Consider the following 47,052-nt stretch of genomic DNA (forward strand, 5'->3'; position numbering starts at 1 on the left):
TTTTTCTTTCCCATCCATGTTTCTAGTTATCCTATATTCTTTCCTATTGTAAATACCATAATTCCCCTGCTTTTTCATTAAGTTTTCCCTTTATATGCACCATATGTTCACTTGTTTTTCCATTAGTTTCGTTTCTGTTTACAATAAAACAATAGGGCAGGGAAAAGAATAAACAATTCCCCTCCTCACCCTTTTCATAATTAATAGATATTTACCCCAACATATATTCTTCTTAGATTGTGTATAAATACTATAATTTGATATCTCTTCTTTTTTCTATAATCGTTACTTCTTCCTTTGGAACCCACTTTTCGTAATAATATTTATCTATCATTTTAAAATCATATTTTTTTGCTAAACTATTATTTCCAGTCCCTAGAGAGACTTTTCCATTCCGTTCACGAGGACTTATGTCAAATTGATGCCCCTTATATTCTGCTATTGGTTCTATTGTGTAATAATCTGTTAACTCTTCTAATTTAATTCTCTTTTTATATGCACCAGTTCCGTGCTTATCGATAAAACCATCTCTGACTTTCGATAAATCTCTCGTACCTATATAAAGATTTCCATCCATAGCTCTAGTTAATATATATTCTGTCCCGTTATAAATTCCGTAGTGTCCCTTTTTTATCATTATTATCAGCACTCCTTCTTTCCTTATATTTTTTATTCCTTAATATACTCCGTCAACTTAAAACCCAGTTAGAAACTAATGCTATTTTAATGGTTGAAAACGGCCTAACTCATAAATAGCCAATAACCTTTCTTTACCATTTTCAATTATATATAATTCTGCACCATCTTCTGGAATATATCTACCTTCATATTTCCACTCCGGAATAACTTCTCCGTTTCTTGAGCCTGTAAACCCATTAAGAGTACAAGGAGGTCCATCATCATTATTCCCTCCTAATCTCTTTCCGGTTGGAATTTTAAGTTGATCTTCATTTATGTTTATAGAATTAAATTTGATTTTCCCGTATGTAGTCCCACCTTCTGGAAATGGTCTCCACCCATCTGGGAAAGAATAATCTAATCGGAAGGATTCCACTACATCATCATAGCTTTTGATATGATCGACATCATCAGCCTTTGCAAGATAACCTCCTAACTCATAATAATCTCCATTTAAATATTTCTCTATGTCATGAGCAGGTATTGTTTTTTGCAATATTGTATCTGGAGTAGGCCTTGGAACCGATTCTCTTATTTCTTTCATAATGACGAGTTCTGTCTCGGTTAGTTCGTCAATTGGTTTTAATTTTACTTGTTGAAATTTTTCTATGTTCCAATCGTACTTTTGTAATATTTCACTTATTTGATTTTTAAAGGCCTTTGGCGAAACGGAAGGGTCTAGAACTTTAGTTACTCCGCCTATCTCCTCTCCTTTACTCAACGCATTCTTAACCTTTCCTTCAAAGAAATGTGTATTCTCCGCAGGTATACGGACGTTTCCAACCCCATCCATCGCTACCATATTTCGAGTCGGTATAATGTTCTTCACGTTCGTCCATGTAGTATCTGCAGCTCTCCCAAGCTCTATTGCATCTCTCGCTAATTTATCTTTGGCTAGCTTGGTCGTATCTTTTATCACTGCTTCCGCATTTCGCAAGCGAACACTCGATTGTTTACTAGCTTCAATCACCATGTTCCCAGCACGATTCAATTCTCGCTTAACACTTGTTTTTATTCCCGCTTTCAAACCAAATTGTCCCATATTCGCTGCTTGATTGGCAACTCGTACGCCACTACTGAATTTCTTGATTCCAGCTACACCAGGGATGATATCCAGAGGCGCTAATGCCCCGCGGAACCAGCGTTCGCCAGTATCTAGTTCTCTACCAGAACTCCAATCTTCCCCCGAGATTGCAGAGCCTAATTCTAAGCCACCATATACTCCTCCAAGTATCAAACCAGCTGGCGGACAAACTACTGCAACTCCGACAATGACAACCAGCGCAGCGATATTCACCCAGAATTCTTTGTTATGCTGTTGGTCTTTAATCGATTCGTATTCAAATGCATTCATATTTACAGCTGCCATTTGATATTCTTCGAAAGAAAATTCCTGTTCGGGATTTTGCGCCTTCCAGGTGTCATATTCAATCTTCAATTGGTCCCCATAAAAAGTATCCCCGCTGAACAAGTCTTCTAGGCTCACTTCGGTTTTAGGGACTTCCCGTTTTTCCTGCACACCTGGTCCATAGTAAATATATTGTTCCTCGGTCACCCCAATTCGATTTTTAGTTGTATAGCTGGAGATTGTCGCATTTCGCATTGCTTCTACAAATGCATCGATATCTTCATAGAATGGCTGATCAATCGTGCGGTCTACGATATCACCAACTTTACCTGTAAAGTTGTGCATTACTTTAAAATCATCAAAGAATTCCTGGTACTTACTTTCCCGGTCGATATGGGAAAAGGAAATAACGCCATCACTATCATATTTGCCGATATCGGATGCTGCGTCTTCCAGGTTCGCGGTAACATCTTTGAGGTTATCAATCATTCCTTTTCCCCAGCGACCTAACCCTACTAGATCGCCTATTCCTGATTTCATCTTCTCCCAGTCCGCTGCAATGTATTTTACATCCATAGTCAAACCTCCAATTTCGCAATGATCTGTTCTGCGACTGCTTGGTCTGTTTCTATCATTGTGTTTAGAATATCAATTACTAGCGTTGATGCCCGGACATAGTTATCATATAAATCCATTAACTTTTCATTTGCTTCTGCATAAACTTCTATTGCTTCTTTTGCCTTTCCAGCTTCATAGTAGTTCAGCTTTCCTAACTTGTTAATGTTGGGTGTTACATTGCTCTCCAGTTCCGTTATAATATCCTGTAACTGATTGAAAATGGTGGTCATCTCATCTGGGTTAAGGGTTATGTTCGCCCCTGTACCCCCTACTGCTATATTGGACATTTATTGTGCCTCCTTGTAAGGAAATTCCATTTCATCAAAGAGTACTTTTAAAAACCAGTATTGACTTGCATGATAATATTTTCTTTGAACAGCATCTACCATAATTAACTTTTCATTCTTCGTAAAAATTAGCCACTGCTGATAATAGGCCGGGTTCGTAATTTCCTGACGCGCTTCACTCAAATGAAACATTTCAAGATTGGTGAGCATATTACCTAGTTCTAATTGTTCCGTTTCATGTCTTTCTTGATGCGACAATTCCTCTTTTAGAAAGCTTTTTTCTTTTTCCTGAGGTTCTCTCGAGATAATCGGAAACTTTTCTCCCAGCATTTTTAAAACAATTGCTTTGGAAACGACAAATAGTTTATATAAAGATTGCTCTTCTATTTCGATCATTAAAATTAATTCATCATCATTATGCTCACTGAATGCAAACATCAAATTATTGATTCGAACGTACTTTTTACTCTGATGGTAATATTCCATTGCTTGAATAATCATTGCTCCAGCCTTTGTTATTTTCCCATCTGCTGTTAGGATTTCTTTTTCTATTAACCGTTTATGTGCTTCGTCAAATACTTCTTGCCCTCTTAATTGGTAAATCTGTTTTTCAGGAAGACCGAAAAGTACATTTCCTCCGAATGCTGCCGCTAATAAATAAAGTTCCGGTACACTAAATGCATCTGTTGCGTGATATGTCGTCATAGGTTTCTCACTTCTTTCACAGAGCTGTCCTTGCTAAAATCATCTACATAACGATCCAGATTATTTAAGGCCTTTTTTTGTAGCGCTACTGCTGACTTTAAATCGTTATGATACTGATAAATAATATCAAGGTAGCTAATAAAACTATCCCGCGACTTTCCACTCCACTTTGCAGATTGAACAAAAGATAGCAGCTGCTCACATTGCTGATAAGATGCATTAATGGATTTCTCCACTGCTTGTGCTGCTACTTTCGCTTCATTCAGTTTGCGACCATCAATTCTAACATCACCCATTTCTCATCCGCTCCAATCTCTCTTTCATTTCTTTTTCCCTCTCGGCTCTTTCCGCCTCTGCTTCTTTGATTGCCAGGTTTTTGTAATATTCATACCGCTGATAGGCTTGTGTAGCTGCATTCGCGAGTTCACTTCTTTTATTCTTTTCGTAATCAAAATACCTGTTTAATTCTCGATTTAATTCCTCGCGTTTTACCTCAAAATCATTGGAAGGTATTTTGGAATTAGATAGAAAAGGGACCGTATGAACATAACTTGAATATGCTCCCTCCGCTTCTCTAACCTTTTTGTCATGTTCTGCTTTTGCATCCTGCAATTTTTGATAGAGCTTATGATAGTCATCTCTTTTCTTCTCTGCGTCCGTTCTGAACCAACCAAACATATGAATCACTCCTTTATATTAAAAAGGTGCTGCAATTTTTATTTTTTCTGCCTTACCATGTTGAATATAATAAGCTTCATATGGAAGCAAGCCTTTCTCTCGATATGGTCGATTAACAACTTCCAAAATATTTTGATCCGATACTCTTCCAATAACGACACCGTTTTTCTGCTTCTTAACCATTTGCGTAATATCATCATACAATCGATCAATGGAACTGTGGACAGCTCCAATGATAAAGTGAATACCCATTCGTGATCCGTTTTCGATAAGTTTTGCAAAAGTAGTTTGAGCGGTTAACGACAAGGTCTCAATGACATATGATACGTCGGTTACTAACACGATCATAGGTCGAATCTCTTTGGTAAATTTACTTATCGTTGCTTGCCCATGAGCGGTATTCTGTACCTCTCGAATTGCATCTTGTCTTGCCTCAAATAGGTTTTGAACCCGCTCTACAAATTCCTCCAAAGCAGTTGCACCGTCTGCATAAATATCTACATACTCTTTATATTTACCAAATGTTACAGAAGCGTTATCTACCAACCCTACATCCATTCGTTCATTCATTGAAATACTAGTAATTAATGTCAAGAATGTTTGCTCTACAGGATCGAGTAAATCACCTAAAATTAATGTATTTTGATCCCTTGTTACATCTAGATCAACAGGTTCCACTACTTCAAAGTCTACCGCAAACGGGATTCCTCCCTCAGTAATGATAGCTTTCGTCTTTTGATCCTTAATGAATTCTGTATATAGTAGTTTTTCAGGAACCATTGGTATTTCCTCAGGCCGCTCTCCTGCCCAATACGCGTCCATTTCTTTCGCAATCTCTTGAATCGAATCAATGATCTCCAGTGCTCCTTCACCTTTCGTCGGTAACATTGTCTGAAACAATGCTGGTTCCTCCAGTTTAACGAGACCACGACCAGATATTTCTTCTAATTCAATATCTGTTCTTCCCACAATGGACCGCACTTCTGTTGATTCAATTAAGTAGAGTGCAATTTGTGTTTTTATGTTGGAGAGCAATGGCATCCGCATTGCACCTTGTCTTCCAGCGCTAATTGCCAAGTGTAAACCAATACTTGAGCCTTCACGTGCGATTTGTGTCATTAATTTCTCAAATTCCTCTGAGAAATCTGTATCGCGAACAGAATCAAAGTTATCTATCACGATGCATATGTTAGGAACCATCTCGCCACTAGCCTTCTCATACATCTCAATATTGGCTACACCATATTTACTAAGCTTCTGTTTGCGTTCTTTTATTTTATTTGATAATAAACGAATCAGTTTACCTACCTTTTCTACTTCATCTACTAAGATAGTATCCGCAACATGTGGAATGTTCTTCAATGGCAATAGACCATTTGTTCCAAAATCGAGTAAGTATACATGTAAATGTTCTGGATTGTGCTGACGAACTAAGTCCATTACGACCGTTTGTAAAAAAGTTGACTTTCCATATCCAGGGCTTGAGAAAACAGCGATATGTCCATCTTTCGATAAATCAAGTGTTAACGGTGTTTGTGCCTGTAATTCAGGTTGATCTAATAGACCAATTGTCGCTCTTAATGGCTTCTTCGGCTCGTGCCATGCTTCCTTAAACGATACTGGATGCAGGTCCTGAGCAAAAATCCGTTCTGGAAGGGGTGGCAGCCATGGACGCGCTAACGGCTCAATCTGCTGTTTTTCCGTATAGTCGGCAATATAATCAATTACTGCATCGAGTTCTGTCGGTGTTTTTTCAACTACTTCTTTATGTTCTAATCCACTTAAATCCTCTGTCAAAATATCATATTGTCCAAGATCATTAATGGCGTAAATGGTAGTATCCACATATTCCTGATCCTCTTTGTCAGGTACATAGTCCGCTCCACTCCATGCACTTTGAAATAACTCATAGATCTCGTTATTCCCTACTTGTAAATAAGCACGACCCGCTAACGTAATTTCTGCAGCGTCTGGTGTTTTTAGTATCTCATTGGAATCACCAGCATTTTGTACTTTAAGTGCAAGCTTGAATTTCGAATTCGACCAGATTTGATCGTCGACAACACCACTCGGCTTTTGTGTTGCTAGGATAAGATGTATCCCTAATGAGCGGCCGATTCTCGCTGTTGAGACAAGCTCTTTCATAAAATCTGGTTGTTCCGATTTCAATTCCGCGAATTCGTCTGAGATCAGGAATAGATGTGGCATGGCTTCCTTTGCCTTCCCTTGCTTATAAAGTTTTTGATATTGGTTAATATGATTGACATTATGTTCACCGAAAAGTCGCTGCCTTTTCTGTAATTCTGCTTTTATCGATGCAAGTGCACGCATCGATTGTGCCCTGTCCAAGTTCGTAATTGTTCCAAGTAAATGTGGCATGTTTTTGAATAAATTTGCCATCCCGCCACCCTTATAGTCAATAAGTAAGAATGCCACTTCGTATGGGTGAAAGTTAACTGCAAGAGATAAAATATAAGATTGAATAATTTCAGATTTACCTGAACCAGTCGTACCAGCAACTAAGCCATGGGGACCATGTGCCTTCTCATGTAAATTTAGCTGTACAATATCCTCCTTGCCCCGAAGACCGAGTGGAACTGCCAGGCTCTTGTATGTTTCATTTACATTCCAGCGTTCAGAAATTGCCAATTCTTCAACCTTTTCCACTCCATACATTTCAAGAAATGTAACACTTTCTGGTATTGAGTTCTTTAAATTTTGCAGATGGTTAATTGGTGCTAGTGCTCGAGAGATTACTTCTTTATTAAAACCTTCAGGAAAATGGTCTGGTGTAAATTCCTTATTTACAAGTTCTCCTTCTTCCAAAATGATTTTACCGTCATTCGAATCCCGAATATCAATTACCGTTTTTACATGCTCTGGTAATGCATGCATGACATCCTGAACAAATATTAGCGATACACCCATTTCACTTGGATCCTCATTAAAGAATTCCATAATCGTATGATCCAAAATTAATTTCTCATCTGTAATAAACACGATGTAATGCGGTGAAAAATAGGTTTTCTCATGTTTATTCGTGTTTTCATCCAGCACTTGCTTTCGTTCTTTCAATAGCTGATAAAGTGAATGAAGGACCTGATCCCGGGACCGCTCATGGTAAACAAAGCCACGAACATTTACATCCCGTACACTTGCGTGTGGCAGCCAGCGCATCCATTGCCATTCCTCTTTTTCTTCCTCTGGGAAAACCGTAATGAATTGTACATCATGATAGCTATGAAACAAGGAAAGTTGCATAATCAATAATTGCAATTGCTCTAATACGAGCTTTCTTTGACCGATATAGCCAACAGGTCCCTTCATTAAGGAAGTAACTACAGGCACCTCTTCAATCTCTTTATATTGTGAAAGTAATAACCTTGCAGCATCTACAAGCTCATCCTTTTCCTGTGTAAATTCCTCTTCATTAAATTCAATATCGAAGCTGGATTTAACCTTACCAAGACCAGTGCGAAAACTTAAGAAATCATGATGATACATCGTCTTTTCAAAAATGCGTGCTTTCACACCTACAGCCATATCTCTGATTTCTTCTACACCCGGATAATGAAACATCAATGCATGTCGCTGTTCTTCACTTGTAAGAAATAATTCCTTTGTCTTACGTTGTAAATAAGCCTTATAGCTCTCTTTTCTATCCTTCATATTTTCTTTATACTGTTTTACACTTTTCATATAGGAGGTGATGGAAAAAATAATCGTTACAACCGTCATTGAAAGCATTACCATTATGTATATGCCTCTTGGTTGAACGAGCGAAATAAGAACGAGCGCTGCAATCATAACTAGTGGCGGCACAATCGTTCGAGCCAATTGTTCGCTTGGTTTAGATGGTTTTTGAGATGGTTTTGCTATCGTACGTTTATCAATCGGTTCCCGATAAATGATTCTTGGAGAACGATGATAGTCCGGGTACTCCCCATCGTAAAGATTTTTCATTTCCACTAGCTCCACCAATTTGGTACGGAATTGCTTAGCAGTAATTACTTGAATCGTTAGATCATTAACAATGATGATCATACCACCCACAAATAATTGATCACCAGGCGCTAACGTTATGCTGCCTTTCTCGAGTGAAAAATTATGGTAAACATTTCCCTGTTGAATTTCTAAATGAAAGGCTAGACTCGGGTCTTCTCTAATTAAAACAAAATCCGCCATCAATTGGTCTGTATGGATATCATCATATTCATTTGCACTAAAGGTTACAGCTGTTTTGCCAGCAATATCATACAAATACGTTTCTTCTGCATTGATTAAATAAAAATCCATCGTTTGACCCGAAACCTCGATGCTTAATTGATCTTGAATTTGCTTCCCGTCTACATCACAATGGATTCCATCCCATTCCACTGTGTAGGAACGATCAATAGAAGAAAACGTAATCGAAGCTGACCATTCGTTGCTTATCGTTACTTGCTTTTGTATATTTTTGAATAAATGGCATTTATGCAGTTCATTATTATAGGCTATCATGAGTATTTTCATTGCCATCTTTTGCTTCCTCTCTAATCCAGTCTATCAAGGTTGACTTTAGCTCTCACTATTATTTGCATCTTGGTTCCCATTCGTTTCTTCTTGTTCCTTTGTGTTTTCTTCTTCCATTTTCGCATCCTCTAGTTGACCATCTTCATCAGGATCCAAGTTATAGTCTTCGATGTATTTGTTTAGCTGATCTCCAAGTTTATTTACTAAATCATCTCGTTCCGTACCAGACAATTCAGGATTGTTCTTCGCTTGTTCTATTTGCTTAATAAGACCATACATAATCAGTTGAGGATCATCGATGTATTTTGCCTTTTCTAAGGACTCTTCAAATTGCCCGCGCCCATTGTAAATCCAATAAAGCAAATAGTTCTGATCACTTTTCAAGCTGACATTTTTTAGTATGGATTCTTTTTCTCCTTCAGAAAGGTTCTCAACATTGATATATGAATTAGCTAATATGTATTTTGTTTGGTTCGGAAAATTCTCTGGGTTTTCCTTTTCTAATGTTGCTATCACGCCTCCATAATCTGTAGCAAGAAACTCACCATGAGATTCCAGCAATTTATTCTGAAAAGGACTATTAATAAAACCATAATATATGAGGGGGATAATTAATAAAATCGATACGATGATCATGATGATGGAAAGTCGTTTGAACAGACTAAAACGCTTGGTAGGTACTACCTCCATTGTTTTTTCTGTCTTCTTTTGTTCCTTTTTATAACTTTCATTCAGAAATGCTTTTAACGGAGCAAGTTCTCTTATTTCATTTACCTGACGCTCAAACTCCATCTCTTTTGCATTCTGCAATGACCCGTTATAAAGATCATCAAAAGTATATTTTTTAGAGAAGAGTGCAATAATAAAGCATTTAAATTGCTTCAAGAACGCAGATTCATCCATTTCATAAGGTGGGACCAAGTCACGAATTCCTCTATAAATTACCACAGGCATTAAATTATCATCGAATACGAGGTTATCCGGATGAAGGAAGAAATTTATTCGGCTGGCCAAATATCTGTCTAATTTGGTCATATTGCATAAAATCCGCAATTTTTCATTTCTGTTCAGTTCTTGAATCTGCTTCCACCGCTTTTTATCTGGATCCAAATAGAATGAAAAGAGGAATGAATCCTCTTCATCATCGATTGTAATTGGTGCAAATTGGTCAGAAGGGTCTTTTAGAAGATCCATCTGACGAATATCCTTCACGCTTGTATGCGATTTTGGCATTTTTAAATTCCAATTGTTTTTCTCTATCACAAACTGAAGTGATACGTTTTCAAACTGTATCGTTTTTTCCTTCATGGCCATTGACTCCTTCGCAAAAATACAGCTTAATATTTCCTTATAGTACGTGTTCAAATAGGAGGATAAAAAGGACCGAGCAGTTCGAGGCGGCGTAGCTCCCCGCAACGGGCTTCCACAGGACGTGGGCCGTTTTAATAGAAGTTCCTTGACTGTTTTAGCGTGAGTAGCGGAAAAGCAAGCCAACTAGAAACACCGATGTGTCATTTTTACCGGACTTTTTGAACATCCTCTTATAGAACCACTAATATATCCCCATCTGTTACTGGATAATCAATTAAACTATCATCATCTGTGATGAGCAGATCCTTCGTAATTACTTTTATGGAACAGCGTGCACTAGCATCATACTCGATATTTAACGTATCCATTACATTCTGAAGTAATTGTTTAACAGTGACTTGAATTGGAATTCGCAGATCATACATTTGCCCGTCATCTACTCGTTTTCTAAAATCCATCGTCACATTAATATGTGTCACTTGAGCCATTCTCTAATCTCCTAGTCCAGCATTTTCTGCATCATCATATAAATACCAGCACATAATACAATTGCAATTCCAATTAAAGTAATCAAAAACGCATTACTTAACCTCGAACTTTTTTCTTCTTGATCTTGAGTGTTTTGCGCTGCTGTAATGGTATATTCATTGGTAAATAGTGATTGCTTTATATTTGATAGTGTTACATTTGTATTTGCTGCTTCCATCGTAAAAAGCGATTGGTGTACATTTTCAAGTGCTTCCTCTTGTTCCATTTCTTTCTCTTCAATCCTCATATCCGTTTCTTCTGCAAATAAAGCAGGAAAGACTTTATCCAACTCTGTTTCCATTTGTTGTTTTCGTCCATCCTTGTCCTGTGTTATCCGATCAACTTTCATCCTTAATTCCCCATTACCTGAGGATTCCTTTTCTGCTGATGCTTGGTAGGGAACAAGAATCAGCAGAATAATAGATAATAAAAACAGTACCTTAACCGGCCTCAACTTCACTTTCATCATCTATATCTCCTTCATTTGACTTATTCAGAACAAGTAAATTAGCAAGAACTCCTACAATAATAATTCCTATTATCATAAGATATGATGATAGATAGTTTGCAGTATTTTGAGCGACACCAAATAATAATCTTTCAACATATTGCAGTGGAGATAGCGTTTTTAAAATATCTGTTCCTTCTATACCAAAGCCTAGAGCATTGGTGGAGAATAGATACAGACTAAGTATAATAAGCAGTAAAAACATTCCAGTCATTTTTAGCTGCCTCAATAAGTAAGTAGCTATAAGCAGCATACCTGTTATTAATAAAATCATTAGGCTTGTAAAAAGAATCATATTGATATTGCTGTTTGGCAAGAAATAGTTGGAAACAACGCCAATTACAATTCCCTCCATAACACCTATTCCAGCTGTTATTAAGGTAATTGGTGCATTTTGTCCCATTAATGTCGTGTCATCCGAAAATTGGTCCTTATCAACCTTTTTCTGATTAATCGTTGAGATCACATATGCAGTAAATAGAACAACAATAAAACCGATTAAAACTAGAAAATATGGCGTAAAGTTATTGTTAGAAGTAATCGTTCCCCCATTGCTAACCTGTACAGGATTAGATAGAAAGTCATAGAAGTTTTCATTTTGTCTTTCTCCTACCCTACTATTCGCAAGCACACCAGCAAAATTATCTGCAAACGCTTGATCCTCTATCACTTTATCGGTCATGTTTATCGATAATGTCTCTGCATCGCTTACAAGATTGACACCACTATCTTGAATTTCAGTTGCCTGTTCATCAATATTTTCAAACGTTTGATAAACCGTCTCGGCAGTATTTAAATTACCTTGGGCTTGATCAGCAAGCGATTGACTTGCTGTAAAAATAGTCTGGAATTCTTCGCCCAACGTCAACATTGCTGTATTTTCTCCATCATCATTTGCCTGGATTTCAGTGTGTTTTTCAATCAGAGATAGGCTGTTATCTCGCCAGTCAGCAACATTTTCTAACATTTCGCCAAGATTTTCGTTTAGCACCAATGCTTGATTAGAAGTTGCAACAATTTTTTCCGCCAGCGCTGTAGTACTTTGCTCCGCTTGTTCCACCTGTTCATGGAACATACTTATCTGCAATTGTAAATTTTCTAATGGTTGACGAATTTCCTTTGTTACCCCATCTGTTACTTGTGCAACGACATAATCTTTCAATAACTCCGCAATATCTTTCTCATTAAATAAATAGTAGAGTGAGGTATCCTCTTCCGTTGCCCACTCTTTCAACGCTTTTCCATTCAAATTATGACGTAATTCTGGATTATCCATATCTAAACCAAAGTAACTCTCATATAAGGAAAATAACTTCTGATATGGGCTTACAGTATTTGATACAGTATGAATCAAAAGTTGTGTTGTATTGTCCATTTTTGTAACTGGAGACATGACCACATGTTGAATCGTATTATTAATTACACTTACTTTCTCTATTGGAGCCTCTTCGTCATCATCTGGTTGATTCGTATCATTTTCTGAATCTGGAGGTGTTACAGCATCATCCGACCCTTCCTCAGGTGAATTATTAGAATCCGTTTCATTTGGATCTTCTGCTGGGATTTCTTCTGGAAGTGATGCAGGATTATCTGTTTGATCCACATCTTCTTCTGTTGCAGGGATATCTTCTGGATCATTAACTAACTCAGATGGAGCCAATGTACCAGAATCTTCGGCTTCTCCCGTTTTTTGGTCAATATTACCTTCTATGATACTTACGCTAGCAATTAGTGGTGATTGCGCAACCAATAAAGATGCATGATCAGGATTATCAACATCCGTAATATCTTCTTGATGTAATTTCCAACTCAAGGAAACAGGCTCATAAATATCAATCACACTGTTTTGATTTAATAATTGAAGTGTTACGTTAAGTGTAAATTCTCCTTCTTTATTGGCAGGAAGCTTTAATACACCATTCCCACTACTGTGATATACAGCGGTGTAGTCAGCTTCTCCAACACCTGGAAGAACTATGGACAAGTTTTTTACTGTATACCCCGCTGGAATATTTAATTCAAACGTTTGGCCTGACTTCTTATTTTCTGGCAATATCACCGTGTCACGGATTGTGACACCGTTCGTATTCAGATGTGCTTTAAAAGCTTTTATTTCCCTAGATAATATTTCCTCACCATTTCCAAGTGGGGCAACATACTCAATTTCTCTATTATATTTATTCGTTACTGCAATAACATTTTTTATTTCCGTTAATGTTTGTTCTGATAAACCATCCCCGCCAAAATCCTCTTCGTTTAAAGAAGGCAGACGTGAAATTTGCTCATTAATATAATTTCTGGCATTCTTATCCGGGTTTTCAAACAATGTATTAATATTTAATTGTTCATCTTCAACAAATGCGCTACTCATTACGTCAGATAATTTAGCGCTCACTTCTTCATGAAGCTTCTCCGGATTTAGCCTACTATTCAATTTCCCTTGTGTCTCTTCAACTTGTTTTAATGCATTTTGTAAATGAACTTGGATCTTCGCTGAATTATCGACGATATTCCCAGAGCTAGGGCCTGTTGATTGAGTGGAAATGAGTGTATTGATCGACTGCTCGCCCTTTTGACTGAACTGATGATTAATCAAAGCATTTGCTGCTTGAAGCTGCTGTAGCTGTACTTCCACATTACCGTCATTTAATCCACTATCAAACAAATTTAAAGAATCATAAAACCCTAGCAATGATGCACTGTTACTAGCTTTTAATTGTGATGCATCATACAAACTAGTCAGATACCCTTCACCTAGTTCAGCATCCTCAACCAATTGTTGTTCAAATGTTGCCATTATCTCTTCATATGTACTAAAGCTGTCAATTGACAATTGGGTATCATCTTTAATTGCACCAAATTGACTTGTATAATAATCTAAGGGACTGTAGACATTATTGTTATACGTAGTTGTATAGAGGGATTGCTGATCTATTATTCTTCCAATGTTATCTTGTGCATTTTGCAAATTTCCTATGATACTTGCAAAATATACATCTATAATTCGACGGTTGAAATCATTAAGTATATTGCTAGCTGTTTTTTCTGCTTCTGCTCGAACTCTTTCATTATCAGATGCGTTTATTTTATAATTAAGTACAACCTGTTCTGGATTTTCCAATTCGATTGACAGTGCCTTTGTAGAAAAATCATTCGGAATGACTATCATCATATCGTACGTATTACTATCCAGCCCACTCTCGGCAACACCGCGACTGACAACATACCATTCGTGATTATTATTTTTATCTACGCTTCTTACAAATGTGTCACCAAATGCCAGCTTTTCTCCATTAAATTCGGCACCTTGGTCCTCGTTTACTAATGCAATAGCCATATGTTGCGTTTCATTCTTCAGCTTGTTCTTCGCAATTGATTCAACCTCTTGATTAAATGCAAGATAAGTTAAACCAGATGCTAATAAAATAATCAGTATTAAGAACAATAGCCAACGCTTATCAATATATTTCATTTAAAATACTCAACTCCTGAACTCCGTTTGTTCTATCCATTTTAGAAAACTTAGGTTTAACCAAGCCTTTCGGTGACTGCCTTATTTTATACTTTCTTATCTACCAAAAAAGGAAGTAACTCCCCAAATCTTGTATAATGGCAGTTGATCAAAACGACCAAAAAGATAGAAGGAGCACTCCCTATGACCATTTTACGGCAACAAAGCTTAATTGGGGCATCCAAGAATAAGTAAAAAGCTGTTTAAGGAAATTTTTTTAAAGAGCAATTATGAAATTGATTCATCTGCTAAAATATGTAATTATTAATAGAATCATTTGGATAAATGTATATATGCCAGAAGCCATCTTAAACAAATGGAGTGATTTCATGATTTTTTAAATTAATAATCCATCCTAAATTCATTGAAACAACATTTGAGCCACACAACTATAGTCGTGCAGCTCATGGTTGTAGTAGCATAAAGTAAATTAACCTAAATTAATTTACGACATAAGTAAATTATCTAAAACCAAAGTTTTGTGATAAAGCTTCATCTTGTTGAGCAACCGCTTCAGCAGTTTTCGTTAACTGCATCTCAATTTCTTGCATTAATTGAGAAAAATCTTTTACTTTCGGCTCAAGTTCACGGAATTGGTCATCAAAGCGATCAAACGCTCGACCTTCCCATTCTCCTCTAAGTTCTTTCTGTAAATTAGACAAGTCTCTTAAAATTTGATCAATTTGCTGCGAACTTTGACCATATCTTTTTGCTTTTGCTTGCAACTGCTCCGGTGACATACGAATTTGCCCTGCCATTTTCTCATCTCCCTAATAATATAGTCGCACGTGAAGGTACAAAGTTAGTAACATAGCTACCCCTTCCTAGGTAAATCCTATAAAAACAAACTTTTAAAGTCAACCATGTTTATTGGATTTTTCTAAAAACGATTATAAAGACCTAATGTTTATTTGAGTGAAGTTTGAAAACCAGTACATTTATTCCACAAAAAAATAGGGCCTATATCCCTATTGTGTTTCAATGCTTATTTTTTTTAGTGCCTGGCACTCCCCGAGTTTTCCCGAATCATGACAATCCAATATGGTGCTTAATCTTCCAATATATCTTTTAAAAATCGCTCCCTATTGTTCAAGAAGTATTTTGTAATTTTGTAGTGGTCGGTCATCTCATAATCTATTTCCTCAATGTGATTATCATCAAAGCTTAAGATTGTCGCATCAGGATAGCCTAATAAAATCGGTGAATGGGTTGCAATAATAAATTGGCAATCACCATCGATTGTTAAATCGTGAATGATTCGTAAAAAAGCCAATTGGCGCTGCGGGGAAAGTGCTGCCTCTGGCTCATCTAATAAATAGATTGCATTCCCTTTAAACCGATTCAAAAACAGCGATAAGAAAGATTCACCATGGGATTGTTCATGTAACGAACGTCCGCCATAATATTTATATCCAGTCATATCTGTATTATCAATATGGGTTGCGAAGTGATAGAAGGATTCTGCACGGAGAAAGAATCCATCGGTAACCTTGGGCATCCAGGACAATGTAACATAATCCCCCAAAGCAGCATCAGCAGCATGAACAGCATAACTATTATTTCTGTTCCCACCGGCTGTATTGAATTCACACTTATCTGCGATTGCTTCAAGTAATGTTGATTTTCCTGAACCATTTTCACCTACAAAGAAGGTGACATTCTTTGTAAAATCAAGTTGACCGAAATTTTTAATTGATGGGATAGAGAATGGATATTTATTATAGGAAGGAATATTTTCATGCTGGAGAGTAATTCGTTTTAAGAACATGGCATACACCTACCCGTTGGCTATATTTTAATCAAAGCTATTATCTATTAAACTCAGATTCTATGTATGATTAGACCCGATTAATGGTTACACGCATTGCACCGTTTTCGTTCAAAATCTGGGTAACTGTAATAGAAAAATTGTTGTGCCACTTCCGATGCATCTATGAGAAACCATCCTCCATCTCGAAGCTCGCGTTCCAATCCTTTATATTTTGTTTCCTTTTTCACAATGTATTTACAATCTGTTTGATGCATTTTGATCGTCTTCGTTGGTTTATCTATGTTGATCCAAAACAAAAAAATCACACTCTTTTCAACTACCATTATATCCATTTTTAGGGTGCCTGTCACTCCCCGAGTTTTGTCGAATTCCACAAGAAAAATTAGGCTTGGAGGCACATTTCCTCCAAGCCCTATCGCTTAGTTCCCTTTTATGATAAAAATCTTTTCTTCACTTCTTTTCCGCCATACATATAAACTACCTTCCGATCCTCGACCACCGTTTCTATATGCACCGATCTCCCCCAAAGCTGATGAACATATGGGAGTACATTTTCCAAATAGCGAAGGTCAAGCTCTGTTCCTTCATACCCATGCATTAAATATAATTCTCCATTTCTAGCATAGTCCCCGTTATCCACGACAATATATGGGAATCCACCATTTACCCGCATTGAGACCAATTGATTACGTACCTGCTCATAATCCTTCTGTGTTATTCGATAGTCCCTGCCTTTTTTTTCAAATAAATATAAATCCTCGCGCTGCACTAATTCCTTCGTTAAATAGTTTCGAATAAAGGAAATATCCGATTCAATTTCACGCACCTCAAAAATTTTCTCTCTCCCTGTATTTGGCTTATAGCCTAGCCGCTTCATCTCTTCTGTGGGATTATTATACCTCTCCTCAATATCCTCAAAGATTTTAATGCCGAGATAGTACGGATTTATTGACGTTCTAGAAGGCTGAACAACTCCAGCATTTAGCTTAGAAAACTCGATTGTTTCATCCGTAGTTAGATCCATTTCCCTTAAGATTCGTTGATGCCAATAGGAAGCCCAGCCCTCATTCATAATTTTTGTTTCCAGCTGTGGCCAGAAGTAAAGCATCTCTTCTCGCATCATCGTTAAAATATCACGCTGCCAATCCTCTAATTCGCGACTATGTTGTTCAATAAACAGTAATAAATCCTTTTCCGGCCGCGGTGGAAATTTCTTATCCTTCTTAGCTGTTCGCTTTTTCCTTTCCACTGGCTTCTCACCGATATTCCATAAATCATCGTAAACCGTCTTGCGAGTCGTGATTTCCTCCTCTTCATCTTCTTCCACATTTTGTGGCAGCTTCGATTTTATAATGGATGGGTCGATATGCTCCTGTATCGAAAGAATTGCATCTAAGAATTTTTCTACTTCATCCTTGCCATACGTCATTTCATAATCCGCAATCCGTTCCGCTGTTGCGGTCATACTCTCTACCATATCGCGCCTCGTGTTGGAGAACCGAACATTATTTTTGAAAAAATCGCAATGCGCAAGTACATGAGCGATAATTAATTTGTTCTGGATTAACGTATTCGTATTCAGTAAAAATGCGTAACATGGATCAGAATTAATGACTAGCTCATATATTTGACTAAGTCCCAAATCATACTGTAGTTTCATTCGGTGAAATTGTTTACCAAAGCTCCAATGGGTAAACCGTGTCGGCATGCCGTATGCGCCAAAGGTGTAAATAATATCAGCCGGACAAATTTCATAACGCATTGGGTAAAAGTCTAGCCCAAATCCAGAGGCAATTTCCGTGATTTCTTCGATCGAACGACTTAGCTCCTTTGTTGTCGTCAACAATAATCCCTCCTATTGTCCTTTTTATAGTTTATGATAGAAGCTGGATTTCATGAACAAGGAAGTTCCAAGTATAATCAATTGTGGAATTTTGTTTTAGCCAATCCGTATGAATTCACCTGTAATAGGAGAGCTTATTACTATAATAAATAATATCCGCTATTAACAGTTATCTAGGGAGGAGTTCTCATGGACTATCACTTTTTATCCATTGAAGAATTTAATGCACTATTGAACCAATGGCAAGGACAAACAATTAAGATTATCAAGCACGAACTAGATGATCTTGATGAAACATTGATTGATTTAAATACAATCTCATATTCGACAAACCATAGAAGAATCGATGAGTATGAACCGCTTCATTCATTACGATTAAATGGTGGTGGAGCAATTGAAACGGAAACGGATAATTTCCAGTCACTTCCACAATCAATGTATGAAATACCACTTGAAGATTACGCACTGTATGAGTTTGATGGTACACAGTTCATCCTGAGCACAGCTAGAGGTGTGTATACAATAGAGTTAGTAAGTAAAGGTATGGAGTAGTGGACTTCCTGTGTGGTGCCCCAGATCTTGAGAGTAACGATTTTCTGCAAACATAATAGCAATCATATACTAAGGTAAAGTGGTATTAGAAGTCTCGCTCATGCCGGTGGAATTAAAATGAGAGAATCTCTATACCTTCCTATCCAATAAGAAGAAAAACCCCATAATTAGGGGTTTTAGCTGACGGTTTCCTCTTTAATGAAGAAGCTTTTCATTGCATGATATACATCACGCTTTTCCTTTAAAATATAGTGCCGGAATTTCGGATCATCGATTGTCTTATAGGCATTCATTAATGTTGAATAACGATTATATCCGTTGACCTCGCCATAGCCAAACATTGCGGACACATCCATAATTTGCTTGACTAATTCGATACATCTTGGGTTGTCGGAGGTAATATTCTCTCCGTCCGAGAAATGAAAAGGATAAATATTGTAGCGTGATGGATTATATTTTTCTTCAATAAGCTCCAATGCTTTACGATATGCTGAGGAACAAATCGTCCCCCCACTCTCCCCTTTGGAAAAGAAATCTTCTTCAGATACAACCTTTGCTTCCGTATGATGGGCAATAAAATCTATTTCTACCGTTTCATATTTGGAACGAAGAAATTTGGTCATCCAGAAAAAGAAGCTTCTTGCCATATATTTCTCAAACGTTCCCATCGATGCACTTGTATCCATCATTGCTAGCACAACTGCTTTTGATTCGGGTTTGACGACCTCATTCCAGGTTTTGAAACGAAGGTCATCATTATATATTGGTGTAATTCCAGGTTTTCCAGCTCGTGCATTTCTGCGGATTGCAGTTAAAATGGTCCGTTTCTTATCGATATTCCCCATTAATCCTTTATTTCGTACATCATTAAATTCAATTTTTTCTGTCGTAATTTCTGCTTGCTCTTTTTTCTGAAGATTTGGTAGCTCTAAGTCTTTGAAAAGCGCTTCCTCCACTTCAGCAATCGAAATCTCTGTTTCATAATAATCTGATCCTGCTTGATCACCTGCTTGGCGGCCCTTTCCTTGTGCACTATCGCCATCACCAGGTTCACGGGCAATGACATCCCCTACTTGGCTATCGCCATTTCCCTGACCAACCTGTTTTGATTTATCATAATTATAACGAATCTTATATTCATCTAAAGAACGAATTGGAATTTTGATTACATCACGACCGTTTGACATAATAATACTTTCCTCACTAATGAGATCTGGTAAATTATTGCGAATAGCATCCTGTACCTTCTCTGAGTGGCGTTGTTGATCTTGATAGCCTTTGCGATGGAGAGACCAGTTTTCCTGGGAGACGACAAAATTATGTTCTTGCTTATCCTGCACTTTTCCCTCTCCTTTTTTGAGTGAATTTTCAGTAATATTATTTTAAATAAAAAAATTATTTTTGTGATAATTTCTTTCTTTATCATATGCAACGCTATACAAGTTATTGCGAAATATCTCTAAATTAGTTAAAAAACAAGACTAACGATAGAATTAGCCTTGTTTTTTAGAGAACTTCCTCCTTTACCATTCACGTGACAAGCTTGCCGAAGTCCTTTTTGTTTTTTCTCGTCAATTATCGGTTTAACAAGCTACCGACATACCGGAGTAATTCATTTGCAGAAGTAGAATTATAGCCATACTCATCAATTAATCTCGCAATGACTTCGTTAACCTTCTTAAGCTGCGATTCATCCGGTGTTTGCGATGATGTTGTAATTTTTACAACATCCTTTAGATCTGCGAATAATTTCTTCTGAATCGCTTCTCTTAAGCGTTCATGAGAATTATAGTCAAATCGCTGTCCTTTTCGTGCAAATGCTGAAAGACGAATCAAGATTTCTTCACGGAATGCTTTCTTCGCATTTTCAGAAATACCAATTTGTTCCTCTATCGAACGCATTAGCTTCTCGTCTGGGTTCATTTCTTCCCCTGTAAGTGGATCGCGTAGCTTATTCTTATTGCAAAATGCTTCGACATTATCTAGGTAATTATCCATCAAGCTCTTCGCCGATTCTTCATATGAATAAACAAATGCTTTTTGAACTTCCTTCTTAGCAATCTCATCGTACTCTTTCCGAGCAACTGCAATATAATTAATATATTTATCCCGGTCTTCCTTCGATATCGACGGATGTTGTTCGAGTCCATCCTTTAAGGAACGTAACACATCAAGTGCATTGATGGATGGAACCTCTTTACGAATAATCGTCGATGAAATCCGATTGATAACATAACGCGGATCAATCCCGTCCATGCCCTCATCCGAATATTCCTTCTGCAATTCTTCCACATCAATTTTATTGAAGCCCTCGACATTTTCACCATCATATAACCGCATCTTCTTCACTAAATCAATACCCTGCTTCTTCGATTCCTTTAATCTAGTTAAAATAGAGAAAATCGCCGCAACTCTTAAGGCACGAGGTGCAATATGGACATGTGCCATATCACTGCCTTTAATCATTTTTCCATAGATTTTTTCTTCTTCGCTTACACGTAAATTATATGGGATCGGCATGACAATAATTCGAGAATGTAGTGCTTCATTCTTTTTATTTGCGATAAAGGAACGATATTCTGATTCATTGGTGTGTGCTACAATTAGCTCATCAGCACTTATTAGAGCAAATCTTCCAGCTTTAAAATTTCCTTCCTGGGTAAGTGATAACAGGTGCCATAGAAACTTTTCATCAGACTTCAAAATCTCCTGGAACTCCATCATTCCACGGTTTGCCTTATTTAATTCCCCATCAAATCGATATGCCCTTGGGTCTGATTCTGAACCAAATTCCGCAATCGTTGAAAAGTCGATGCTACCAGTTAAATCTGCAATATCTTGTGATTTCGGATCGGATGGACTAAAGGTTCCAATTCCTACACGTTTATCCTCTGAGAAGAAGATACGCTCAATTACAACATCTTCTATTCTCCCATTATATTCTTGGTCAAGCCTCATCGTATTTAATGGTGATAAATTCCCCTCAATCCGAATCCCATACTCCTCAAAAAATTCTCCACGTAAGTGCTGTGGTATCAAATGCAGTGGATCTTCATGCATTGGACAGCCTTTAATCGCATAGACCGCACCTGCATCTGTTCGTGAATATTCCTCTAAGCCACGCTTTAATAGACTGACAATCGTTGATTTCCCCCCACTAACCGGACCCATCAATAATAGGATTCGCTTGCGGACATCGAGTCGCTTAGCTGCGGGGTGAAGGTATTCCTCTACTAAACGTTCAATCGCTTCTTCTAGACCAAATATTTCATTGCCAAAGAATTCATAGGCTTTCCTTCCATCCCTTTTCTTTATACCAGCATCTTTTATCATATTGAAAACGCGTGAATGAGCAGTTTGTGCCACCTCTGGTTTATTTTTAATAATCTCTAAATAGTCCGCGAATGTGCCTTCCCATCGTAAGCGTCTTTCTTCTTCTCGATAGTTCTTTACTTTATTTAATATACTCATTTGAGCTCCCTCCATCTATGCAGCGATTTATATATCCTATGCAGGGACATCCCCTATCATGCTATAGAAGTTCTTAATCAATAAGTATCCCAGACAAAGTCGAACATAGTTTAAGCATTATTCCCCAGGAAATTTTATATCGAAGGTTAGATTATTTTGTCTTTTGCAATTTATATCAACGAAGGGTTTAAAAATTTCTAATCTGTTAAGCGTAAACCTGGTGTGACTTTTACAAATGCAACTGATATATTTATAGTAAAGACGAGGTGATTAAATGCAAAAAAATTATTATTCTATTATCGATATTGGTTCCAATACAATGCGACTCGTTGTATACGCACAGGATAAATCCGGTCGTTTACATGAAGTTGAAAACACAAAGGCTGTTGCGAGATTACGCAATTACCTCGAAGAAGACAATATACTGAATCAAAAGGGAATCACACGCATGGTTGACACATTGAAAAGCTTCAAAGATGTCGTCGATACATATGAGCTTAATGAGCTTGTTTGTGTAGCAACAGCAACGATTCGACAAGCGAAAAACAATCAGAAAATCAAAGAAATTGTAATGGAAGAAGTAGGATGGGAGATGCGAATTCTCTCGGAGGAGGAAGAGGCCTATTATGGTTATTTAGCCGTTGTCAATTCAACATCCATTACGGAAGGGATCACGATTGATATCGGTGGTGGTAGTACAGAGGTCACTTACTTTAAAGATCGGCTACTCGTCAACTCCCATAGTTTTCCTTTTGGTGCACTTACATTGAAGGACTTCTTAACCGGAAATAAGTCCATGGAGAAGAAACAAATTAAATTGCGTGCTTACTTACTTGAGCAATTTAACACATTGGATTGGTTAGTGGACAGGCAATTACCATTAATCGGAATCGGTGGAAGTGCCCGCAACCTTGCACAAATCCATCAATCACGAGAAAATTATCCACTTGCTGGACTGCATCAATACCAAATGAATGACAGTGATATTGCTGAAATCACATCGTACTTATCTTCTTTATGTGAGGAAGAACTTGGAAAGGTAGAGGGCTTATCCGACGACCGTGTTGATACGATTATTCCAGCAGCAAATGTATTTCTTTGTCTTTACCAAATGATTGATGCAACAACATTTGTACTTAGCAGGAAAGGCTTGCGTGATGGTGTATTTTACGAACAAATGACCAACCATCTGGAATCGCCTCTCTACCCAAATGTGCTCGAGGATAGTATTGAAGATTTAGTCCATGAATACAACTTAAATGAAACGCAAATCCACCACGTTCAATTTTTAACGAAGAAGCTACTTGAAGAGCTGCAGATTAATGGATTGGGCTCCTTAACTAGACATGATTGGGAATTACTTGATCGTGCCTGCTATGTATACAATTTAGGGCAGTACATCGATTCCGAATCAAGTGCACAACATACCTTCTATTTGCTTGCAAATCGGACAATCGACGGACTTATGCATATCGACCGCTTGAAATTAGCATTAATTGCATCCTTTAAGAACAAGACTGTATTTAATCAATTTATTGACCCTTTCCACAGCTGGTTCTTAAAAAAGGAAAGAAAAAAACTATATACATTAGGGTCACTGCTAAAATTCACCTATTCGCTTGATGCGACAAAACGGCAAGTTGTGCAGGACTTTGATTTTGAAATGATCAAGAGCGATACAATTAAGCTCACACTTTACTGCAACAATGACTTTAAGCCAGAAGAATACCAAGCAAATAAACAGAAGAACCATCTTGAAAAAGCACTGCAGAAAAATATTGAGTTAAAATTTGTACTGAACTAAAATGAAAATTTACTAAAACTTAACATTCAAACGACCTTATTTGACATTTTATTTAGTATAATTATATATTGAAGAAATATTATAATTGCATTTAAATGGAATTTTCACTAAATATTCGTTAAATAAATCGTGCCAATTCAGGTAGCACTTACTTTGGAAATGTTAGGTTTTAAGTCTCCTAACATTTTTACTTAGGTCTAACTGCCTACCAAGACAAGACAAAAGGGTGGTATGTATGGCAAACACAGACATTATGCTTAACTTAGATAATCCACAATATTATAATAATCGTGAGCTTAGCTGGCTGGCATTTAATAAGCGCGTTCTAGATGAAGCATTCGATCTTAAGAATCCCCTATTGGAACGTTTAAAATTTATTGCTATCTTCGCCTCGAACTTAGATGAATTCTTTATGGTTCGTGTTGCTGGGCTGAAGGACCAGGTTCAAGCAGATTTTAATAAACCGGAAAATAAGGCAGGACTAACTCCGAAGCAACAGTTAAATGCAATTGCGAAACAGAATCATATCCTTGTTGAAAAACAATATGAGGGATTTACCAAGCTACAGCATGCACTTGCAGATGAGGAGATTGCCATCCTTGAAATGGATGATTTAACAGATATGGAAAAGAATACCCTCGAAGATTACTTTGACGAGCAAATTTTCCCAATATTAACACCGATGGCAATAGATGCCTACCATCCATTTCCAATGCTGCTGAATAAATCAATTAACATGGCTGTTGTATTAGAAGACACATATGAAGTCGAATTTAAAACGAGAAAAAATGCGATTGTTCAAGTGCCAGCGCTATTGGATCGGTATATTCAAATTGGCGATTCCAACCGTTATATTTTATTGGAAGATATTATTTCCCATTTTCTTTATAAATTTTTCAAAGGCTATCGTGTGCATTCCGTTACCGAATTTCGAATTACACGAAATGCGGATATGACGATTCATGAGGAAGGTGCTCGTGACCTTCTTAAAGAAATTGAAAAGGAATTGCGGAAACGCAAATGGGGTGCAGCAGTACGTCTCGAGGTTCGTGGGAAAAAATACGATGCTACAATTGTTAACTTTTTACTAAATGTACTGGAAATTCATAAGGATGACCTGTACATTATTGACGGCCCATTGGATTTAACCTTCCTATTCCGATTTTACAAGGATGCACTTGTCGACCATGAGAATTTAATCTATCAAACATTGATTCCACAGCATCCACAGGATATTGATAGTAAGGAAAGTATCTTCGAAGCTGCGGAAAAAAGAGATGTTTTTCTACATCACCCATACGAATCGTTTGGACCAGTTGTTGATTTAATAACGGAAGCCGCAGTTGACCCCGAAGTAATGGCAATTAAGCAAACATTATATCGCGTGAGCGGACACTCCCCCATTATTAAGGGATTAAAGCAAGCGGCGGAAAATGGTAAGCAAGTTACAGTGCTAGTTGAGCTGAAGGCAAGATTTGATGAGGAACAAAATGTGCACTGGGCAAAGGAATTAGAAAAAGCAGGATGCCATGTTATCTATGGCATGAATTTCTTAAAAACACATAGTAAAATAACCCTAATTGTTAGAAAGAAAAAGGAAAAAATCGAGCGGTTTGTCCATTTAGGAACTGGTAATTATAATGATTCAACTGCTGATCTCTATACGGATATGGGAATTGTAACGACGAAGCGTAAATTCGGCATTGATGCAACGAACTTCTTCAATTATTTAAGTGGCTTCACAGAAAAGCCTGAATTCAATCATCTTTCCATGGCACCATTTGATATCCGAACCGATTTCATTCGTTATGTTAATGAAGAAATCAATTTCCATCAATTACGAGGAAATGGTCATATCATTGCTAAGATGAATTCCTTAACAGACAAGGAAATTATTAGGAAATTTTACGAAGCATCTCAGGCAGGTGTGAAGATTGATTTAATTGTACGCGGAATATGTTGCTTGAAGCCTGGAATAGAGGGCGTAAGTGAGAATATTCGTGTTCGCAGTATTGTTGGTCGTTTCCTTGAGCACAGCCGAATCTATTATTTCCACAGCAATGGGGATGAGCGGTTGTTCCTCTCTTCTGCAGATTTAATGACGAGAAACATGGCCAAGCGTGTGGAACTCATGTTCCCAATTTACGAAACATCAATTAAAAAACGGATCAGAGAAGTATTATCAATCATGCTTAACGACAATGTCAAGGCCCGTGAACAAGCAAGTGACGGAACCTATCATTATGTTGAAGCAAAACCAGGTGAAGCATTAATCGACAGCCAAATGACATTGTATGACATGGCATACAACGTATTAGAAGACGAAGAGTAAGGGGTGCCTGTCCCTTCTCGGATCTTGTCAAATTTTGTTGATTGAAATTGAGAGACGTTTTGGGTGTGGGTAGGCGGATAATGGACTGGAATTGAGTAATTCCATGTCTGACATGAAAGTAATTTGAATTTTTTAAAACCCCCATCAACCGTTTGATGGGGGGTTCCTCTTCTATTATTTCACTCGTTTATAATTTTTGTGATTCACTACGGTCTTAATAGGTTCACCTGTTGTTGCATTCTCACCGATTTTTATGATTACGGAATTTTCCCGTACTGTAACAACTTCGCCCTTCTTCCCTTTTTGTTCACCTTTTACAACATGAATTGTTTCCCCAACTTTTGCGTGGTTTAAATTCACTTCTTCAGTATTTGGAGTTTTTCCTTCTGCCAAATCTAATTCCTCCTTTATTTAAAACACATTTCTGCTTTTTTATTTTTGAGAACAAAATTGCAATACTTATATCTTACCATTTTTCCCATTGTAAATCATAAGTAAACACCTGGAACGATTGAAAACTTCACTTTTCTACTTTGAATGGTGGTTAAACATTGTACTGAAAATACATATTATTTACAATACTTTTACAATCTTTACATTAAACAACAATAATAATCTGCTATACTTATTGCTAAAGGTCTGGAAAGGATGCGCTTATTATGAGAATTGCGGTTATTGGTGACTTGCATTATCCGGCATTACACGAGGATTATCGATTTATCGAAAACAACCGAGATGGATTTTATTCGACATTTATTCAAAAACTTTTTTCCACTCCAGCTGATTTATATATTTCGATTGGAGATTTAACGAACTTTGGCTTACCAGAAGAATATGAAGAAATATATAAATTGATAAATGCACAGGACAAAGCAAAAACGCTATCATGCAGTTACTATGGAAAAAGCAGTCCTCATATTTCTTGATACGACTCGAGAACAAGATTATGAAATATGGGGCGGCACATTAGATATTGAACAGCAGATCTGGTTAACTGAAGTGATTGCGCAATCCGGAGAACTTCCAATCATTGTCTTCGCCCATCATCCTGTACATCAAACGACGATTCATTCTGACCAAGAAAATCAATCGATCCATCCTGATATACCCATCTGGGATATTTTGAAGAAGAAACAAGGAAATGGTTTGTATATAAATGGACATAATCACTGTATTTCTATTGCTGAGCGAGAACAATGGACGTTCGTACAACTGGCTGCAGTACTAGATCAACAAGCTGCAAGCGTAATTAACATAACCAATTCAGAAATCAAGATTGACTATATTGACTTCACTGATGAGACATTACAACAGCAGGCAAATACGATTGGTAATGAAATACATCATTTTAGTTTAGATCGAAATCAGTTTGGTACACTGAAAGATACAACGCACGTCATTCCTTTAAAGCAAGTATTGAAACCATAACTTAATGGGCTAGGGCTATGGGCTATTGATTGTGATAGCCCTTTTCCAATAAATTTTCATACTATTGTCACATTTCTAACCACGCTCCTTCTCCCTATTTCCCAAATTCTTGGTATAATATAAAAAGAAAAATGGTTTCACATAGGAGTTGACATCTTGGAGATTTACGTCGCTAGACAGCCAATTTTAAACACGAATCAAGAAGTTTGTGCATATGAATTGTTGTACCGCAGCAATGAACAAAATGAATTTTCCAATATTGATGGGGATCAAGCGACATCAGATGTCATCAATAGTTTCATGCATATTGGGATTGACGAGCTTTCAGAGGGTAAGCGCTGTTTTATCAATTTTACGGATACACTCCTTACCCATTCCGTACCAGAATTTTTTCCACCAGAAATGATTGTTGTGGAAATATTAGAAACAGTAATTCCGACAGAGCAGATTGTTGAGAGCTGTAGGAAGTTAAAGGAAAAGGGTTATAAAATTGCCTTAGATGATTTTATTATGCGAGATGGGGATAAAAATTTTACAAAGCTGATAGAATTAGCGGATATTATTAAAGTTGATATACATAATACGCCTAATCAGGAACGAAAGAAAATATTGAAAACCCTCAAAGAATATAATGTAACTTTGTTAGCTGAGAAAGTAGAGACAATGGCTGAATATGAGCAATGCGTAAAAGAGGGCTATACTTACTTTCAAGGTTACTTTTTCAGTAAACCTGCCATCTTATCAACGAATGATGTGCCGATTTACAATCATAATATCGTACTTATTTTGAATGAACTTGCACAATCGGAACCAAATATTGACAGGATCACGGGAATCATTGAGACAGATATTTCATTATCAATTAAATTACTTCGATTAATTAACTCGCCAATGGTCGGATCGATTTATGAAATCAAATCAATCAAACAGGCAATTGCATATTTAGGATTTAATGAGCTAAATAAATGGATATTTCTGCTTTCGTTACGTGAAAGAGCAAATCAAAAGGAAAAAAGACTGGATGAAGTGACGAAAATGTGCTTTATTCGTGCGAAGATTGGTGAATTAATTGCCTTGCAAAAAGGCAAACGCATGGAAGCACCAAGCTATTTCTTAGTTGGTTTACTCTCCTTAATTGATACATTAATGAAACAGCCAATAGATAAATTAATGAGGCAGCTTCCGTTAGATCATAAAATTAAAGAAACAATCCTAGGAAAGAATACGCATTATAGTGATATTTTCCATTTAACCGTAACAATGGAACGAGCCGAATGGAGAGAGCTGAATATACTTGCAAATAAGGTTGGAATCAATAAAAGAAAACTGTTTGAAATTTATAAAGAGGCATTAAGATGGACAAATGGAATTGTCAATGTAACATATTAGTTTTTTGGGGTTTTGGGGTCAGATCTTTAGTCAGACCTCAGGGCCTGCTCGTCGTTACTGGGCTGCTTCCTTATGTATTAATTGATGTTCAACTCTTGCTGTAGAATTGTAATATCTGCTTTTGCATCTAATAATTCAGCTGAAAGGCGAGTAACTTCTGCGTCTACTTTGCGAATATCCTGCTTTAATTCTGCTCTCATTTCTTTCATTTCAACCTTGATGTCCTGAACAGTATTTTCAACATTTGTTAATCTGTTCTCTATATTTGTTACTCTATCTTCAATACTTGTTACCCTATTCTCAATTGATCCAACGGTTACTTTAATATCCTCCACATTATTCGCTAATTCTTTGATTGCCTGGAATAAATCATTATTTGAAATTTCTGCCATAATTATTTCTCCTCCCTATTCGTACATCTAGATTAGCACAAAAACTATTGTCGAACAACCGAACATAATGTGATTTTCGATGGGAAATCTAAAAAGATAATTCCATTTTGTTCTAGGTGGAATTTCAATTTTCCTTATTATTTATAGGGGTATTTTTCAGATTTGGGTTAATTATCAGAGCAAAAGCGCAAGCGCCCGTTTAGCGACGTACTCCCAGGCCTTAATCCTCGCGAGTCGATGTTAACTTTCACCGCAAGGGTATAAGTGCGACTAAGCCTCTGGCAAAGCCAATCGGCAAGTCTTCTTTATCGTACGAAGGTGAGGGAAGTCTCGCTACAGCTTTAGCGCTGGAGCTGGACGTGGCTGTTTCGGTAATCAAGTTATCCACAGCATTCAAATTTTATTGTTTCCTAAGCAATAAAAAAGGGTAGCCACAACCTGTAGCTTCCCATTTTTAATGATCTCGATGCACAAAATAATTCAAGACATGCTTTAGAAAAGAATTATCCTGCTGTAATTCTTGCAACGTCTCCATCGCAGAACAATAATGCTCCCACATCTCTTTTTTGGCACCTTCCAGTCCTAAAATGGACACGAAAGTCGAATTATTATTTTCTGCATCCCGATTTGGTGATTTACCTAAAAGCGTTTGATCTCCTTCAACATCAAGCAAGTCATCCTTAATCTGAAATGCTATTCCTGCATGGCGGGCGAATTTTGTCAATAATTGTTTTTCGACATCATCCACTCCTGCCAAGATGGCTGGTAAAATAAGTGCGGCTTCGAATCCTAAGCCTGTTTTATAGAAGCACATCTGATTCAACTGCTCAAGTGTTAATATTTCGCCTTTCGTTTTCAGATCCATCGCCTGTCCCCTGCACATTTCAGCTGTAACACCGGCAGAATAGTGAATGAGCTGAAGAACTGTTTTTGCGTCAAATTTTTCAAGAGAGGCCTGCTCTTCAACCGCTTTTTGGGTCAAGAAAAGACCAGTTAATTCTGCTGTGGCAATGTTATATGCCTGGTGTAACGTTTGATTCCCTCTACGAAGATCCGCATTATCCTGAGCTGGTAAATCATCGTAAATTAAGGAAGCTGTATGCATGTATTCCAATGATCTCAGCAAAGGCAGGATTGCAGTCTTATCTAATCCATAGTTATTTACACCCATAAACCAGGTTACAATTGGTCGTAGTCGTTTTCCATTACTACTCAAGCTATAATTTGCAGCATCAATGATTGGTTCATTTATTAAAGAAACACTGTCAGTATTAGAAATAGGTAAGAAATCATTGATTTCCAAGCGCATCCTACGGGTAATTTTTCTGAATTCTTCCCTCTCTTTTCGCTCCTGATGTAAATTGCTAATTATATGATCGCGCAATAGTTTATCAAAGAAATCAACGTCTGTTGCATTGTGTACCATAAATTGAACCGTTTGATTAAATGCAGGACTTCCAGAGAAAAATAGCTTCATTACCTCATTATATCCTTGCTTTCCCTTTTTTTCTTTAAAGCGCTTCAGACCATTTATCGCACGGTTTAAAATCACATCACAAGTCTTAGGGTCGAAATTATATACTTGATGAATTAAATTGGCAATCACCGTCCAATATAATTCAAAAGGGTTTATGAGGTCCTCCCGCTTCTCATGATGCTCAAGATAGTAAGTGTACGGTGTTACTCTTCCGCCTTCCCTATCATCCACCATATCAGCAAAATCATCTGCGAGCTGGTTGTATATACCATAGTAAAATGTTCGCTTATCAATCCCAGCATCATCTGAAGCACTAATGATGGAACGGATGATTAATCGTGATGCCGAGGATTTAAGAATGACAGGAATATAAAGTTCTTCATTTGTATAGGTTGTATTCGCGAGATTCTTTACCCGCTCTACTTCTTGTGATTTGTAAAACACATATGCCTGTTCAAGAAAGGCTTTCCACTCTGCTTCTGGCTGGTTTTCCTTAATATATTGAAATGCTGCACTAAGTTCAGCATGAATATATTGCATTAACACCCGATTATCTCCAGTCCATTCGCCTAATTCCGGTACAACTCCGGTGACAAGGGTAACCCGAATCAGTTCGGAATATTGGTTACTTTCTTGCTCAGACAATACATTTGAATCAAGTAAATCATCAATAAATGGATAAGTTAAACCATAGGCATAACCAAGTCTGATTGCTCGCTCAAGCCTTCTTGACTTTTCATCTGCTTCGATTTCGTCTCCCATTTCTTCAACCTCATGCATTACTAATCCTGCGATAATTTTGATTAATTTCCGCTGTGCTTCTTCAGCATCCATTCCATCTGGTATGTTTGCATTTACTTTCTGAAGCTTTTCGATCACCCAAATCAAGGTTGCTTCAACACCATTTCTTTGAGCTGTTCTATACAATTTAGCCATGCTGAACACGTCATCATTGTCGGCTTGTTTGGCAGTGAGGTCCTCCTTTAAACTGTTTACGATATTCCCAATCCGTTGCTTTGTTTCAGGTGAATCAAGTGCCTTCCCAAGGTCACGCATAAAAATGTAGGAAATACTCCGATCAAGATAGGGTTCTAATTTTCCCCTCATATTCAGCCATTCGATATACCGATGATAATCCTTTTGCGATGGCTTCTTTTTCATTGCAAAAAAAGACAGCAGTGAACGACGTTGAATGTGATTCTGTTTCCATGCGTCGAAATCCTTCGTTAGTGTTGGTATATATGTCTTTTCAGCATGCTGCTCGCTCAGAAAATTAAAATACTCTAAAGCTTTTTGCTCTACCGACTGATATGCACTATCAGCATTTATTATTGTTTTTTCATTCATATATTTCATTACCTCAAATTCATGATTTCTGTAGCATTCTTTTCTATTATATTGAATAACCTATGTTTCTATTAATGTATTTTTCTCTGTTTTACAATGCCGATAATGATTGGAATGAATACACTAAGCACTGCCAGCGGCAAAAACCAGCCTCCTAATGCCTTGCCCCATCCTAACGCTATCGAAATCGATTCAAATGCAATATATGCAAAAATTATTAGAAAAATATTTTTTATTTGGTTAATCATCATCCTGCTGTTTAAATAAAAGCGCCCTAAGTTTTCAGAATTTAGTCGCTCAGGATAATTATGCGTTTCTGGAAATCTCTCAATTACTTGCATTAACAGCATAAGGAAAGCTCCTATTGCCGGTAATATTAATAACTCGCCCTTTGCTCCCCAGCGATCTACTTCTCCATTGGCATTATAATGTGCCGGTACCTGATTTGGCAGAGAGTTCCAAACAACAATTAATAAAATAATGCTTCCAATATAACAGGAGAAGCCAATAGTATCCCAAAACCACTCACTTTTTGATTTTGGAATTTTGAGCTTTGGCCGGTTTGAAGTGTTTGTCATAATTACACACCCCTTGGAAATGTTATCTTGTTTAGATGGTAACTGTAATACGTTTTGGCGATGGAAAGGATTCAGCTTTTTCATATTGAGATGTTCACATTTTTTTCCAGTACAAAAAGAACAAACCCAAAATTGGGATTGTTCCACTTCTATAGAACATAAATAAAGGCCTTTCTTCGCTTTATTTCCATTCCGTTTTTAACAATGAAAAGATTAATGCATCATAAGACTTTTTAACCTATCTGTTTCCAGCTTTGGAAATACCATAAATTCACCCTATATTTTTCTAACTAGCTGCCAGTTGCTAATCTAACAATTACAAATCATAACTACGTTGCCATCTGGATCTTTTATATTAAACCAGGCTGTATCTCCTACTCTTTCAATTTCTCTTACAATGCTAATTTCTTTAGCTCTTATGTATTGATATGCTTCATCAATATTTGGAGCATACAGATTAAAAATAGGGCTTGGACTAACATTATGCTCGAAGGTGGAATCAAAACTGTGGTCATCCAAAGTCAGTGATGTTGTACCTGTAATTGGTACGTTAAAAACTGGTGACACTACGTTGTCTAGATCAATTTGTAATCCTAACAAATCAGAATACCATTTTACTGCTGCCTTCAAATTTGTTACATGAATAAACACGCCATTCATTTGATTTTTTATTGGTATTATTTTTTCCAATATTGCCCCTCCTTAAATCACTTTTTCTGAATGAGGCCGATACCAAGTTTCACAGGATCTTCCAAATAAGCAAGATAAAAAGCATCAAATTCCATTTTCCCCCTTATTACCTTTGCTCCATTTCTTTTAGCGGTGGAAATGGCTTCATCAATTGAATCTACTTCGATTTGAATTCTAATTCCCTGGGAATAATCATCTGGTCCTTTTGCTATTCCCCCATTAATTCCAGACTTTACAGTGTCTCCCGTCATAACAGACCAATAATCCCAATGTGGTTCGGAAATTTCCCATCCAAAAACTTTTGAATAAAATTCTGCTGCTTTTTCAGGTTCCTGACTATTTAATTCAAAACCAATTACTCTTCCCAACTCATCAATTCCTCCCTCATGGCTACATCTAACCTCGTTAGAAACTTGATGTAATGAACAACAGTAGTATAGATTTATTAAGTAAAATATTCTATTGATTATTCTTAATATTAACATAAGCGTGAAATCACTAAAAGCTATTCCTTTAAGAAATTGCCTCTATTTCAAATGATTGCCTGTCTACTCTACTTACAGATCAAACTCCATAATAGTCCTTTTTTGAAGGAGATAAACTAAATACTAATAAACTTACAGATAATATCATCATTACTAAAACACCAATAATGACCGTAGACTGAATCGATACCAATTGTGCTGCCATTCCCATGATGCCAGTAGCAGCAATAATGAACAATGCTTCAAATAAACGATAAATGCTCCTGACCCTGCCCATCATGTTAATCGGTATATTATTTTGATAAAAAGTAAGAAAACCAGTATTAGCGAATGCGATAAAGAAGGATAAAACAAAAAATCCTATCCCGGCAATAAGGAATGTGTCTGAGAAAGCATATATGAGATAGCCAATTGAAACGAAAATAGTGCCACATCCAATTAGCAGCGATGTCTTAATATTGTTTAATAACAATGTATTGGTAAACGCTCCGGTTATAATACCTGCACCAGCAATTGTCACGAGAAATCCATATTCACTATCTGCCAACAATAAAACCTCTTTCGCAAAAGCTACTTCAAGTGAATCAATTGCACTTGCCATGACAACCATCACACAGCTGAACAATATATTTATCATCATGATATAACGTTGTTTACAACTAAATGAAATCACCATTGACCAATCATTTTTCAATAGCCCAAAGGTCGTATTACTTCCTGAAGGAGAAATCACCTTTTGTTTTTCGAGATTGGGCAATAGCATAGTAATTACTCCCGAAAAGAATAATGCTATCGCATTAATAAACATTGCCAATACGGGTGTGCCAATAAGAAATAGTAAGCCCGCAACCGCTGGGCCAGTTAGAAATGCACCTGACGTAACTAAACTGTGAAGTGAATTAAATCTTTTTCTGGATTCTTTTGGGATTAGCTTTGTAATATAAGTAATAGAAGCTGGCTCAAATATGGAGCTAGCCATACTTAGAATAAAAACGATGAAATATATTAGCGCTATATTTGTCATAGCTGGCAATAAGAGAATCAGCATCGCACGGAAAATATCAAGGTATATCATTAGTTTTCTTTTATTTAAGCGATCAATAATACTTCCAGACCAAAAGTTCGTTAATAACTTTGCCAACGGTTTAATAATATATAAACCTGATACAGCCAGGGGTGACCCCGTCATATCTAAAACAATTAAATTCAGCGCAATAAAGTAAATCCACTCACCAATATTGGCAATGCCAATCCCCAATAATAATATGGAGGGATATTTCCATGAAGCCATTTTACTGTTCGATAACATATCATTTCTCCCCCAACTTTCAATAATCATCGTTCATAATAGCTGCAATCCCTAATAAAAAAACAAAAAAATCCCACCCCCAAGACATTTAGTCTTGGGGACGAGATTTATCATTTCAAAGACGTGGTGCCACCCCAGTTTGTTAATATGTTACCATATCAACCTCTTCAAGTACGACAAAAATCAAAAGCTTAAAGCTAGATTAGTGCTGAAACTAGATGAAATTTGCTTATACTTTAGCTTTATAACAGGAGCTCCTGTCACGCCATCATTTATTCGAATCCAACGTGATGCTCTGAGACTTGCTTCAATGAAATGCTTCATACTCCGTTTCAGCATCTGGAGCTCTCTGTTATGAATCAATTTCATTTACTCTTCTCTTCTTTGGTTTTTTATGTATTAATTTTTAGATATCTTACCATTTTGAAAAATAGAATACAATACTTATTTTCTCTGACATTCTGCATTTATTAATTACGGAATTTTTTTCAGAAATTCATTCACCGCTTCATTCATTTCTTCGTAATTCGTCCAGTGTAAATAATGATGCCCTTCCATTGTCACCAGCTTATTTGAAGCGCCTGTATCTAGTTGAGTACGATAGAATGTTGCATTCGATTTCACTTCTTCATTTTCATTCTTATCCTCAGTAGTAAAAATCATCACAGGAAGCTCAGGCGAAAATGTCATATCTTTTGTTGTTTCAATATTATATTTCATTCTATTTGCTTCATCGATCACGTTTTTGTTATAACCTTTCCAAGCAGATATAGCCTTTGTCATCTTTAAATTTTCTTCCGTATACGTATCTTCATCTGCTATTGGCAGGAAATTGTCTGGAGATAAGTATAATGCTAATCTTGCAATCCCAGTTGGTGCCACATAACGCAAATAGGAAGGCATGCTGGGGACCGATTCGTCAAAATATTCCAATGCCTGTGGCAATGTAGGATCAATGCCAATAAGTGCTTCCACTTCATCTGGGTAATTATTAGCATAGTACATACTGTAGATTCCAGAAATTGAGTGCGGCATCAATACGTATGGACCATGTATATTCGCTTCCTTTAAAGCAGTCCTTATTTCTTCTACAATGTTTTCCACTGTCCGTTCCTTCTCAGTAATGTCACTCCACCCATACCCAAATGGCTCTACCACTGCCACTTGGTTGTACTCTGCCATTTCATTTATCAAAGGTTCAAAATCAAGTGCTGGTGCTGCAGTTCCAAAACCACTTAATAGAACAATCGTATGATCTCCTGCGCCCTCTGTATAGACATGCATATTTTTACCATCAACTTCCACCAGCTCTCCGACAGCTGAATATTTCTTTTGTTCATAAACATTCATTAGATTACTGAAAATGCCCCAAATCACAAGTGCTGCTGCGATAGCTAATATAATATTCCTCAATCCGACCAAAAGTTTAGATTTCTTTTTAGTTTTCATTATTTTCACTACCCCCTATAGAAATGAATAGCATGAGAATCAGATTGTTCTCCTTTATTCAATCTTAGCGTGTGGGCAAATCTCTCGTAATGCACCTAAGAAATATTTTGAGATACAACTTTAGGCTTAAAAAAAGAACACCAACAATGGCGTTCTTCTTGTTATGCACATGCTTCTTTTCAGTAGAATTAATAACTCCGCAGTGAACCAAAATATCTATTCAACTTCCCATTCATATTGAATATCCGGTAAATTCTCCTCATTTTCGTTGCCTTTGCCAATTATTTTAAACCCATTTTTTTCATAAAATAGTTGTGCGTTTTTGTTTACTTCAAATGTGTTCAACGTTAATCTACCGCCTGATTGTGCTTTTACTTTATTTAATAGCATTTGACCGAGACCAATTCCTTGATAATCTTTGTGGATATAAAGTTGGCTTATTTCTGTTTCATTATAGGCAATTATTCCAACAACACTTTCTTCCATTATTGCTAAATCTATTTGAAACTGTACAGGTAAGATATGGTTTATAAAGTAGATGTGACTATCAAAGCTATGCATTTCCTTCTGACCAATTGCCTGTTCTTTACTATTCCTCCACATTTCCACTGTTTGTTCAGCATAATCGGAATTATACGGAACAATCATGATTTGGTGGTGTTTCACTACAATACCTCCTCAATTTTGTCTACTCTCTCATTGTTATGCAAAAGCAAGAACCCCGCCTTTTTTCACCACTTATTCCGGATCTTCTTCTACTTTATGGAACAATGCTTCTGGAAGCATTTCAAAACCTTCAATCATTGTATTTTCCTCTAATTCAATAATGAGGTATAGCTTACCATCAATATGAACCTGACGAACATAGCGAAGCTCTTGGGGGCTTACGGATAGATCTGCTACTTTCGTTTTAATTTTAATTGACTTGGATGAATACTTTGGAACAATACTCGTTGCCTTCATCTCATAGTTTTTATCATCAATAATTTTATCAAATGCTGACTCAACTTTTTCTGTATCAACATCCTGGATTCCGCTGCTTTTCAGCACATTCGCTACGTCTTTATAATCGATTTTTGGTGCTTCTGGTTCTTCATTTTCCTCAATCACGCGCTGGATTTCATCATAGACATTTGCAAGGGTAGATGTGTTAATCTGGTCACCTGCCACATCCTTCACGATTTCCTCGAAAATAATTTTATCGTCTTCTGCTGTCATCGCTTCTTCTGCATTCAGTACGTTCTCGATTAAATGATAATCCAACTCATATGCTTTCTCAGCAGAATAAAGGACTCGATTCACATCTGCAGCATGATCCGTGAAGCAAGGGAACAGGAATCCTCCTATTGGTGCCTTCAGATTAATCACTGGGTCGACAACGAAATGATACTTAAATTCCTTCTCCACATAGTCAAACAGCAATTCTTTTTTCGGGTCCTGCGTTTTATTAATACTGCAGAGGATGAAGGAATGTGAATAAACCTTATCTCGACTGCTTTCCTCAGTATCTTCATTACTTCGCTTGGTCGGTTTCAAATATTCACCGCGAATAAACGTAACGACAATATCATTTTCATATTGCTTATCTGTCAGCATTTTTGCAACAAGCTGAAGCATTTGCGTCTTCCATTCCTCTGTATCGTTTGCTAAAATTCCTTGATGTAGAATAAGCTGACTGCTATTCTCTACGTCTTGCCTAAATTTCAATTCAAATAATTTCTGATCCAGTTGCCCTGTCAGTACTTTCTTGAAGTTTGCCATGAATAAATCCTGTTGCTCCTGCTCGAGCATTTCAAATGGTGTACTTTCGTGATGGTAAATATCACTGGATTCTTTCATAATATACACATTAAAAATATCATTAATTTTCAATAAATCATTGTTTACTTTGAATTGCTTCTTAATATCGGCTATATCTTTTTTATTCAAAATTGCTCCGCTCCCGCTCGTTGAACTTTAGCCATCCTGCTGATTCAGTTTGTATGGCATTATTTTATTTTAACATAGAAATTACTATTTCCCGTATCCAGCAACTGTAATATTGAAGCAATATTCAGACATTATTTCCATTTTATTTTGGACATGGTTATTCTAAAACGCCGGATTACGAATAATCCAGCGTAGCTTTTGCAATCTATTAGTCCTTCTGTAATTTACCTTTTACCAGTTTTAATGTCGCTACTATAAGAAAACTGACAATCACCAGCAGGACCCATGAACTCACCTTGCCAAGATGGACAAGACTCCATGCATCGGGTTGATTTGGATATTGCCAGGCACCGAAAACTGTTGCGATATTCTCCGCTATCCAAATAAACAATCCAATCAGCACAAATGAAAGTGCAATTGGCATCCGATATCTTATTCCACCTACATCGTATGTGACCCAGGATTTCCAAAAGACGATAACGACAAGTCCCGCTTTCTAGGATAGTATTAATATTCAAACAAGCAGATTCTAAGACAATAATCATTCAACATGTAATAATAGAAGAATATATATTAAGTTCTTATCTACCAAAACAAACATGACATTCACGAAGGAGTTGAGCAGATTGGGACATCTTTGTGATAAGGTGTATAACTGTGAAAAAGAACTAACCCTCGGTGTAATCGGAGGTAAATGGAAGATGCTCATATTATGGCATCTCGGTAAACAAGGTACGAAGCGATTTAACGAACTGAAATCACTTATGCCAGGCATCACGCAAAGAATGCTTGTCAAACAGCTGCGCGAGCTTGAGGAAGATCTCATCGTCCATCGTGAAGTATATCCCGTTGTCCCACCAAAAGTAGAATATTCGTTAACTGAACACGGCATCAGCTTATTACCTATTCTTGACATGATGTATAGATGGGGAGAAGACTATATGGAGAATGTTGCAAGTAAGAATGGAGTGGAGATTAGGGAAGCTGTGAAATAATCATTTGAACTCTTTTGTCCATTTTCACAGTATACTTTCTGTGACTATGTGATATTAATGTGCGTACTTACAATTATTGTATATTTACTTTAGAGTAATAGGTATAGTTAATTTAACTAAATTATTCTAAGGAGTGGAATATTCATGGAACTTCAATTAGCACTAGATCTTGTTAACATTCCAGAAGCGATTGAGCTTGTAAAGGAAGTTCAAGATTCAATTGATATTGTAGAAATTGGTACACCAATCATCAATAGCGAGGGACATGCTGCTGTTCGAGCAATGAAAAACGCGTACCCAAACTTAACAGTACTTGCCGATATTAAAATAATGGATGCTGCTGGTTATGAAGTATCTCAAGCTTCTAAAGCAGGAGCAGATATTATCACGATACTTGGTGCAGCAGAAGACAGCTCAATCAAAGGAGCTGTAGACGAAGCGAAGAAATTAGGGAAGAAAATTCTAGTCGATTTAATCGCAGTAAAAGATATAGAAAAGCGTGCGAAAGAGCTTGATTCATTTGGTGTCGATTATATTTGTGTTCACACTGGCTATGACCTTCAAGCGGAAGGAAAGAATTCCTTTGAAGACCTTGAAACGATTAAAGCTGTAGTTAAAAATGCAAAAACCGCCATTGCTGGGGGAATTAAATTAGAAACTTTGCCAGAAGTAATTAAATCACAACCAGACCTTATTATTGTTGGTGGTGGAATTACAAGTAAAGACAATAAAAACGCTGTAGCTGCCGAAATGAAAAAGCTCATCGAAGAAAGTGAAAGTACGGTAGCTTAAGAAGGGAAGCGGCACCATGCAGACTGCACAATTTGCACAAAGAATTGTCGATGAATTACATCATGCTGCAGAGCAATTGACGAATGAAGATGCGGAAAAACTCGTCGAGCAAATTCTTATATCGAATAAGATTTTTGTTACCGGTGCTGGTCGCTCTGGTTTAATGGGCAAGGCCTTTGCCATGAGAATGATGCATATGGGACTCGATTCTTATGTTGTTGGTGAAACAGTTACAGCGACATATGAAGAAGATGATATTTTAATTATTGGTACCGGCTCCGGAGAAACAAAAAGTCTAATTCCAATGGTTGAAAAAGCAAAAAGCATAGGTGGAACGGTTGCAGTTGTCACAATCAATCCTGAATCAACACTTGGGAGATTAGCAGATATTACTGTTCAATTACCTGGTGCACCTAAGGATCAAACGACAAGCGAATACCGAACAATTCAGCCAATGGGCTCTTTATTCGAACAGACCCTTTTATTATTCTATGATGCGATTATTTTACGCTTTATGGAGAAAAAGGGACTCGACTCACAGACAATGTATGGAAAACATGCTAATTTGGAATAAATGTATCGATTAAAGCAGTTAGGATTTTTTCCTAACTGCTTTTGTTCTTATTTAACAATTAAAGCCAGATACGAAAATAGTCACAACAGGCAGTAATAAGATGATTTGTAGAAATATTGCTCCACTAGCTGCCTTTAGACCTTAGTTACACTTATGATATATATATCTATGAAAGCTTCTATTATAGTGCATCAAAATCCTGCTTTAACAATGCATACATATATATATCATCGAATTTTCCACCGGCAAACTCATAATTTCTCAACAATCCTTCCCGAATAAACCCTTGTTTTTCTACTAGCTTTCGTGACGATATGTTCGGCGGTTCAATTAACGCTTCGATTCTTTGTAAGTTAAAATACTTGAACCCGTAGCTTACTACTGCTTGAAGTGCTTCATTTGCAATTCCCTTTCCCCAATAACTTCTATTTAGTTCATAACCAATTTCAGTTCGATAATGTTCGGAAACCATGTTAAGAAAACCACAGCTACCGATTACCTCATCTTTCCCTTTTAGCGTAATTCCCCATCTAATTCCAGTACTATTATCTAATATTGTTTGATACCATGCTATTTCACTTAATACATCTTCCACAGTTTCAAAAGGTGCCAATCCATAATATTTCATTACTTCTTTATCAGATAAATATTGAAAAACATTGTTTACATCGCTTACTTTAATTTTTCTTAAGATTAATCGATTTGTTTCGATTATCGGAAATGGTGCTAGATTTTTGTCCACTACAAATCCCCTTTTTTAAAATTCTCCAATTATTTTAGCATTATCTTCAGATTATTAATATCATTTTTTAAAATTGATAGGGATGCCTTTGTTGCACTAATATCGCTCCCATTTCGCCGTATTAGCTGGACATTTAAACTATGTTAGGCAATCTCCTTATTGTTATTGAAACGGGCTCATGGCTAGTTCATCGTCATTCGGAGATGCATATACATACAGTGAAATCGCATAGAAAACTAAAAAAAAGGAGACTACGAATTATGGGATCAACAAATAATAATAATAATAATAATAAGCAATTGGAAGCTTTAATTAATAAAGTAATAAAAGTTAATCAAGGCGGACCAAATTCAAGAGTAGGGAAACTGCTGGCAGTCAATAGTGACTTTATCACGCTTTTAACAAAGCCTGATGGCGTACTTTATTATAATTTAGATCATGTAAAAAGTTTCGCTACAAATGTAAGTGAGGAAACAGACTTGGAGATTGATGAATTAAATGAAGTTGATTGCCATCGAGCAGAAAGCTTTCAATCACTTTTGAATAGCCTGAAATACCAATGGGTACAAATTAATCGCGGCCCGGATAAAGCGGAAGGTGTCGTAAATGAAATTACCAATGAATTAATTACACTTGTTCACAATAAAGAAGTAATCCGTGTATATACCTTCCATATTAATAATATCAGTATTGGCAACAAACCAAAAAAAGACAAAGATGATAATGACGGCGATCAAAAGGATAAAGATGACAAGAATAAGGACGATAAGAATAAGGATGACAAGAATAAAGACGATAAAAAATCGAAAGAATCAGAGAAAAGTTAGCTCTAACTTTTCTCTGAAATAATAAACATGTAAGAAGGAGGTGCCCGGTTTGAATGAACGTAATTCCTTTCTAAATCATTTAATTGGATTCAATATTAAAGTCGTATATCCCGGACCACATACACTCAAGGGATTATTAGCGGGAATAAAAGAGGATTACCTCATATTAAAAGATGATAAAGATGTCATTCAATATGTAAAGCTTGATAAGATGAAAGAATTAACAAAAAACACAAAAGATATTAAACCACGAAGTATAGAAGATATTCCAGTATCGAACCATAGAAATTTCCTTGAGCTGCTTAAGGAATTTGAAAATGAGTGGCTCATGGTTAGCAGAGATGGAGCCGAAGAAATTCAAGGCTTTTTAAGTAATGTAAGTAACAGCTATATCACCTTTGTGGTCAAAGATGAAATTACATTCATACCAATCTCGCAAATTGCGATGCTCTCTAGCAAGCTAGGAAAGAAACCTACCGAAAAGCATCCAACTAAATCCGATAATCAAAGCAATGGAAATAATGATAATAAAGAAACGAAGCCGAAGCAGCCTGAAAAAGAAGCACAACCAATACGATTTAACAAAGGTAGCAATCAAGATGAAAGTAAAAACCCGAATGCAGAAACCCAAAAGCGAGAAGTAAAAATTAATACGAATGAAGTACAAGTGAAAACTAGCAAAGAAAAAACGGAAGAAAAGTCCAATCATTCGCTGGATGAATTCCTCAAACCAAGCGGATCGAACACGACAAAAAATCGAACCCTCTCTCCTAGAATAAGACAACCTGAATCAATGGTTAGGGAAGAAAAGGAACATGTTGCTACCTATCGAAGTTCAAATAATGCAAGATCAAATAGTAGGAATTATTCTTAATAGATGAAGTTCAAATACCGATAAACCAGACCCTTCAACTTTCTATAAAAATGTGGGAAGACATATTCTTAAGTTCTATCTATAGCATCTGTCTTCTCATCATTACATTTTCTTAACTGTTATATGTTAAAAACAAACACTAATTTAATAAGAAGGAGGGATTAACACAAATGGATATTCTTAATAAATATTTGCAACAAGTAATCGAAATAGAAATTTCCGGAAAAAAAACCCATATTGGTATTCTGCTTGATATCGGCAGCGACGTCCTTGTTATTTTTAACGGGATTGATTATATCTATGTTTCTAACATGCATATTCAAAAGGTCAAACAGAACGTGGATGAAGAAATCACATTAGAAGATAAATCAAATGTCCATATCAATGACCAAATCTCCCTCAGAAAGGTACTAACTAGTGCTAAAGGCATGTTTTCTGAGATTTTTGTTACCGGTCAGCAATCGATCCATGGATACATTACAAGTATCCTAAATGATTATTTTGTTTTTTACTCCCCTGTCTATAAAACGATGTATATTCCTTTCCGCCATCTGAAATGGCTTATTCCATACCATGACAACCAAACACCCTACTCCTTAGAAAAGGAAATGCTGCCAGTAAATCCATCTGCACTCAATGTATCAAGAACATTAGATATTCAAATTAAGAAGTTAATTGGTCAAATTGTCGTCATTGATTTAGCATCAACAACAGATAAGATTGGACAATTAAAGAAGATACAGGGAAGTTATCTAGAATTAGCAACTGCTAGACAGGACACCGTATATGTAAATTTACACCATGTACAAACCATTCATTTTCAGTAATGCATAAGTGGAATCGTTTAGAATTCCACTTATGTTTTTTTCTATTTAAGAACAAGAAGAATCTTTACGGGGATAATCACTGCTAGATGATAGGTTTATATTCTATCCTGTCACTCTTCTACTTTTGATTCCGGAGGCTATCATTCTTATGCAAATACCATTTGCACCCAATAATACAACAGTAACAATGTAACAACCGTAGTTATCGGGATAACAATCACGGATACACTTAAATAATCTTTCCATTTCACTTTAATTTTATGCTGTCTTAGGATATGCAACCAAATAAGGGAAGCGAGTGTACCAATTGGAAGTAATAAGGAGCCAATGTCACTACCAATAATATTTGCAAGGTAAATCGTTTTTAAAGTAATCGGATCCAATCCCATTTCCGTTAACGTTATCGTTCCAATCATTAATGCAGGGTGATTGTTAAAGAAATTCGATAGGATAGACACTAGTCCCCCCATGATAAAGCTGGCTTGCATTAGACCCTGAGTGACAATTGGTTCTGCTTCACGAACGAGAAAGTCGGTTAAGCCTGCATTGTGGAGCCCGTAAATAATGACGTACATAGAGAAGGCGAAGATAAGAATGTGCCAAGGTGTTTTTTTCAATATATCAACAGGATTTGTACCTAAATGATACCATCGCCAAATTAACAGGACCACGGAGCCCAGTACAGCTACCAATTCAATTGGAATTGATAAGTAGGAAGCAACAAATAGTAGACAGCGCATGATAAACACAAACAATAGCACTTTTAACATGAATTTTGTCCGTTTTTGTTTCGTCTCTACAGAGAAACTACCTTTCAATGGATGAAAATTCTTAGTGAAAAAGGTTTCCTCCATGTCATATGCGATACTCGGCAACCTTTTCGGTAATTTCTTCTTAACAACGAAGAACATTAGCCCTGACATAAATAGTAAGCCGATTGTAGCAGGCACAAACATCATCGCAGTATGCATGTAAAGCGTCATATCGACAATTTCAAGTGCAATTAGATTCACAATGTTACTTACCCCAATCGGCGCGCTCGATGCAGTTGCAATCAGTGCACCTGATAATAAATACGGAATCATTTGATTTGGTTTGAGGCGAAGATTTTTTAGAAGCATGATTAGGATTGGTGTTGTAATTAAAATGCTTCCATCATTATTAAATAATAGGGTCATTAAAAAGCATAAGAGTTGGATATACCAATAGAGATGGTAACCTGATCCTTTTGCAAGCGTAGCAAGTCTTGCCGCTGCCCAGTTAAAAAAACCGAAGCTCTCTAAAATGATTGCCATGACAATAGTTGCCATTATGGTAATCGATGCACCGCCAATCTTATTAATGATATCGGCAATATCTGCACGTGAGACCATTCCTGTTAGTAATATAATTCCTGCCCCGATTGAAGCTGGCCAAGCTTCATTTATTCCCCCTGGGCGCCAAAAAATGATCGACATGGTCATTAGGAAAACTAGGATCGTTATCCCTATTTCAAAAGACATTTCTATTCTCCCTTCTTCATTCATTTAATAGGACATTTCATGTGCTAAATTACGCCTACACATACAAAAGCCGTTCATTGCTAAATGTCTAGTTCCGCTTTCGTCCATACATGTCCTATTCTCTATATGTATATTCATCCTTATATAACAGGAGATAGTGATAATGCTTATTCTATTAGAAATATGCGTATGTCAATCAATGATGGATAATCTAGGATGATAGTTGTCTATCATTTGAATGATTTACCATGCTCGTTCGAATGCTTGTCCCTTTATAAACTAAAAAATTGATCCGTCATGTCAGTGAAATACATGTACAGATCAATTAAACGTTCCTTATTATTAGCAAAATAATATTTACTTTTTACCGGGACCTTTTTTCCCTGGACCGTGTTTCTTACCTGGACCATGACCAGGACCTTTCTTTTCGTCTGCATTATTATCATCATTTTCGTTTTGGTTCTCATCGGCATTATTATTATCATCATTTTCATTTTGGTTCTCATCAGCGTTTGTTTCAGAATCGGCAGCTTTTTCCTTATTGTGCCCTTTTTCCTTGTCCCCATCTTTCTTCTTGTCTGCGCCCTTCTCGTTATCAGATTCCTTCTTCTCTTTAGAATCCTTTTCCTTATTATCAGATTCCTTCTTCTCTTTAGAATCTTTTTCCTTATTATCAGATTCCTTCTTCTTTGCTAGAAGGCTAGAAACTTCATCTTTCTCTCCAACAAGAAATAACAGTTTATCCAACTCCAGTATTGAATTATTCGTCAACTCGTTCACCACTTTCTCATAATGTTATAGCTCCATGTATCATATGTAAAAAGGTGGACTTCTGTCTAGGCAACCATGGGAAAACATGAAAATATATGTTTACCCATGGTTGCCTGCTCGAATTAAACAGGTGCCTGTAGTCAAGCCCCCTAAAAATAGACAATAAAAAATTCGACATCTAGGCACACTTTTTGTATTCTAAATAATATGATTTTGGA

Annotated in this window: 42 protein-coding genes, 1 pseudogene and 1 other annotated feature; of the genes and pseudogenes, 12 read left to right on the forward strand and 31 right to left on the reverse strand. The window is 36.8% G+C overall.

What is annotated here, in order from left to right:
• Positions 1-250 precede the first annotated feature (250 nt).
• The 15 genes from CWR48_RS16400 to CWR48_RS16470 form a co-directional block, all read right to left on the reverse strand.
• The gene (locus CWR48_RS16400) at positions 251-637 is read right to left on the reverse strand and encodes a hypothetical protein (protein WP_115774409.1); all 387 of its coding nucleotides are present in this window, start codon (positions 635-637) and stop codon (positions 251-253) included.
• Positions 638-718: 81 nt separating this feature from the next.
• Positions 719-2,602 (reverse strand): hypothetical protein, encoded by a 1,884-nt coding sequence (locus CWR48_RS16405; RefSeq protein ID WP_115774410.1) that lies wholly within the window; start codon positions 2,600-2,602, stop codon positions 719-721.
• Between the two features lie 2 nt (positions 2,603-2,604).
• The gene (locus CWR48_RS16410) at positions 2,605-2,931 is read right to left on the reverse strand and encodes a hypothetical protein (RefSeq protein ID WP_115774411.1); all 327 of its coding nucleotides are present in this window, start codon (positions 2,929-2,931) and stop codon (positions 2,605-2,607) included.
• Positions 2,932-3,636, reverse strand: a complete 705-nt coding sequence (locus tag CWR48_RS16415) for a DUF5081 family protein (protein ID WP_115774412.1) — start codon at positions 3,634-3,636, stop codon at positions 2,932-2,934.
• Positions 3,633-3,932 carry a WXG100 family type VII secretion target gene (locus tag CWR48_RS16420; protein WP_115774413.1) on the reverse strand — a complete coding sequence of 100 codons (300 nt, stop codon included), beginning with the start codon at positions 3,930-3,932 and terminating at the stop codon, positions 3,633-3,635. Before CWR48_RS16420 ends, CWR48_RS16415 begins: the two co-directional genes overlap by 4 nt.
• Positions 3,925-4,314, reverse strand: coding sequence for a hypothetical protein (locus CWR48_RS16425; protein WP_115774414.1), 390 nt, complete (start codon positions 4,312-4,314; stop codon positions 3,925-3,927). The genes CWR48_RS16420 and CWR48_RS16425 overlap by 8 nt, the downstream gene beginning before the upstream one ends.
• 18 nt (positions 4,315-4,332) lie before the next feature.
• Positions 4,333-8,832 (reverse strand): type VII secretion protein EssC, encoded by a 4,500-nt coding sequence (essC, locus tag CWR48_RS16430; protein WP_115774415.1) that lies wholly within the window; start codon positions 8,830-8,832, stop codon positions 4,333-4,335.
• Positions 8,833-8,871: 39 nt separating this feature from the next.
• The gene (essB, locus tag CWR48_RS16435; RefSeq protein ID WP_115774416.1) at positions 8,872-10,134 is read right to left on the reverse strand and encodes a type VII secretion protein EssB; all 1,263 of its coding nucleotides are present in this window, start codon (positions 10,132-10,134) and stop codon (positions 8,872-8,874) included.
• Between the two features lie 233 nt (positions 10,135-10,367).
• On the reverse strand, positions 10,368-10,625 hold the full coding sequence (locus CWR48_RS16440) for an EsaB/YukD family protein (RefSeq protein ID WP_115774417.1): 258 nt from the start codon (positions 10,623-10,625) through the stop codon (positions 10,368-10,370).
• A gap of 11 nt (positions 10,626-10,636) precedes the next feature.
• Positions 10,637-11,134: a type VII secretion protein EssA gene (gene essA / locus CWR48_RS16445; RefSeq protein WP_115774418.1), complete on the reverse strand. Its 498-nt coding sequence runs from the start codon at positions 11,132-11,134 to the stop codon at positions 10,637-10,639.
• Positions 11,106-14,645 (reverse strand): type VII secretion protein EsaA, encoded by a 3,540-nt coding sequence (gene esaA, locus CWR48_RS16450; protein ID WP_115774419.1) that lies wholly within the window; start codon positions 14,643-14,645, stop codon positions 11,106-11,108. The genes essA and esaA overlap by 29 nt, the downstream gene beginning before the upstream one ends.
• Positions 14,646-15,145: 500 nt before the next feature.
• Positions 15,146-15,442 carry a WXG100 family type VII secretion target gene (locus tag CWR48_RS16455; protein WP_115774420.1) on the reverse strand — a complete coding sequence of 99 codons (297 nt, stop codon included), beginning with the start codon at positions 15,440-15,442 and terminating at the stop codon, positions 15,146-15,148.
• Between the two features lie 290 nt (positions 15,443-15,732).
• On the reverse strand, positions 15,733-16,452 hold the full coding sequence (locus CWR48_RS16460) for an AAA family ATPase (protein WP_115774421.1): 720 nt from the start codon (positions 16,450-16,452) through the stop codon (positions 15,733-15,735).
• Between the two features lie 80 nt (positions 16,453-16,532).
• On the reverse strand, positions 16,533-16,751 hold the full coding sequence (locus CWR48_RS16465; protein ID WP_147294897.1) for a hypothetical protein: 219 nt from the start codon (positions 16,749-16,751) through the stop codon (positions 16,533-16,535).
• A gap of 134 nt (positions 16,752-16,885) precedes the next feature.
• The gene (locus tag CWR48_RS16470) at positions 16,886-18,298 is read right to left on the reverse strand and encodes a SpoVR family protein (RefSeq protein WP_115774423.1); all 1,413 of its coding nucleotides are present in this window, start codon (positions 18,296-18,298) and stop codon (positions 16,886-16,888) included.
• Between the two features lie 189 nt (positions 18,299-18,487).
• Here CWR48_RS16470 and ymzB point away from each other — a divergent pair, with 189 nt between their 5' ends.
• Positions 18,488-18,850, forward strand: coding sequence for a protein YmzB (ymzB, locus tag CWR48_RS16475; protein ID WP_115774424.1), 363 nt, complete (start codon positions 18,488-18,490; stop codon positions 18,848-18,850).
• 176 nt (positions 18,851-19,026) lie between these two features.
• On the opposite strand, the gene yhbH is transcribed toward ymzB, so the two are convergent.
• Positions 19,027-20,190, reverse strand: coding sequence for a sporulation protein YhbH (gene yhbH / locus CWR48_RS16480; RefSeq protein ID WP_115774425.1), 1,164 nt, complete (start codon positions 20,188-20,190; stop codon positions 19,027-19,029).
• 235 nt (positions 20,191-20,425) lie between these two features.
• On the reverse strand, positions 20,426-22,321 hold the full coding sequence (locus CWR48_RS16485) for a PrkA family serine protein kinase (RefSeq protein ID WP_115774426.1): 1,896 nt from the start codon (positions 22,319-22,321) through the stop codon (positions 20,426-20,428).
• 274 nt (positions 22,322-22,595) lie between these two features.
• Between CWR48_RS16485 and CWR48_RS16490 the strand changes: the two genes are divergently transcribed.
• Positions 22,596-24,125 carry a Ppx/GppA family phosphatase gene (locus CWR48_RS16490; RefSeq protein WP_115774427.1) on the forward strand — a complete coding sequence of 510 codons (1,530 nt, stop codon included), beginning with the start codon at positions 22,596-22,598 and terminating at the stop codon, positions 24,123-24,125.
• Positions 24,126-24,360: 235 nt separating this feature from the next.
• Entirely contained in the window at positions 24,361-26,457 is a 2,097-nt protein-coding gene (locus tag CWR48_RS16495) for an RNA degradosome polyphosphate kinase (RefSeq protein WP_115774428.1), read from the forward strand.
• 174 nt (positions 26,458-26,631) lie between these two features.
• Here CWR48_RS16495 and CWR48_RS16500 read toward each other — a convergent pair whose 3' ends face one another.
• The gene (locus CWR48_RS16500; protein WP_245976842.1) at positions 26,632-26,850 is read right to left on the reverse strand and encodes a DUF2187 family protein; all 219 of its coding nucleotides are present in this window, start codon (positions 26,848-26,850) and stop codon (positions 26,632-26,634) included.
• Positions 26,851-27,116: 266 nt separating this feature from the next.
• Here CWR48_RS16500 and CWR48_RS16505 point away from each other — a divergent pair, with 266 nt between their 5' ends.
• From CWR48_RS16505 to CWR48_RS16515, 3 genes are all read left to right on the forward strand, one after another.
• A complete protein-coding gene (locus tag CWR48_RS16505; protein ID WP_115774429.1) occupies positions 27,117-27,383 on the forward strand; it encodes a metallophosphoesterase family protein in 267 nt (88 codons plus the stop codon).
• Positions 27,355-27,885: a metallophosphoesterase family protein gene (locus CWR48_RS16510; RefSeq protein ID WP_115774430.1), complete on the forward strand. Its 531-nt coding sequence runs from the start codon at positions 27,355-27,357 to the stop codon at positions 27,883-27,885. Before CWR48_RS16505 ends, CWR48_RS16510 begins: the two co-directional genes overlap by 29 nt.
• A gap of 156 nt (positions 27,886-28,041) precedes the next feature.
• The gene (locus CWR48_RS16515) at positions 28,042-29,274 is read left to right on the forward strand and encodes an EAL and HDOD domain-containing protein (protein ID WP_115774431.1); all 1,233 of its coding nucleotides are present in this window, start codon (positions 28,042-28,044) and stop codon (positions 29,272-29,274) included.
• 77 nt (positions 29,275-29,351) lie between these two features.
• Here the strand turns inward: CWR48_RS16515 and CWR48_RS16520 are convergent, their stop codons facing one another.
• From CWR48_RS16520 to CWR48_RS16570, 10 genes and pseudogenes are all read right to left on the reverse strand, one after another.
• A complete protein-coding gene (locus CWR48_RS16520) occupies positions 29,352-29,666 on the reverse strand; it encodes a hypothetical protein (RefSeq protein WP_115774432.1) in 315 nt (104 codons plus the stop codon).
• A 454-nt stretch (positions 29,667-30,120) separates the two neighbouring features.
• On the reverse strand, positions 30,121-32,499 hold the full coding sequence (locus CWR48_RS16525; protein ID WP_211316766.1) for a polyprenyl synthetase family protein: 2,379 nt from the start codon (positions 32,497-32,499) through the stop codon (positions 30,121-30,123).
• 62 nt (positions 32,500-32,561) lie between these two features.
• Complete coding sequence (locus tag CWR48_RS16530) at positions 32,562-33,068, reverse strand: DUF1648 domain-containing protein (protein ID WP_115774434.1); 507 nt, start codon at positions 33,066-33,068, stop codon at positions 32,562-32,564.
• Positions 33,069-33,377: 309 nt separating this feature from the next.
• Complete coding sequence (locus CWR48_RS16535; protein ID WP_115774435.1) at positions 33,378-33,758, reverse strand: VOC family protein; 381 nt, start codon at positions 33,756-33,758, stop codon at positions 33,378-33,380.
• Positions 33,759-33,775: 17 nt separating this feature from the next.
• Complete coding sequence (locus CWR48_RS16540; RefSeq protein ID WP_115774436.1) at positions 33,776-34,126, reverse strand: VOC family protein; 351 nt, start codon at positions 34,124-34,126, stop codon at positions 33,776-33,778.
• Positions 34,127-34,322: 196 nt separating this feature from the next.
• Entirely contained in the window at positions 34,323-35,552 is a 1,230-nt protein-coding gene (locus CWR48_RS16545; RefSeq protein ID WP_245976843.1) for an MFS transporter, read from the reverse strand.
• Between the two features lie 93 nt (positions 35,553-35,645).
• Positions 35,646-35,946 (reverse strand) — a binding site (T-box leader).
• A gap of 80 nt (positions 35,947-36,026) precedes the next feature.
• Positions 36,027-37,001, reverse strand: coding sequence for an alpha/beta fold hydrolase (locus tag CWR48_RS16555; RefSeq protein WP_245976844.1), 975 nt, complete (start codon positions 36,999-37,001; stop codon positions 36,027-36,029).
• 216 nt (positions 37,002-37,217) lie between these two features.
• Positions 37,218-37,649, reverse strand: coding sequence for a GNAT family N-acetyltransferase (locus CWR48_RS16560; protein ID WP_425453910.1), 432 nt, complete (start codon positions 37,647-37,649; stop codon positions 37,218-37,220).
• A 90-nt stretch (positions 37,650-37,739) separates the two neighbouring features.
• A complete protein-coding gene (locus CWR48_RS16565; RefSeq protein ID WP_115774440.1) occupies positions 37,740-38,930 on the reverse strand; it encodes a DUF4317 domain-containing protein in 1,191 nt (396 codons plus the stop codon).
• Between the two features lie 208 nt (positions 38,931-39,138).
• Positions 39,139-39,423, reverse strand: a pseudogene (locus tag CWR48_RS16570) (DUF817 family protein); the annotation flags it as partial.
• Positions 39,424-39,556: 133 nt separating this feature from the next.
• Between CWR48_RS16570 and CWR48_RS16575 the strand changes: the two are divergent.
• From CWR48_RS16575 to hxlB, 3 genes are all read left to right on the forward strand, one after another.
• Positions 39,557-39,925, forward strand: coding sequence for a winged helix-turn-helix transcriptional regulator (locus CWR48_RS16575; RefSeq protein WP_115774441.1), 369 nt, complete (start codon positions 39,557-39,559; stop codon positions 39,923-39,925).
• A gap of 144 nt (positions 39,926-40,069) precedes the next feature.
• Positions 40,070-40,717: a 3-hexulose-6-phosphate synthase gene (gene hxlA / locus CWR48_RS16580; RefSeq protein WP_115774442.1), complete on the forward strand. Its 648-nt coding sequence runs from the start codon at positions 40,070-40,072 to the stop codon at positions 40,715-40,717.
• A gap of 16 nt (positions 40,718-40,733) precedes the next feature.
• Positions 40,734-41,291, forward strand: a complete 558-nt coding sequence (gene hxlB / locus CWR48_RS16585; protein ID WP_115774443.1) for a 6-phospho-3-hexuloisomerase — start codon at positions 40,734-40,736, stop codon at positions 41,289-41,291.
• Between the two features lie 181 nt (positions 41,292-41,472).
• On the opposite strand, the gene CWR48_RS16590 is transcribed toward hxlB, so the two are convergent.
• Entirely contained in the window at positions 41,473-42,033 is a 561-nt protein-coding gene (locus tag CWR48_RS16590) for a GNAT family N-acetyltransferase (RefSeq protein WP_115774444.1), read from the reverse strand.
• A gap of 260 nt (positions 42,034-42,293) precedes the next feature.
• Here CWR48_RS16590 and CWR48_RS16595 point away from each other — a divergent pair, with 260 nt between their 5' ends.
• From CWR48_RS16595 to CWR48_RS16605, 3 genes are all read left to right on the forward strand, one after another.
• Positions 42,294-42,860 (forward strand): hypothetical protein, encoded by a 567-nt coding sequence (locus CWR48_RS16595; RefSeq protein WP_115774445.1) that lies wholly within the window; start codon positions 42,294-42,296, stop codon positions 42,858-42,860.
• Positions 42,861-42,909: 49 nt separating this feature from the next.
• Entirely contained in the window at positions 42,910-43,734 is an 825-nt protein-coding gene (locus tag CWR48_RS16600; RefSeq protein WP_115774446.1) for a DUF6897 domain-containing protein, read from the forward strand.
• 170 nt (positions 43,735-43,904) lie between these two features.
• Positions 43,905-44,561 carry a DUF2642 domain-containing protein gene (locus tag CWR48_RS16605; RefSeq protein ID WP_115774447.1) on the forward strand — a complete coding sequence of 219 codons (657 nt, stop codon included), beginning with the start codon at positions 43,905-43,907 and terminating at the stop codon, positions 44,559-44,561.
• 146 nt (positions 44,562-44,707) lie between these two features.
• On the opposite strand, the gene CWR48_RS16610 is transcribed toward CWR48_RS16605, so the two are convergent.
• Positions 44,708-46,063: an arsenic transporter gene (locus tag CWR48_RS16610; RefSeq protein ID WP_115774448.1), complete on the reverse strand. Its 1,356-nt coding sequence runs from the start codon at positions 46,061-46,063 to the stop codon at positions 44,708-44,710.
• Between the two features lie 357 nt (positions 46,064-46,420).
• A complete protein-coding gene (locus CWR48_RS16615; RefSeq protein WP_115774449.1) occupies positions 46,421-46,834 on the reverse strand; it encodes a hypothetical protein in 414 nt (137 codons plus the stop codon).
• Positions 46,835-47,052: the final 218 nt, after the last annotated feature.

The organism is Oceanobacillus arenosus, from assembly GCF_003369575.1.
Taxonomy (GTDB): domain Bacteria; phylum Bacillota; class Bacilli; order Bacillales; family Amphibacillaceae; genus Oceanobacillus; species Oceanobacillus arenosus.

Bases quoted from the DNA above. Each gene is read 5' to 3' on its own strand.
- CWR48_RS16425 (WP_115774414.1), bottom strand. From the start codon at position 4,314: ATGTTTGGTTGGTTCAGAACGGACGCAGAGAAGAAAAGAGATGACTAT.
- CWR48_RS16545 (WP_245976843.1), bottom strand. From the start codon at position 35,552: ATGTTATCGAACAGTAAAATGGCTTCATGGAAATATCCCTCCATATTA.
- CWR48_RS16530 (WP_115774434.1), bottom strand. From the start codon at position 33,068: ATGACAAACACTTCAAACCGGCCAAAGCTCAAAATTCCAAAATCAAAA.
- essA (WP_115774418.1), bottom strand. From the start codon at position 11,134: ATGATGAAAGTGAAGTTGAGGCCGGTTAAGGTACTGTTTTTATTATCT.
- ymzB (WP_115774424.1), top strand. From the start codon at position 18,488: ATGGACTATCACTTTTTATCCATTGAAGAATTTAATGCACTATTGAAC.
- CWR48_RS16555 (WP_245976844.1), bottom strand. From the start codon at position 37,001: ATGAAAACTAAAAAGAAATCTAAACTTTTGGTCGGATTGAGGAATATT.
- essB (WP_115774416.1), bottom strand. From the start codon at position 10,134: ATGAAGGAAAAAACGATACAGTTTGAAAACGTATCACTTCAGTTTGTG.
- CWR48_RS16455 (WP_115774420.1), bottom strand. From the start codon at position 15,442: ATGGCAGGGCAAATTCGTATGTCACCGGAGCAGTTGCAAGCAAAAGCA.
- CWR48_RS16415 (WP_115774412.1), bottom strand. From the start codon at position 3,636: ATGACGACATATCACGCAACAGATGCATTTAGTGTACCGGAACTTTAT.
- hxlB (WP_115774443.1), top strand. From the start codon at position 40,734: ATGCAGACTGCACAATTTGCACAAAGAATTGTCGATGAATTACATCAT.
- CWR48_RS16605 (WP_115774447.1), top strand. From the start codon at position 43,905: ATGGATATTCTTAATAAATATTTGCAACAAGTAATCGAAATAGAAATT.
- CWR48_RS16520 (WP_115774432.1), bottom strand. From the start codon at position 29,666: ATGGCAGAAATTTCAAATAATGATTTATTCCAGGCAATCAAAGAATTA.
- CWR48_RS16495 (WP_115774428.1), top strand. From the start codon at position 24,361: ATGGCAAACACAGACATTATGCTTAACTTAGATAATCCACAATATTAT.
- essC (WP_115774415.1), bottom strand. From the start codon at position 8,832: ATGGCAATGAAAATACTCATGATAGCCTATAATAATGAACTGCATAAA.
- CWR48_RS16485 (WP_115774426.1), bottom strand. From the start codon at position 22,321: ATGAGTATATTAAATAAAGTAAAGAACTATCGAGAAGAAGAAAGACGC.
- CWR48_RS16420 (WP_115774413.1), bottom strand. From the start codon at position 3,932: ATGGGTGATGTTAGAATTGATGGTCGCAAACTGAATGAAGCGAAAGTA.
- CWR48_RS16460 (WP_115774421.1), bottom strand. From the start codon at position 16,452: ATGTTCTTAAAACGAATTACTCTCCAGCATGAAAATATTCCTTCCTAT.
- CWR48_RS16405 (WP_115774410.1), bottom strand. From the start codon at position 2,602: ATGGATGTAAAATACATTGCAGCGGACTGGGAGAAGATGAAATCAGGA.
- CWR48_RS16525 (WP_211316766.1), bottom strand. From the start codon at position 32,499: ATGAAATATATGAATGAAAAAACAATAATAAATGCTGATAGTGCATAT.
- CWR48_RS16595 (WP_115774445.1), top strand. From the start codon at position 42,294: ATGGGATCAACAAATAATAATAATAATAATAATAAGCAATTGGAAGCT.
- CWR48_RS16610 (WP_115774448.1), bottom strand. From the start codon at position 46,063: ATGTCTTTTGAAATAGGGATAACGATCCTAGTTTTCCTAATGACCATG.
- CWR48_RS16400 (WP_115774409.1), bottom strand. From the start codon at position 637: ATGATAAAAAAGGGACACTACGGAATTTATAACGGGACAGAATATATA.
- CWR48_RS16490 (WP_115774427.1), top strand. From the start codon at position 22,596: ATGCAAAAAAATTATTATTCTATTATCGATATTGGTTCCAATACAATG.
- esaA (WP_115774419.1), bottom strand. From the start codon at position 14,645: ATGAAATATATTGATAAGCGTTGGCTATTGTTCTTAATACTGATTATT.
- CWR48_RS16440 (WP_115774417.1), bottom strand. From the start codon at position 10,625: ATGGCTCAAGTGACACATATTAATGTGACGATGGATTTTAGAAAACGA.
- CWR48_RS16510 (WP_115774430.1), top strand. From the start codon at position 27,355: ATGGAAAAAGCAGTCCTCATATTTCTTGATACGACTCGAGAACAAGAT.
- hxlA (WP_115774442.1), top strand. From the start codon at position 40,070: ATGGAACTTCAATTAGCACTAGATCTTGTTAACATTCCAGAAGCGATT.
- CWR48_RS16560 (WP_425453910.1), bottom strand. From the start codon at position 37,649: ATGATTGTTCCGTATAATTCCGATTATGCTGAACAAACAGTGGAAATG.
- CWR48_RS16410 (WP_115774411.1), bottom strand. From the start codon at position 2,931: ATGTCCAATATAGCAGTAGGGGGTACAGGGGCGAACATAACCCTTAAC.
- CWR48_RS16505 (WP_115774429.1), top strand. From the start codon at position 27,117: ATGAGAATTGCGGTTATTGGTGACTTGCATTATCCGGCATTACACGAG.